Source organism: Nitrosospira sp. CT, from assembly GCF_059489795.1.
On record NZ_JCAHZJ010000007.1, the window covers coordinates 1 to 57,671 of the forward strand.

At 54.1% G+C, this 57,671-nt stretch carries 51 protein-coding genes, 1 tRNA gene and 1 riboswitch (1 of these 53 running past the window's edge); of the genes, 22 read left to right on the forward strand and 30 right to left on the reverse strand.

Features of this window, described 5'->3' with window-relative positions; translation table 11 throughout:
* Nucleotides 1-105: 105 nt before the first annotated feature.
* On the forward strand, nucleotides 106-519 hold the full coding sequence (locus AC52W5_RS01550; RefSeq protein WP_495669705.1) for a hypothetical protein: 414 nt from the start codon (nucleotides 106-108) through the stop codon (nucleotides 517-519).
* Between the two features lie 110 nt (nucleotides 520-629).
* Here AC52W5_RS01550 and AC52W5_RS01555 read toward each other — a convergent pair whose 3' ends face one another.
* The 12 genes from AC52W5_RS01555 to AC52W5_RS01610 all read right to left on the reverse strand — a co-directional run bounded on the left by AC52W5_RS01555 (nucleotide 630) and on the right by AC52W5_RS01610 (nucleotide 17,176).
* Nucleotides 630-1,847, reverse strand: a complete 1,218-nt coding sequence (locus AC52W5_RS01555) for a chorismate-binding protein (protein ID WP_495669706.1) — start codon at nucleotides 1,845-1,847, stop codon at nucleotides 630-632.
* Nucleotides 1,848-2,100: 253 nt separating this feature from the next.
* Complete coding sequence (locus AC52W5_RS01560) at nucleotides 2,101-2,874, reverse strand: iron-containing redox enzyme family protein (protein WP_495669707.1); 774 nt, start codon at nucleotides 2,872-2,874, stop codon at nucleotides 2,101-2,103.
* A gap of 31 nt (nucleotides 2,875-2,905) precedes the next feature.
* Nucleotides 2,906-4,090: a hypothetical protein gene (locus tag AC52W5_RS01565; protein ID WP_495669708.1), complete on the reverse strand. Its 1,185-nt coding sequence runs from the start codon at nucleotides 4,088-4,090 to the stop codon at nucleotides 2,906-2,908.
* A 9-nt stretch (nucleotides 4,091-4,099) separates the two neighbouring features.
* Nucleotides 4,100-4,840, reverse strand: a complete 741-nt coding sequence (locus tag AC52W5_RS01570; RefSeq protein ID WP_495669709.1) for an ABC transporter permease — start codon at nucleotides 4,838-4,840, stop codon at nucleotides 4,100-4,102.
* Entirely contained in the window at nucleotides 4,837-5,613 is a 777-nt protein-coding gene (locus AC52W5_RS01575; RefSeq protein WP_495669710.1) for an ABC transporter ATP-binding protein, read from the reverse strand. Before AC52W5_RS01575 ends, AC52W5_RS01570 begins: the two co-directional genes overlap by 4 nt.
* Before the next feature lie 6 nt (nucleotides 5,614-5,619).
* A complete protein-coding gene (locus AC52W5_RS01580) occupies nucleotides 5,620-6,600 on the reverse strand; it encodes an ABC transporter substrate-binding protein (protein ID WP_495669711.1) in 981 nt (326 codons plus the stop codon).
* Nucleotides 6,601-7,291: 691 nt separating this feature from the next.
* Nucleotides 7,292-9,154, reverse strand: coding sequence for an allophanate hydrolase (gene atzF, locus AC52W5_RS01585; protein WP_495669712.1), 1,863 nt, complete (start codon nucleotides 9,152-9,154; stop codon nucleotides 7,292-7,294).
* A gap of 2 nt (nucleotides 9,155-9,156) precedes the next feature.
* The gene (gene uca / locus AC52W5_RS01590; RefSeq protein ID WP_495669713.1) at nucleotides 9,157-12,795 is read right to left on the reverse strand and encodes an urea carboxylase; all 3,639 of its coding nucleotides are present in this window, start codon (nucleotides 12,793-12,795) and stop codon (nucleotides 9,157-9,159) included.
* Nucleotides 12,796-12,840: 45 nt separating this feature from the next.
* Nucleotides 12,841-13,536, reverse strand: a complete 696-nt coding sequence (locus AC52W5_RS01595) for an urea amidolyase associated protein UAAP2 (protein ID WP_495669714.1) — start codon at nucleotides 13,534-13,536, stop codon at nucleotides 12,841-12,843.
* Nucleotides 13,533-14,264, reverse strand: a complete 732-nt coding sequence (locus AC52W5_RS01600) for an urea amidolyase associated protein UAAP1 (RefSeq protein ID WP_495669715.1) — start codon at nucleotides 14,262-14,264, stop codon at nucleotides 13,533-13,535. The genes AC52W5_RS01595 and AC52W5_RS01600 overlap by 4 nt, the downstream gene beginning before the upstream one ends.
* A 41-nt stretch (nucleotides 14,265-14,305) precedes the next feature.
* Nucleotides 14,306-15,799 carry an APC family permease gene (locus tag AC52W5_RS01605; RefSeq protein ID WP_495669716.1) on the reverse strand — a complete coding sequence of 498 codons (1,494 nt, stop codon included), beginning with the start codon at nucleotides 15,797-15,799 and terminating at the stop codon, nucleotides 14,306-14,308.
* A gap of 409 nt (nucleotides 15,800-16,208) precedes the next feature.
* Nucleotides 16,209-16,313, reverse strand: a riboswitch (guanidine-I (ykkC/yxkD leader).
* A gap of 182 nt (nucleotides 16,314-16,495) precedes the next feature.
* Nucleotides 16,496-17,176: an O-methyltransferase gene (locus AC52W5_RS01610; RefSeq protein WP_495669717.1), complete on the reverse strand. Its 681-nt coding sequence runs from the start codon at nucleotides 17,174-17,176 to the stop codon at nucleotides 16,496-16,498.
* A gap of 321 nt (nucleotides 17,177-17,497) precedes the next feature.
* On the opposite strand from AC52W5_RS01610, the gene rnk reads away from it, so the two are divergent.
* Complete coding sequence (gene rnk, locus AC52W5_RS01615; RefSeq protein WP_074973509.1) at nucleotides 17,498-17,911, forward strand: nucleoside diphosphate kinase regulator; 414 nt, start codon at nucleotides 17,498-17,500, stop codon at nucleotides 17,909-17,911.
* 98 nt (nucleotides 17,912-18,009) lie between these two features.
* Here rnk and chrA read toward each other — a convergent pair whose 3' ends face one another.
* Nucleotides 18,010-19,236 (reverse strand): chromate efflux transporter, encoded by a 1,227-nt coding sequence (gene chrA / locus AC52W5_RS01620; RefSeq protein WP_495669718.1) that lies wholly within the window; start codon nucleotides 19,234-19,236, stop codon nucleotides 18,010-18,012.
* 344 nt (nucleotides 19,237-19,580) lie between these two features.
* On the opposite strand from chrA, the gene AC52W5_RS01625 reads away from it, so the two are divergent.
* Nucleotides 19,581-21,176 carry an alginate export family protein gene (locus AC52W5_RS01625; protein WP_495669719.1) on the forward strand — a complete coding sequence of 532 codons (1,596 nt, stop codon included), beginning with the start codon at nucleotides 19,581-19,583 and terminating at the stop codon, nucleotides 21,174-21,176.
* A 67-nt stretch (nucleotides 21,177-21,243) separates the two neighbouring features.
* Here AC52W5_RS01625 and AC52W5_RS01630 read toward each other — a convergent pair whose 3' ends face one another.
* Nucleotides 21,244-21,852: a transglycosylase SLT domain-containing protein gene (locus AC52W5_RS01630; protein WP_074973517.1), complete on the reverse strand. Its 609-nt coding sequence runs from the start codon at nucleotides 21,850-21,852 to the stop codon at nucleotides 21,244-21,246.
* Nucleotides 21,853-21,921: 69 nt separating this feature from the next.
* Entirely contained in the window at nucleotides 21,922-22,449 is a 528-nt protein-coding gene (locus AC52W5_RS01635) for an adenine phosphoribosyltransferase (protein ID WP_495669720.1), read from the reverse strand.
* A gap of 156 nt (nucleotides 22,450-22,605) precedes the next feature.
* On the opposite strand from AC52W5_RS01635, the gene AC52W5_RS01640 reads away from it, so the two are divergent.
* Nucleotides 22,606-22,697, forward strand: a tRNA-Ser gene (locus tag AC52W5_RS01640).
* Nucleotides 22,698-22,945: 248 nt separating this feature from the next.
* On the opposite strand, the gene AC52W5_RS01645 is transcribed toward AC52W5_RS01640, so the two are convergent.
* Nucleotides 22,946-24,304 carry a hypothetical protein gene (locus AC52W5_RS01645; RefSeq protein WP_495669721.1) on the reverse strand — a complete coding sequence of 453 codons (1,359 nt, stop codon included), beginning with the start codon at nucleotides 24,302-24,304 and terminating at the stop codon, nucleotides 22,946-22,948.
* A 534-nt stretch (nucleotides 24,305-24,838) separates the two neighbouring features.
* Here AC52W5_RS01645 and AC52W5_RS01650 point away from each other — a divergent pair.
* Nucleotides 24,839-26,539: a tyrosinase family protein gene (locus AC52W5_RS01650; protein WP_495669722.1), complete on the forward strand. Its 1,701-nt coding sequence runs from the start codon at nucleotides 24,839-24,841 to the stop codon at nucleotides 26,537-26,539.
* Nucleotides 26,540-26,655: 116 nt separating this feature from the next.
* Here the strand turns inward: AC52W5_RS01650 and AC52W5_RS01655 are convergent, their stop codons facing one another.
* The 3 genes from AC52W5_RS01655 to AC52W5_RS01665 all read right to left on the reverse strand — a co-directional run bounded on the left by AC52W5_RS01655 (nucleotide 26,656) and on the right by AC52W5_RS01665 (nucleotide 28,794).
* Nucleotides 26,656-27,135 carry an RES family NAD+ phosphorylase gene (locus tag AC52W5_RS01655; protein WP_495669723.1) on the reverse strand — a complete coding sequence of 160 codons (480 nt, stop codon included), beginning with the start codon at nucleotides 27,133-27,135 and terminating at the stop codon, nucleotides 26,656-26,658.
* Nucleotides 27,132-27,590: an Xre family toxin-antitoxin system antitoxin gene (locus AC52W5_RS01660; RefSeq protein WP_495669724.1), complete on the reverse strand. Its 459-nt coding sequence runs from the start codon at nucleotides 27,588-27,590 to the stop codon at nucleotides 27,132-27,134. Before AC52W5_RS01660 ends, AC52W5_RS01655 begins: the two co-directional genes overlap by 4 nt.
* Before the next feature lie 196 nt (nucleotides 27,591-27,786).
* The gene (locus AC52W5_RS01665) at nucleotides 27,787-28,794 is read right to left on the reverse strand and encodes a GlxA family transcriptional regulator (RefSeq protein WP_495669725.1); all 1,008 of its coding nucleotides are present in this window, start codon (nucleotides 28,792-28,794) and stop codon (nucleotides 27,787-27,789) included.
* Nucleotides 28,795-28,895: 101 nt separating this feature from the next.
* On the opposite strand from AC52W5_RS01665, the gene AC52W5_RS01670 reads away from it, so the two are divergent.
* The gene (locus AC52W5_RS01670; RefSeq protein WP_074707588.1) at nucleotides 28,896-29,198 is read left to right on the forward strand and encodes a putative quinol monooxygenase; all 303 of its coding nucleotides are present in this window, start codon (nucleotides 28,896-28,898) and stop codon (nucleotides 29,196-29,198) included.
* Between the two features lie 295 nt (nucleotides 29,199-29,493).
* On the opposite strand, the gene AC52W5_RS01675 is transcribed toward AC52W5_RS01670, so the two are convergent.
* Nucleotides 29,494-30,285: a dienelactone hydrolase family protein gene (locus tag AC52W5_RS01675; protein ID WP_495669726.1), complete on the reverse strand. Its 792-nt coding sequence runs from the start codon at nucleotides 30,283-30,285 to the stop codon at nucleotides 29,494-29,496.
* A 225-nt stretch (nucleotides 30,286-30,510) separates the two neighbouring features.
* Between AC52W5_RS01675 and AC52W5_RS01680 the strand changes: the two genes are divergently transcribed.
* The 5 genes from AC52W5_RS01680 to AC52W5_RS01700 all read left to right on the forward strand — a co-directional run bounded on the left by AC52W5_RS01680 (nucleotide 30,511) and on the right by AC52W5_RS01700 (nucleotide 36,241).
* Nucleotides 30,511-31,464 carry an acetyltransferase gene (locus tag AC52W5_RS01680; protein WP_495669727.1) on the forward strand — a complete coding sequence of 318 codons (954 nt, stop codon included), beginning with the start codon at nucleotides 30,511-30,513 and terminating at the stop codon, nucleotides 31,462-31,464.
* 68 nt (nucleotides 31,465-31,532) lie between these two features.
* Complete coding sequence (locus AC52W5_RS01685; protein ID WP_495669728.1) at nucleotides 31,533-33,161, forward strand: bifunctional aminoglycoside phosphotransferase/ATP-binding protein; 1,629 nt, start codon at nucleotides 31,533-31,535, stop codon at nucleotides 33,159-33,161.
* Nucleotides 33,162-33,563: 402 nt separating this feature from the next.
* Nucleotides 33,564-34,280, forward strand: coding sequence for a C39 family peptidase (locus tag AC52W5_RS01690; protein ID WP_495669729.1), 717 nt, complete (start codon nucleotides 33,564-33,566; stop codon nucleotides 34,278-34,280).
* The gene (locus tag AC52W5_RS01695; protein ID WP_495669730.1) at nucleotides 34,277-35,515 is read left to right on the forward strand and encodes a carboxylate-amine ligase; all 1,239 of its coding nucleotides are present in this window, start codon (nucleotides 34,277-34,279) and stop codon (nucleotides 35,513-35,515) included. Before AC52W5_RS01690 ends, AC52W5_RS01695 begins: the two co-directional genes overlap by 4 nt.
* Before the next feature lie 21 nt (nucleotides 35,516-35,536).
* Nucleotides 35,537-36,241 carry an N-formylglutamate amidohydrolase gene (locus AC52W5_RS01700; RefSeq protein WP_495669731.1) on the forward strand — a complete coding sequence of 235 codons (705 nt, stop codon included), beginning with the start codon at nucleotides 35,537-35,539 and terminating at the stop codon, nucleotides 36,239-36,241.
* 67 nt (nucleotides 36,242-36,308) lie between these two features.
* On the opposite strand, the gene AC52W5_RS01705 is transcribed toward AC52W5_RS01700, so the two are convergent.
* The 6 genes from AC52W5_RS01705 to AC52W5_RS01730 all read right to left on the reverse strand — a co-directional run bounded on the left by AC52W5_RS01705 (nucleotide 36,309) and on the right by AC52W5_RS01730 (nucleotide 41,418).
* Nucleotides 36,309-37,673, reverse strand: a complete 1,365-nt coding sequence (locus AC52W5_RS01705) for a nicotinate phosphoribosyltransferase (protein WP_495669732.1) — start codon at nucleotides 37,671-37,673, stop codon at nucleotides 36,309-36,311.
* Nucleotides 37,670-38,251 (reverse strand): nicotinamidase, encoded by a 582-nt coding sequence (locus tag AC52W5_RS01710; protein WP_495669733.1) that lies wholly within the window; start codon nucleotides 38,249-38,251, stop codon nucleotides 37,670-37,672. Before AC52W5_RS01710 ends, AC52W5_RS01705 begins: the two co-directional genes overlap by 4 nt.
* Before the next feature lie 73 nt (nucleotides 38,252-38,324).
* Nucleotides 38,325-38,912, reverse strand: coding sequence for an HPF/RaiA family ribosome-associated protein (locus tag AC52W5_RS01715; protein ID WP_074973541.1), 588 nt, complete (start codon nucleotides 38,910-38,912; stop codon nucleotides 38,325-38,327).
* An 87-nt stretch (nucleotides 38,913-38,999) separates the two neighbouring features.
* The gene (locus AC52W5_RS01720; RefSeq protein ID WP_074973544.1) at nucleotides 39,000-39,473 is read right to left on the reverse strand and encodes a universal stress protein; all 474 of its coding nucleotides are present in this window, start codon (nucleotides 39,471-39,473) and stop codon (nucleotides 39,000-39,002) included.
* Nucleotides 39,474-39,519: 46 nt separating this feature from the next.
* Nucleotides 39,520-40,947, reverse strand: a complete 1,428-nt coding sequence (locus AC52W5_RS01725) for an RtcB family protein (RefSeq protein WP_495669734.1) — start codon at nucleotides 40,945-40,947, stop codon at nucleotides 39,520-39,522.
* Nucleotides 40,948-41,001: 54 nt separating this feature from the next.
* Nucleotides 41,002-41,418 (reverse strand): archease, encoded by a 417-nt coding sequence (locus tag AC52W5_RS01730; RefSeq protein WP_495669735.1) that lies wholly within the window; start codon nucleotides 41,416-41,418, stop codon nucleotides 41,002-41,004.
* A gap of 328 nt (nucleotides 41,419-41,746) precedes the next feature.
* Between AC52W5_RS01730 and polX the strand changes: the two genes are divergently transcribed.
* The 6 genes from polX to AC52W5_RS01760 all read left to right on the forward strand — a co-directional run bounded on the left by polX (nucleotide 41,747) and on the right by AC52W5_RS01760 (nucleotide 49,382).
* Nucleotides 41,747-43,495 (forward strand): DNA polymerase/3'-5' exonuclease PolX, encoded by a 1,749-nt coding sequence (gene polX, locus AC52W5_RS01735; protein ID WP_495669736.1) that lies wholly within the window; start codon nucleotides 41,747-41,749, stop codon nucleotides 43,493-43,495.
* Nucleotides 43,496-43,584: 89 nt separating this feature from the next.
* Nucleotides 43,585-44,211: a phosphoribosyltransferase gene (locus AC52W5_RS01740; protein WP_074973550.1), complete on the forward strand. Its 627-nt coding sequence runs from the start codon at nucleotides 43,585-43,587 to the stop codon at nucleotides 44,209-44,211.
* A gap of 26 nt (nucleotides 44,212-44,237) precedes the next feature.
* Entirely contained in the window at nucleotides 44,238-44,738 is a 501-nt protein-coding gene (locus AC52W5_RS01745; RefSeq protein ID WP_074973701.1) for a hypothetical protein, read from the forward strand.
* Nucleotides 44,739-44,911: 173 nt separating this feature from the next.
* Nucleotides 44,912-45,658: an ABC transporter ATP-binding protein gene (locus AC52W5_RS01750; protein ID WP_371265859.1), complete on the forward strand. Its 747-nt coding sequence runs from the start codon at nucleotides 44,912-44,914 to the stop codon at nucleotides 45,656-45,658.
* Nucleotides 45,655-48,222, forward strand: a complete 2,568-nt coding sequence (locus AC52W5_RS01755) for an FtsX-like permease family protein (protein WP_495669737.1) — start codon at nucleotides 45,655-45,657, stop codon at nucleotides 48,220-48,222. Before AC52W5_RS01750 ends, AC52W5_RS01755 begins: the two co-directional genes overlap by 4 nt.
* A complete protein-coding gene (locus AC52W5_RS01760; RefSeq protein WP_495669738.1) occupies nucleotides 48,222-49,382 on the forward strand; it encodes a lipocalin-like domain-containing protein in 1,161 nt (386 codons plus the stop codon). Before AC52W5_RS01755 ends, AC52W5_RS01760 begins: the two co-directional genes overlap by 1 nt.
* 115 nt (nucleotides 49,383-49,497) lie before the next feature.
* On the opposite strand, the gene djlA is transcribed toward AC52W5_RS01760, so the two are convergent.
* Nucleotides 49,498-50,271: a co-chaperone DjlA gene (gene djlA, locus AC52W5_RS01765; protein ID WP_495669739.1), complete on the reverse strand. Its 774-nt coding sequence runs from the start codon at nucleotides 50,269-50,271 to the stop codon at nucleotides 49,498-49,500.
* Nucleotides 50,272-50,563: 292 nt separating this feature from the next.
* Between djlA and AC52W5_RS01770 the strand changes: the two genes are divergently transcribed.
* On the forward strand, nucleotides 50,564-51,289 hold the full coding sequence (locus AC52W5_RS01770) for a glutathione binding-like protein (protein WP_495669740.1): 726 nt from the start codon (nucleotides 50,564-50,566) through the stop codon (nucleotides 51,287-51,289).
* Nucleotides 51,290-51,383: 94 nt separating this feature from the next.
* On the opposite strand, the gene AC52W5_RS01775 is transcribed toward AC52W5_RS01770, so the two are convergent.
* Nucleotides 51,384-51,626, reverse strand: a complete 243-nt coding sequence (locus AC52W5_RS01775) for a hypothetical protein (RefSeq protein ID WP_495669741.1) — start codon at nucleotides 51,624-51,626, stop codon at nucleotides 51,384-51,386.
* 352 nt (nucleotides 51,627-51,978) lie between these two features.
* On the opposite strand from AC52W5_RS01775, the gene ettA reads away from it, so the two are divergent.
* Both ettA and AC52W5_RS01785 read left to right on the forward strand, forming a co-directional pair.
* The gene (gene ettA / locus AC52W5_RS01780; RefSeq protein WP_074973564.1) at nucleotides 51,979-53,643 is read left to right on the forward strand and encodes an energy-dependent translational throttle protein EttA; all 1,665 of its coding nucleotides are present in this window, start codon (nucleotides 51,979-51,981) and stop codon (nucleotides 53,641-53,643) included.
* A 151-nt stretch (nucleotides 53,644-53,794) separates the two neighbouring features.
* Nucleotides 53,795-54,598, forward strand: coding sequence for a class I SAM-dependent methyltransferase (locus AC52W5_RS01785; protein ID WP_495669742.1), 804 nt, complete (start codon nucleotides 53,795-53,797; stop codon nucleotides 54,596-54,598).
* Nucleotides 54,599-54,837: 239 nt separating this feature from the next.
* On the opposite strand, the gene AC52W5_RS01790 is transcribed toward AC52W5_RS01785, so the two are convergent.
* The gene (locus AC52W5_RS01790) at nucleotides 54,838-55,158 is read right to left on the reverse strand and encodes a hypothetical protein (protein WP_495669743.1); all 321 of its coding nucleotides are present in this window, start codon (nucleotides 55,156-55,158) and stop codon (nucleotides 54,838-54,840) included.
* A gap of 191 nt (nucleotides 55,159-55,349) precedes the next feature.
* On the opposite strand from AC52W5_RS01790, the gene AC52W5_RS01795 reads away from it, so the two are divergent.
* Nucleotides 55,350-56,063 carry a formylglycine-generating enzyme family protein gene (locus tag AC52W5_RS01795; RefSeq protein WP_495669744.1) on the forward strand — a complete coding sequence of 238 codons (714 nt, stop codon included), beginning with the start codon at nucleotides 55,350-55,352 and terminating at the stop codon, nucleotides 56,061-56,063.
* A 143-nt stretch (nucleotides 56,064-56,206) separates the two neighbouring features.
* Here AC52W5_RS01795 and murA read toward each other — a convergent pair whose 3' ends face one another.
* Nucleotides 56,207-57,457: a UDP-N-acetylglucosamine 1-carboxyvinyltransferase gene (gene murA / locus AC52W5_RS01800; protein ID WP_074973572.1), complete on the reverse strand. Its 1,251-nt coding sequence runs from the start codon at nucleotides 57,455-57,457 to the stop codon at nucleotides 56,207-56,209.
* 104 nt (nucleotides 57,458-57,561) lie between these two features.
* Between murA and AC52W5_RS01805 the strand changes: the two genes are divergently transcribed.
* Nucleotides 57,562-57,671: the beginning of a RidA family protein gene (locus AC52W5_RS01805; protein ID WP_495669745.1), read on the forward strand. 280 nt of this gene lie beyond the right edge of the window; 110 of the gene's 390 nt are visible here — the first part of the coding sequence; the start codon lies at nucleotides 57,562-57,564; its stop codon lies off the right edge, out of view.

Consider the following 57,671-nt stretch of genomic DNA (forward strand, 5'->3'; position numbering starts at 1 on the left):
GCTCAACACCGGTTACTACTTCAATACGTTCAAAACCCGAAGCACTATGCATAGCACCAGGCATATGCCTATCTCCTGTCATCAGTGCATCTGTGTCCGGTTCAATTGGGGGCTACTACAACCAGCGCCAAGGCCGTTCCCGTCCTCTGCGGCAAAGTGCCAAGCCCGGGCACACTCAATGTAACGCTGGATCTGCTTTATCCTGAATCTGCCCGTCATGTTCCCCTGGCGCTTCGGTTGGTCAAACTGTCGGACAAAAATGGGGAGCAGGAATTGTTGTCAACCCCACCGCAGGCGTATGCATCCGGTACTCTCACTCAGGCATTCAAGTTTGATTCGGTTGGACAGTACGCGCTCTATCTCGATGGTAAACGTCCCGCTGGTACCGAGTTCAAGCTACAGATACCGATCAAAGTCGGGACGGACTGGAAAGATTATGCAGCCAGGTACTGGCCTCAGGCACTGATGTTCCTTTTTATCGTTGTTGTTCTATTAAGTTGGAAGAGAATATTTGGTTGAATAACGAGATAGGATTCGTCTATCACCCTGCGGTTGTGGATTGGGCGTTGCGCCGCGTATTGGCAGCAAAGGTCGCGATCACGCTGGAGGAAAATGGCAACGAACAGCGTCTACAAACGAGCCACAATACTGCTAAGTTTTAATCTGGTCTCTTCATATTCCTCCATCAAATCGGAATTCCTGGTAATGCAAGAACCACAACTAGCATAATACCTATCAAGTTTTACGTCCCGGAATAACATTCGAATTATATGGACGCCTATAACTGTGCCCGAAGGGGTTTGAACAAAAAACATCCCGTAATACGGTCCCCTGCTTTTTGATTCGAATTGAAATATTTTCTTCAATCCATCCTCTACCGGCTGAACGCCCCTGGGATAAAGCTCGCGGCACACGTCGACCACCTTCTTATTTTCATGTGGAGTTAAATCAAAGGTAGTACGAAAGTGCCGGATATTAGGCATATCAAGTATCTCTTTATGTCTTTTAGAGATAGTCCCGAGCATCTGTGCGCTATTAATCAAGTCAGCGGTTGAAATATCGTGCTCATCATTATTTTTTTTATTAGTTAAAAAATGCTGCCAGAGAGCCCGGTCCCTATCAGAATCTTCATCCCTTACAAATGTCCCCGAAACTTTCTGGCAATGATACGTGTTTGATCCAGCTTCTTTATATAAAGTCCGCTCAGGACTTACCCCTCCAAACTCAATGTGACCGGATCGCCAATAACAAGGCACGCTCGATTCTGGTTCACCAGAAAACGGAATTACTGACTGCTTCAAATCAAATGGAACATCAAAATCGATTCGCCGAGATACCGTCATTCGACGCTTTTGCTCCTTACATTCCCCTACCCATTTATATGCTTTGTCTATGCATGTCAGATATTCACCATCTAAATCCGTGTCAAAATCTACTAACGACACAAGGCTCTTCAGTCTGAAATGTCTGGAATTAAGCGAAGATTGAGCTATGGGCGTCAGGCTCCCTGTCAGTAAGGGTGATATATTTTCCTTACTCACTTCATATACGGAATCTGGACTAACAAGATGTATGGATGGGATAGCATCGTGGTTGAATGCAGCGGCTTTACTTAATATGTCGTACCCAATATACCCGGCGACCCAATGGTCCTGATTTTGGTACAAATATTCGCCGATCCGCCGCCATGCGTCTCCCTCTCCCTTGTCTGGCACAAGTTGTGAAGTGACGCCCATCCCAACAAAAAAACGATCATTTACGCCAATGCCAAAAACATGTTCTTCAGGCGAATTGTTGCTAATATGATCGATCAGGCACGCTGCCTGCTTGGTTATCTCTCGTTTCAAAACTGATACACCTCTGAAACCAGAAAACATAACTAAACGACGTTGACCTCGCGCACCATTGTGATGTTGTTAACACCAGTTGTAAGCACCGCGAAACTTGTTGCTTACCTTCTCGGCATCCATAACTTTAGCAAGATGTGGATTCGCGTTCGCAAGAAATAAGCGGTCAACCGAATTTATCCAATTTAATTGGGCGTCGGCATTTTGATGCGGATTATGCGGAAGATTGTAGGGCAGTGATCTAGGAAACAGATCACCGTTCATAGTCCATTTCGGCGATTGTGAACAGCCTAGGGTTGTTGGACTCCGGCTCTAAAGATCCAGGTCCTGCCCAAAAATATCGGCACTTGGTAGCTGCTTGATAATGACCATCCCATTCAAAATTAAAAGCATTTATGCCAAATTTAGCTGCACGTAATATTTTTTCTTGAAGCTCGGGCTTCTCGGCCACTCGTCGCGTGAGTAAGGCAACTTGGGTCGCGCCATGTGCTACATCATCACCAGCATGGACTTGGAAAGTTTCAGCAGCATATTTTGAAAAACCGTAATATTTTGTTAGTGCGCTATATACTTGTGCAGCGACTCCGCTTGCTCCCCCATTTTGGTATTCCGGCAAAGAGAGCATTGCAATGCCTTCAATTCCAGTCATGTTGCTCGCGCCATTGGTGAGCATCTCAATGCCTGCCATCGTTCCAGGCATAGGCTCAACCCCATCAGCAACATTTTTGTCGTAACCCAATTCTTCCAGAAACTGAAACATTAGATCGGCGTGTGTCTTTAAACCCAACATTTCGTCCTTGTAATTTTCCCGAGCCACCTCCAATGCTTCGTAGTCCCCTTCCTTGGATGCGTTGATCACAACTGAGCCAAATATCTCAGCGTTCCGACGTACACGCAAATAATGCTGAAGCTCTCCTGCCACTATCTGCTGCTTAGAAAATTGGTGCCCAATAATTCCCTTGAACCAGGGGTGCTGAATCATGGGCAACTCATCGATGAGAGCCAACAGTTTCGCTTCAAATGACATGTTCAAATTTAGCCTACAATTCCTTACCGGTTTAACTGCCTTTATTTATTAACGTCTCTTTCTCTATTTCCTTAATACAACAGGCTATGAATTTTGATGCGCTTTCGATTTGGTTAAATGGAATGTGAAACGGTTCCGTGACGATGACGGCATTGTTGTCGAATTCAGGTTTAAAAAGCTTTCTGAAAAAAGAATGCTCGAATTCACCTAATTCACCCATGTTATTGCCAGCAATGGCATCACTTACACACTTGACAAATTTAATTCTATGAAGATTAGATATTTCAATCGCTTGAGCATGACGATCTAGTACCCACTCTTCCGGTGTATTTTTCATATGGGTCTCAAAGGGATTTCGCAAGCGCTTTATTACATTGCTTGCTTTTGAACCTTTAATATCTTTAATAATAAAACCGATAGAGTAATACTTTGCCAAAAAATCTTTATCCTCTTGACCTATCGAGGGCGCAATAAGTGCTCTTGGTCCACTTCCACCGCTAATAATAAGTGTCGCGGGTATACAATCCTCATAAGGATATGCAACGCTCAATTCCTCTATCTGTTGTTGGGCGTGTTTCTTTATTTCGCTTAAAAGTTCTAGACATAAATATTTTGCCGATAGGGAATAGAGTGGCTTATTACCACAAACAAACTTAATTTTCCCTAATGCCGTATCGGTTTCCCCCTCACAGTTTCTAATATGCTGCTTTAACGCATGGAGGAAACCATAGTCGCTATCCTCTGGGTTAAGGCTAAATGCGCCATATGCCGTCCCCATAAAGCTAATATTTAGCGTCTGGGGGTCGTCATAATAATCTTTAAAAATCACATCCATCATCTCGTTACCTTTAGGAGAACCTATAACGAAGTTCTGATTTGCTATGGGACCTAGCAAGGCTTTTGCAACTTCTAACGTGCCTCCAGATTTCTCCAATAAGCTCTCTGCTTTTTTTTCGATCGGCCGCTGCGTCCAAAAAAAATATATACCAAAAAATATACTTATAATTCCCGCACTTCCAATTAAGGAGCTTAGCAAAGCAAAATAGAACTTAAAGCCATTACTGATGCCGTTATTATCAACCTTGCTTACCCATTTTATTGCCTCATCCGAAATAATGTTCTCGATAGCGAAATAAAGCGGCCAACCGGCCACAAGTAAACCAGTTCCTATTAAAGGAAGTATCACTCCCTTATAATTCTTCCACCACTCCTTCATGCCTCTTCCTTACGTTTTATTTATTCTCGCAGAGAGTAATTCAAGACAGTGATTGACTATAAATCCAACGACAGCTAGAGAAATTAGCCCAGCATACATCTCCCCAAATTTAAAGCTTCGCTCAGAATCTATAATAAAAAAGCCGATTCCGTCCGAGCCAACTAACATGTCAACCGCCACACTGACAATAAGGGCTATTGATAACGCAACGCGGATGCCCGCTAGAATGTAAGGCAAAGAACTTCTGAAAACAATTTCATACAATATTTTCCCCCGGCTCAAACGGAACACTTTAGCAACATCCAGCATATCCTTATTTATCTGCTGAACTCCGGTAACGGTATTCACCAGAATAGGCCAGAAGCAGCCAAAAGCAATAATGGAAATCTTCATCTGGTCATAAAGACCTAAAAATATGATGCCGACGGGGATCAGGGCAATTGGTGGCATTGGGCGGAGCAACTCAACCATTAACTTTCCGGCATCATGTATTTTTCGATAATGTCCCATCATGATTCCGAGAGGGACCGCAACGCATATCGCAATGAACAGCCCCATTATTGCGCGGTATAGAGTAACGGCAATATGATGAAACAGCCCACCGGACCAGATGGACTGGACTGTTATTGTCATAACAACGCTGAAAGGGGGAAGATAAATATCCGGTTTCACAAAACCGGAATACGATACTAATTCCCAAGCCAAGCAGAAAAAAAATACCGTTAAAAGGCCGGGGTAGGATAGTTTCATCTATCTACCTCGGGGCTCATAATCTTGTATATTTCCGATCGAAGGACTGAAAAGCGATGGCTGAGGCGTGTGCCTATTTGATTTCGCGGCCAATCGAGATCGTTATTAATTTCTTTTATGATATTAGACGTTCGAGGTGATAATATAATGATACGATGGCTCATATATACTGCTTCATCTATATCATGGGTGACAGTTAAAATAGTTTTTTTTGGTTGCGAATTGTTATGAATAGCCAAAACCTCGTCCTGCAATCTTGCCCTCGACATCTCGTCAAGGGAACCGAAGGGCTCGTCCATAAGTAATATATCTGGGCTAATGGCAAGTGCCCGAGCGATTGCTACACGCTGCTTCATCCCGCCGGATAGCTCATGGGGCATCAGCGATTTCGCATGTGTCAAATGCATGAGTTCCAACATGTCCGCAACGATTTGCTCTCGATCCGGGCAAGTATGATTTTGATGTTCTAACCCTAGTCTGACGTTTGACCATACATTCCTCCAGGGCAAGAGTGAGCTGGAGTAATCCTGAAAGACAAACGCTGCTGAGGGCAAAATTTCTGTAACGCGTTTCCCCCGATATAACACCTCTCCCCGATCAGGAGTGATAAGACCGCTTATTATTTTCAAGAGTGTCGTTTTGCCACACCCTGAAGGGCCTACAAAAGCGACAATCTCACCTTCATCCACCGATAATTGAAGATTATTGACTGTAAGATGCGCGCCCCCGAAGCTATGGGATATATCATTAAGGTGAAGTAAAACATCACTCATGCAAACCTAATCCAGCGTCAAAATCAGCTCTTCAACGTTGGGAGCTGTTTCAATAAATCCTAACTTCATCATCATATCTGATACAAACTTAAGATTAGCCACGGTGGGCTTGTTGCCAAAATTTGGGATCGCCATTTGACTGACTGTATTTTCATCCAGGTTTACGTTCTCAGATATAACTTTCACTAAATTTACGTTACCGTTATTAATTAAGTCTGTTGCTTCGTTTACCGCTGCTTGAAAGGCTTTAAATTCTTTGCGATTTAAGTTTAATTTGTCTAATGTTACTGCATACGTTGTCATTTCAAAGTTAGGCTTCACATCTACGATGTGGTATCCTAAAATCCGAACATCACGCCTGCTTTTTGCTAGGGTCAAATAAGGTTCAATCATGGAAGCGGCCTGAATTTGCTTCGAACTGAGGGCTGCCTCCATTTGTGGAAATGGAATCTCTACAAACTTGACTAATCTCCCTTCCACATCGTGTTTTTCGAGCCACGCAAGAGCGAAGGCGTGATCAATGCTTTTAAATACATTAACTCCAATAGTTGCTCCAATTAATTGCTGTGGCGTAACTATTTCGGATTTTGCCGATACAGCTATAGCTTGGTACGGGTTTTTTTCGCTTTGAATAGAACCACCCGTAATGGCTCTAATTTGTAGGCCGCGTGAATTTGCTTGAATTAACGGAACCGTACCGGTAAAACCTACATCGAGTTCTCCTGCAGAGAGCGCCTGGATTATTTTTGCGCCGCCGGCAAAAGCGATAGGTTTTACTTCTATGCCATGCTTACGAAATAAATCCATATCCTTAGCCACATAAAGTTGAGCTGCGTCCGCAATGGGTATATACCCTACCTTTAGTTCTGAAAGTTTATGGGGAGTAACTGGTGCCTCCCCTTTGTCACAGCCAGCAATAAAAATTGCAACGCATAATAAGGCCAGGATTTGGAAAGAAAAGCCTTTAATCAATTTTAGAAACAACATGTAGAAATCTCCATAAATTGCGATTAATTCTCCCCACGGTATCTATTTGTAGTTGATCCATCTACTTTTGCTAACCATCTTGAACGGAAACAGTGTATGTATCATGAGTAGAGGTTATCTCGGTAGCGGTCGAAGTGGAAAGGTTTCTTAAGGCGGCAAGGACTCAACCAGGCGTCAAAGTGATTGCATTGATGACTAAGCCTTCATGACAGCGTAAATACAAGCGGCATCTTAGCAGTGTTTTGCCCTACAAACTCGCGGCTGCTTTTCAACTTCACGAGTGTTTTCTCAGCTCTAGTTGACCTCAATGTCCTTACACGTTCTGAACGATCTGCCGTCTTTGGTCGATATCTCCCAACGCTGCGCACTACCCCATATTGATTCTGCCGGCATGTGCTTGAGCTTTGCGTTCTTACTTCCATTGCTTTAAGCACAGTACTGTCACACGATAAGACCGATCGCTGGTCCGCTGAACGCAAGAGCATCAGCTAGAGTGAGAGGTTATGGGGACCCCCCTGAAATCGGCTTTGATAATTCGGCTTCCGCCCCCTTGGATCTGATTGGCGGTAACACTTTGACATCCGCCCAATCCCCTCAAAATTTTGTCAGAAACTTGATTCTACGGGTTCTACACGCTGCGCCTACCTTGTCTTTAAGAAATATCCGGGTTAGCTGAAGCAGGATCTTTGGTTTAATTACCTGCATTCATTGAGGTGCCAAATCGTTGCAAGTAGCTCCTCCAACCGCCAAACGAGCTAATATCCTTCGCATCCGCTACCGCGTAGCCCTCGCATAGGAAACTCTGTACGGGTTCGCCGCCCGCAAGGGTAATGGTGCCGATCCCCAAGGGAGCAGGTATGCCTGCCACAAAACTGCCAAATTCGCTTGCTGGCAGTTCCCACACCTCCACTTCGATCGCGAACCCTCGCTCGTTCTTATCCACTCGCACCAATCCGGGGCGAAGCGGCGGTGTTCCCGGAAGCGCATAGAGTTTGTAGTCGGGGGAAGTTGTGGTATTTGCTACCAGGCGTCCGTTGCGGCTAGTCAATTGAGGATTCAACGGCAGACCGGACAGATGCGCGCCGCACACCGCTACACGCACGAGGACTGGTTGCTCCGGCGGTGCTGGCCTCTGAAAAGAAGCCATTTCTGGCGAAACCTCTTCTCGCAGTGGAATACCGGTAACCCCCAGGGGCAGCGAATAGGCCTGTTGCAGACGTGCGGCAAGATGCAACAGCGAGACATCCTGATGGGCTGGAGTCACCAGGGTTACGCCAAACGGCAATCCGTCATTCTGAAATCCGGCAGGCACCGCCACTGCCGAATAGTCGAGCAGGTTCATGTAGTTGGTGTAGTAGCCCAGATTCGTGTTCAAGCGAATTGGATCCGCCAGCATTTCCTCGATGCGATAAATGGTCCCGGCGGTGGGCGTCAGCAGCCAGTCCACTTCAGACCAGGTACGGTCAGCCTGGCGCTTAAGTTTATGCAAGCGATACGAGCCGTTGTAGGCATCTGCCGCCGAGAATCGGTGTGCGCCGGCAATGATCTCTCGTACCGGCGAAATTACCTCATCGCTATGCAGATCAAAAAATTGCTGAATGGCGGCATAACGCTCGGCTACCCATGGCCCCCCATAAAGCAGGTGTGCTACTTCCAGAAAGGGCGAAAAATCGATCTCGATGACCTCACCGCCCAATGCTTGCAGTTGCGTTATCGCTTCCGCGAATAACCTGGCACTCTCCGAATTGCCGAAGAATTGCAGTTGCTGCCGGTGCGGTATACCAAAACGGAAACGCTGTCGAAGGGTTTGCGAGGGAAGATCATCGCTGTTCCCTCTCTGGCGGGAATAAATGTCTTCCTCATCATAGCTGACAGCTGCTTCGAGGACTCGCTCCGCATCGGCAACGGTAAAGGCAAAGATGGACACGCAATCCAGCGAGCGGCAGGCGGGTACGACACCGTGCGTGGAAAGCCAGCCCCTGGTGGGTTTATACCCGATGAGATTATTGAAGGCAGCGGGCACCCTGCCGGAGCCCGCAGTATCGGTTCCCAGGCTGAAACATACCCAGCCCTTCGCTAGAGCCACTGCTGAACCCGAGCTTGATCCGCCGGAGATGTATTCGGGATTGAAGGCGTTGCGACAGACACCATAGGGAGAGCGGGTACCGTTCAACCCGGTAGCGAACTGATCGAGATTGGCCTTGCCGATGGGAATCGCACCCGCGTCGATCAGTCTCTGTACCACGGTTGCGCTGCGTTGCGGTGTATAAGTAAACGCCGGGCAAGCCGCTGTAGTTGGAACACCGGCAAGGTCGATATTGTCCTTGATAGCGAAGGGAATGCCGTATAAAGGCAGTGCAGCCATCCCTTTTTCTTCCACCTTCCGGGCATATTGCCGCAGTGATTCCAGTGGCAGCTTGTGTATCCAAACATTGTCGGGATCGTCCTGGATCAGCGCATGCACCGCCTCCATCACCCCGGTAGGATTCAGCTCGCCAGTGGCATAGCGTTGCAGCAGGGAGGGGATATCGCCCAGGGGGCCAAGCTTGCTCATATTCACTCCTCCTGAACGACAAGCAACATCTGCCCGGCGGATATATGGCTCCCCTCCTTGCAGAATAGCTGTCGCACCGTACCGCTGACCGGCGCCTCCACGGAGAATTCCATTTTCATGGATTCCACCACTACCACTGGATTTCCCATTTCGACACGCTGCCCTTCCTTGACGAGCAGTTTCCATACCGTGCCGGTTACATGCGCACTGACAACCTGGGAACCAGAGGGCAAATCCAGTTCGCTCTGCGCATCCGCTTCCTCAAGTGTAACCTCGCTCACGTACTCAGCCTTGCCTTCGGCCTTCCAGCGTTCACGCTCGGCTTCAAACGCCGCCTGCTGCTTTGCTTTGAAAGCGCCGATGGATGCGGCATTTTCTTTCAGGAAAGCGTTGTACTGTTTCAAACTGAATGTTGTCTCCTCGATCTTCAGCTTGAAGTGTCCGGTAATGAAATCCTTGCGCAGCTCAAGCAGTTCGCTTTCGCTAACCGGATAGAAACGGATCTGGTCAAAGAAACGCAGCAGCCAGGGTTTTCCTTCCTTGAAATCGGCTGTCTGGCGATAACGGTTCCACATCTGCACCGTGCGGCCCACAAACTGATAGCCTCCGGGACCTTCCATCCCGTATATGCACAAATAGGCCCCGCCTATGCCAACCGCATTCTCGGGCGTCCAGGTGCGCGCAGGGTTGTACTTCGTGGTCACCAGGCGATGACGCGGGTCCACAGGTGTAGCAACCGGCGCGCCCAGATAGACATCACCCAGCCCCATGACAAGATAGTTCGCGGAAAATACGATGTGCTGCACTTCCTCGATACTGTCGAGACCATTGATCCGGCGGATGAATTCGATGTTGCTCGGGCACCAGGGCGCATCACTGCGCACTGACTGCATATACTTTTCTATCGCCAGCCGGGTGGCAGCATCGTCCCACGACAGTGGAAGATGGACGATGCGTGCCGGGACCTCCATATCATCGATATCGGGCAATTTCTTTTCCGCACCGACCAGCATCTCCAGCAGCTTATCGCGTGGCAGTACGCGGGAATCGAAATGCACTTGCAGCGAACGGATGCCGGGTGTCAGATCCAGAATGCCTTCCAGTTCCCCGTCATTGCACGCTGTCTGCACCCAATCCATCAGCGCGTGCGCGCGGAAGCGCAAATTGAGATCGAGCTCGAGCGGACCATACTCGACCAGCAGGTTCTTGTCGCCTGCCTGGCGATATACGACCTGCACCTGGCCGTCGCTTTGCGGGATGAAGTGGAGCACCGGGGTGGGTTCGGTGGTTGCGCCCTGCTCCGCCTCCGATGAAGCGTTTTGCGGAACCTGGAGGTCTTTTATCCTTGCATCCTGTTGCAACTCCAGCGCCAGCGCCTGCTCCATCGGCATCCTGTGAAAGCGCACGCGATCGCCCGGCTTGAGCTGTCCCATCTTCCACAATTCGGCCTGGATAATGGTAACCGGGCACACGAAGCCGCCGAGGCTGGGACCATCGGGACCGAGTATCACAGGCATATCCCCCGTAAAATCCACGGTACCTACGGCATAGGCGTTGTCGTGAATATTGGAGGGATGCAGCCCTGCTTCACCGCCATCGCTGCGCGCCCAATGGGGCTTGGGGCCGATCAGCCGCACCCCGGTGCGATTGGAATTGTAATGCACTTCCCAATCAGTGGCGAAGAGGGTTTCGATATCCTCCTCAGTGAAAAAATCCGGTGCACCGTGCGGCCCGTACAGCACCCCTATTTCCCAGCTGTCGGTGTAGCGCGGTACCAATTCCTCCGGCAGCCCCTGCTCAAATCCGCTATCGCCGTCTTTTCTGGCTTCAAAGATATGCAGCACGTCGCCGGTGAGGAGGGTGCGGCCTGCGTGCCCGCCGAAGTGGCCAAGGGTGAAGGTAGATTTACTGTCCAGGTAGTCGGGAACCCGGATTCCTCCCTGCACTGCCAGATAAGCGCGGCACCCATGATTTACGAGTTTGCCGAACTGCAACAACGAACCGGCCTTGACACGATGCGCCCGCCAACAGGCAAGCGGTTCACCATCCAGGCGCACCTCCATCGGCGCGCCACATACAGCAATAACGCTGTCACAGTTGAAGCGCAGCGCCGGGCCGGAAAGCGTAATCTCCAGCCCTGCCTTATCCTCGCTGTTATTGACGAGCCGATTGGCCAGACGGAACGCCAGACCATCCATCGGTCCCGATGGCGGCACGCCGATGCTCCAGTATCCTGTCCGCCCGGGATAATCCTGCACCGTGGTCTGCACTCCCGGACTGAGGACATCGATGGTATGGGCGGTATAACGAAAACTGTTCAGAAAGCTCGTCGTATGTTGCCCGCTGCGAAAAGCCTCGCTGCGCAGGATCTGCCTCAGGTAGCCAACGTTGGTTTCTACCCCGTGCAATGCCGTCACGTCCAGGGCTTCCAGCAGCCGCGCAATGGCCTGCTCCCGGTCGGGCGCGTACACGATGATTTTTGCCAGCATGGGATCATAAAATGGCGTGACATCGACACCGCGTTCCACCCAGGTTTCCACGCGCGCGGCGGACGGAGACGGAAACTCTGCCGCCGTGAGGATACCGCAGGAAGGTTGAAAATCCTTGACCGCATTCTCTGCGTACACACGTACCTGGATGGAGGCCCCATGCGGCTGGATATCGAATGAATCCAGAGGTGGCAAGTCTCCAGCGGCTTGCCGAACCATCCATTCCACAAGGTCGATGCCGGTCACTTCCTCGGTTATCCCATGCTCAACCTGTAGCCGCGTATTCACCTCCAGGAAATAAAATTCCGCGGTGGAGGCATCGAAAATGTACTCCACCGTACCTGCGGACTGGTAGTTGACTGACTGGCCCAAGCGGACCGCCGCCTCCAGCAACGCCTGGCGCACGCGCGGCGGCAGATTAGCCGCTGGCGTTTCTTCGATCACCTTCTGGTTGCGCCGCTGCATCGAGCAGTCCCGCTCACCCAGTGCGATCACCCCGCCCTTGCCGTCGCCGAATATCTGCACCTCGATATGGCGTGCTTTCTCGACATATTTTTCGAGAAACAGGCCGGCGTCCTTGAAATTGTTCTGCGCCAGGTATTTCACCGATTCGTAGTTTCCACTCAACTCTTCCTTGTTCCAGCACAAACGCATGCCGATGCCACCACCCCCTGCCGTGCTTTTCAGCATGACCGGGTAGCCGATATGGGCGGCCTGGCGCAAGGCATCATCCAGGTCTTCGAGCAATCCTGTGCCTGGCAACAGCGGTACCTGGTTCTGCTGCGCCAGTTCGCGCGCCGTGTGCTTCAAGCCGAATGCACGCATCTGGTGGGGGGTGGGGCCAATGAAGGAAATGCCATGGTCAGCGCATTGCTCCGCAAATTCCGCTTTTTCACTGAGGAAGCCATATCCTGGATGAATGGCATTTGCTCCCGCATGGGTCGCGACCTCCAGGATCTTTTCGGCACGCAGATAGCTTTCCGCGGCGACTCCGCTGCCTATGCAATAGGCTTCATCGGCTTCGATCACATGTCGCGATAGCGCATCTGCCTCGGTATAGACTGCAACGCTCTTCACTCCCATGCGCCGCAAGGTACGGATAATCCGGCAGGCAATGGCGCCGCGGTTGGCTATCAATACTTTTTCAAACATGATTTATTCTCGGTTGAGTGAAAAACAGCCGGGATAGAAACTGGATTATGTAAAGCTCATCTCACTGGGATCGTCCCAGACCAGCAATCTAATGGGCGTGGGATTGTAGGCGTTGCATGGGTTGTTAAGTTGCGGGCAGTTCGAAATCAGCACCACCACGTCCATTTCGGCCTTCATTTCCACGTATTTGCCAGGCGCGGAGACGCCATCCACGAATTCCAGGCCACCCTCTTCCGTCACCGGCACGTTCATGAAGAAATTGATATTGCTGGGAATATCGCGCTTGCTGATGCCGAGCTGCTGGCACTCCGGCTCATGCGCCAGCGCGTGCAGAAAGTTGTCGCGGCAACTGTGCATGGGGAATTTTTCCAGCGCATACCGCACGGTATTGCTCTCCGCCGCGCATGCCCCTCCCAAGGTGTCATGCCGTCCGCATGTATCCGCAACGATGGTGAGCATTACGTTGCCATAATTCGAGTACAGCTTGCTACCGGTAGTCAGATAGACCTTCTTCTGCCGGCGTACGGTATCGCTTGCGCTATAGCGCTCCACCGCGTGTGAGGCGTTGTAAAACAGGGTATCGACGGCCTGATTGCCTTCCAGGTCCACGATCCGGAAAATCTGTCCTTCCCTGACGATCTTGACCCACGGCTCGCCTGCCGGGCAGATTTCATCCACTACCGCCGCATCCGGATCCAGCCTGCTTTCAACAAAATTCTTGCTCTTTGAATTCGCATTCATGCCGCACCTCCATGACAAGCATATAAACATTCAGTGTTTTGCCGGGCACGCTGGTTTTCGGAAATGTGCGCGCATTCGGCAATCACCGAAGATGGGGTTGCAAAAGCAGTGAGATTGACTGCACCGGGCTGGTACGTGGTGGAGGGGTCGAGAGGATGCGGCGCAGCGGATAACACGACCAGCGTATCCATTTCGAAGCTCAAATCCACATGATCCCCAGCTTTGCTGTTACCGGGCTGGAAGGTGAGTTCGCCGGCTGAATTGGCGGTTACCTTGCTGAAGAAATTGATATTGGATACCACGTCCCGCATGCCTAAGCCCCATTTGCCAAGCTCGATCAGCATGCCGTCCAGCCCGTTGCGGAACATCTGGTTGCGGTGCTCCTGATACCGCGCGGTACCGTATTTCCGGCGTATCAGTTCGGCGTCGCTCAGGCCGCAAACCGTATCGTGCCAACCCACGCTATCGGCGGTAATGCAACAGAATATCCTTCCCATGTCCGAATGGCAGGCATGTCCCCTGGTCAGGCGGAAGGTATGCTGGGATTTGAGCGTATCGGCCATGTTGTAGCGCTCCAGTTTTTCTTCCTGATTGAAGAACAATACAGAGGCATTGGCGCTACCGTTGACATCCGTCATGCGCAACGTGGTACCGCGCCGCAGAATGCCGGACCAGTGGCAACCGCCGGGAATATGTTGTTCCCACAAATGTGCATCCGGTTGGTTCATGTCTTTCTCCTCATCACGATAGTTTTTCAGGTGTATCCAGTTCAATTTGTAGATCGATGCGGTGTTTTCGCATCCCTCTGCGTGCTGTGTGAAGTGGATTTTTTACGCATCTTATTTATCAGGATATATAGCGCTGTAATGCCGAGAATGCTGCCCAGCACCAGCGGTACCGCCCAAAGCTGCCACCACGGTGCGTCGGGAGCCGTGGCATAGGGACGCGGCCAGGCAATATTGACAAGTTCGAATACAGACCAGATAAAAGCGGCCGTGTTGATCAGCAATCCCCAGACGCCAAGCTTCAACTCACCCAATGCCGGATTCCAGCGCCCGGTAAGCCGGGTGAATAAACCCACGCCGGTCGTCATGGAAAACATGGCGTAAAGCCCGCCCGTACCGAAGGCAATCACGGTGGCGACCGCGCCGTCGTTCAACCCGAACAGCAATCCCAGTCCTGCCAGGGATACAGTACAGATAACGGCATTGCGTGGCGTCTTGTCTGGCGCCAAGCGGCTGAGAACAGCAGGCATATTGCCTTCGCGCGCCATGGAATACACGATGCGCGAGGTATATTTCACCACCGAGGCGCCGCAGGCCAGGAATGCGACCATGACGATTCCTAGAAACGGCTTTTCCGCCCACTCGCCAAAACTGCCAGTAATTACAGGCGTAATCGGATCGGAAGTGGCGCTCGCAGCAATCAATGCCTCGCGATCGAACGCGAGTGTCAGGGCGGCGGAATTGAAGAGCACCACCGATCCCACCATGCATAAAGAGAAGAAGACGGCACGCGGCACCATCCGCTTGGGTTCGTGCGTTTCCTCTGCGATAGTGGAGCAGGCATCAAAACCGATGAATGCCCAGCCGGCGATCGCCAGCGCTGCCAAAAACGCGGATGCCTGGTCTGGCGCCGTGCCTGTGCCGAGATGCTGGAACAGTTCGGAAAAAGAATGCTGCCGGAAAAACAGGAACAGCAGCAGCGCCACGCCAAGGGAGCCGACAACTTCCGCATAAACTCCCATTGTGATGACCAGCTTGAAGATATTGACGTGGACCACGTTGATAATGGTGCACAGGAGAAGGAATACCGCGCCCCAGATCACGAATGCAGAGCCCGTTTCGCTCTCGGCTCCAAAAAACAGGGCAAGCCAGACGCCACCCGTATAGGCGGTGGTGGTGAGCATGGCAATAGTGGAACTGACGTAGATGACCCCGGCAAATTGCCCGGTGACCACGCCTCCGAGTTGACGCGACCATTTGTATGCACCGCCCGCAATCGGGAATTGTGAAGACAGTTCGGCGTAGACCGTGGCTACGAGCAACTGCATGACGAGACAGGTGACCAGCGCGCCGAACCATCCGCCTCCTGTCACAGTGGTCTGGACGCTGATGATGGCGTAAAGCCCTACCACGGGGGAAACAACGGCGAATCCGAGCGTAAAGCTGTTCCATACGCTCATGCTGCGGTGAAGCTTGTCGCCAAGGACCGGAGTGGCGGCAGGACGGGAAAATGTATTCGGGGTTTCTTCTATGGACATGATATCCCTTTCGAGACACACGGAATGATTCCACCTGGCTGACCATTTGTCGGTCTCTTCATGCTGCCGGAAGCAATGAGCAAGGAGACACCCGGACGTAGTGGACTGTTGCAGCTTTTTGTATCGCGACTTGTATCGCGGCTATTTATCCGGCGAGAAAATATTACGAACTTCGTCATTCCAGGCCACGACCCGGAATCCAGCCTGAACCCACAATGGTGTGCTTCGCACGCCATTGGATACTGGCTCCCGTCGGCATGACTTATATACTTTATATACTGCTTGCCACCCAGTTCTATCGTAACCGGGCTGGTAACTGAAAAAGCAGGGAAAAATACAGGAGGGAGATGCACGACCAGGTCTCCTTTTTCGGCGGTTAAACTCCGGGAATCAATGTAATAACTACATGATCTCCCGGGCTTTTATCCCTCCGTGGAGCCTCGTCATGACGAAGCCGGAAACTCTCGGACCAGGCACTTCGAGAAAAGAAGCCGGAACCCTAGTTTCGCGCTACAACTTTACTGGAAAACAGTTTTGCACATCCCATTCAGAAATACAACAAAAAATTATAAAAATTTTCTTTCGATTTGAGTCGCCGGATCTGAGCCTTCGATATTTTATTTCGATATTTTTCAGCAGCCCTGCTCTCTCCAGAGATTCAGGGCCCTGGCATTGGAGATGGATTACAAATAGCTGTCATGGTGCCTTTCTCCGCGCCACGACAACGCCATCCCGCGTTGGATTTATGAAGGTGTCAAATTCCGGATCGTTGAAGATCAGCCGGTTGTGCTCAAGAATGGCCTCTGTCCATCCCGGAACAATATCAACATAACGTTCCACCGCCACCCGCCCGTGCCAAAGCACATTGTCCGCAACATACAGCCCGCCTGGGCGAATCCTTTCTTTTGCCATACGCCAGATTTCCGGATAATCTCCCTTGTCTGCATCGTTGTAGCAGATATCGAATAATCCTTCGGTCTGCCCGAATATCTCCTGTGCGATGCCAGTGCGAAAATCGATCCTCTCCAGCAGATCGGCAGACTTGAGATACTGCTCGGCCTTTTCCTTGTTCTGAGGATCGCCATCGGTACAGATCACCTTTCCGTCCACCCCGGCTGCTTTTGCGAACCAGTAAGCCGAATAGCCGTAGCCGCTGCCGAACTCGAAAATACGTTTGGCATCGATCGTTTTCGCCAGTGTTTCCAGAAAAATGCCGACCAGGCGGCCAACGATCGGGAAATTGTTTTTGGCAGCCACGGCTTCCATTTCGGTCAGCACCGGATGATCAGTTCGTCCCACGAGGCTGCGCATATACCTTTCGATTGCCGGATTGACCGGATCCAATTGGGAGGGATTTACAATAGTTGGAGATTGCATGACCGCCGCTCCTCAAAAAAACAAGAAATTATGTGCTCATCGTATGTTCGTTATTCGACTCTACGCTCAATACGATGAGGGGTCAAAGGTGAGGGGCATTTGTCATTAATCCTGATAAGCGGGAGTGCCCATAAAAGCAGCATATGAACTCCTGCTGCTCCGGTAATATCATGACATTTGATGATAGAATCAGTGCATCCTATCCGATCGGCCCGATCAAAACTTCCGACGAGAAACCGGCACTGGAGGTCAGGAAGACAGCAGCAGCAAGCGCCTAGCGGCGTAGCAAAGGGCGATAACAGAACTTGAAACGAGGTTGAAATGAATAGCAGACCGCACATCATATTGACATCCCAGGACCTGGACAGGCTGGAGTCCTTGCTCGAGTCGCTTCCGGCTAACGCGGTTCCTGGCAATGCGGAACTGCAAGCCGAGCTCGAACGCGCCGAAATCGTCGAGCCCGAGCAGATACCGCCCACGGTGGTAACCATGAACTCCACAGTACGGTTCAGCATCGATTCCTCAGGCCAGGACTTCCGCCTGACGCTGGTCTATCCAAAAGATGTCGACGGGTCCGGAGATAAAATTTCCGTGCTTGCGCCGGTTGGCAGCGCCCTGCTGGGGCTTTCCACCGGCGACGAGATAGAGTGGCCGCGTCCGGGCGGAGGCACCATCAAGGTACGGATAGAGGAAATCATCTACCAGCCCGAGCGCGAGGGGAAATTCTATCGGTAGAGTTCGGCCCACGGCTTCTCGCGGATGTTCGCAGACTGATCAGCGGGAATGTGGCATCAGGAAAAAATCCCGGAGGAAAAATCTGGCACTCTCTTTCCTCAGGCCAGGGACAGGCCCGCGCCGGCGAACGCGGTCAACACAACGACCTTCCATGGTGCAACTTTCCAGACAGTCAGCAGGACGAAGGCCACGAGTGCCACTGCAAAATCCGGCGGCGTAAACACCGCACTGGTCCATACGGGGTGGTAGAGTGCGGAGGCAAGCACGCCTACCACAGCTGCATTAGTGCCCGCCATTACCGCCCGCGCCTCATCTTTTTTGCGCAGGTCATCCCAGAACGGCAGAATACCCACCAGCAACAACATTCCGGGCAAAAATATTGCGATCAAACATATGGCTGCCCCGTAGATTCCATTGGGCTCGGGCGCAACAACAGCGCCCAGATATGCAGCGAAGGTAAACAAAGGCCCGGGCACTGCCTGCGCTGCACCATACCCTGCAAGAAAAGTGTCTGCACTGACCCAGCCGGTTTCGACCACGCTTGCTTCAAGCAATGGCAGAACCACATGCCCACCACCAAATACCAGAGCGCCCGCGCGGTAGAACACCTCGAACAGTGCCACCCCCTGCGAGGAAGATATCATCACAATTAGTGGCAGGCCGAAAAGCAGGATGAAAAAACCCAACAATGCGAGCAATGACAGCGTCTTGGATAGTTGTATGCTTATACGCCCGTCATCCCGACGATCATTGGCAGGCGGCAGGTTTTTACAAAGCCAAAGCCCGCCGATTGCGCCGGAGAGGATTGCACTTAGTTGCCCCGGTGTGCCAGGCAGGAAGACCACGACCAGTACCGCGACGACGGCGATGCCGATGCGTTCCCGATCAGGGCAAAGATTGCGCGCCATCCCCCAGACCGCTTGCGCGACAACGGCCACCGCAACAAGCTTCAGGCCATGAATAAAGCCTTGACCGAGCGACGCGCCAAAGGCAAAGGCGCTATAGGCAAAGACCAGCAGGAACAGCGCGGAAGGCAGCGTAAAGGCGCTCCAGGCGATGAGGCCGCCCATGAATCCCCCCCTTGACAACCCCAGCGCAAAACCTACCTGGCTGCTGGCGGGACCTGGCAAAAACTGACACAACGCGACGAGATCGGCATACGCCGACTCGCTCATCCACTGTCGACGGATAACCAATTCATCACGGAAATATCCCAAGTGGGCTATCGGTCCACCAAAAGAGGTAAAACCCAGCTTTAGAAAGGCGCGCAGAACTTCGCCCCGATTCTGGTTTGGGCGAGGCTGCCCGCCAAAAGTTTCCTGCATGCTGGAAATCCTTTTACCCCAATTCAACAAAACCCGGCATATGATGATGGCTTAAGATTATGAAAACCGAAGCAGTCCCGGAAGATGAGTATCAATATCCTATTTTGGAAGCTGCTCATTATAGTTGCAGCCCTCGATGACATAGCAGCTTTTGATAGGCGGATTACATATCGCTTTGCTATCAGTTCAAAATAGACGCTGACTTTGTTATAGTTGCGGGCATTTTTATCCGAAGTCCCTGAAATCCCGCTATGCGTCTGCCTGATTGCCTGCCTGCTTTATTCCCGTCTGCCAAAAAGCCCAACTGCTTTTCAACCTCTCCACACCGCATATTGGAATGGCTTGTGAAATTCAGCCTGGCAGGCGTGCTCAGCCTCACGCTGCAGGTTTCTGCGGCAGACCCTGCTCCTGCCGGCAGCACCACCGTAGCCCCGACAACATCGCAAGCGCCCACACCTACAAGCAGTGACCGGAGCAACCGGTTCGACTGGTCGAAGGTACCTCCTGTAACCGCCCCTTCCCGCCCCGGCATGTTCACCATCGCTCCCTCCGGGCCGGGATACTACTCGCTTTGGGATCATATAACCGGCAACAAGCGTGAGAACCCGCCCGTTTCTCCCTATGCTCCCTATGCCCTCATGACCACGCCGGCTTTCGATATCGATTTCCGCTATCTCGAAAAGCCCGAACATGAGAAGGATATTTTCGATCCCATCAAGCGCATCCATCTTGGCGATGACTTCCTTTTGTCATTTGGGGGCAACTTCTGGTACCGGTATATGCGGGAATCCGACGCGCGCCTGACCAATACCAGCGACAACTACCACATGATCCGCAGCCGCTTCCATGCCGATCTCTGGTATCAGGATCGTATCCGGCTGTTTGCGGAGTTTCTGGACGCGCGCACTTTCGGCCAGGCATTGGCGCCGTTAGCCACGGATGTCAACCACACGGATATGCTGAATGTTTTTGCGGATATCAAGGTGGCGACCGTCAAGGACGTCCCGGCTTATCTGCGCGTGGGGCGGCAGGAATTGCTTTACGGCTCGCAACGGCTGATTTCCACGCTTGATTGGGTCAACACCCGCCGCACTTTCCAGGGGGTGAAGGGGTTCTGGCGCACGCCCACGTTCGACCTGGATGCATTCTGGGTGCGACCGATGGTGACGGAAAGAAACAACTTCGATAACTGGGATGAGAAGCGCGAATTCTTCGGCTTATGGGGAACATACAAGCCCATGAAAGGGCACCTGGCCGATTTCTATTTTCTGAGCCTGGATGACAATCGCAATCTTGCCGTGGGCAGAGCCGGTGTCAGGGGCGATTCGATCACGCATACCCTCGGCAGCCGCCTGGCGGGAGACTACAACCAGTTCCTGTACGAACTGGAGGGCATGTACCAGTTCGGACAGTATTCCAACCAGGATATCTCGGCCTTTGCCGTCGCCTCCGGTGCTGGCTACCACTTCAAGGGAAAGCCGCTGAATCCGCAATTCTGGCTGCGCTACGACTTTGCCTCCGGTGACAATAATCTGACGGATGGCAGCCGCACCACCTTCAACCAGCTCTTTCCCTTCGGCAATTATTACCTCGGATGGATCGATCGCGTAGGCAGGCAGAACATTCACGACTTCAACGCCCAGCTCAATCTGCACCCCCTGCCCTGGGCCAATTTCACCGCCCAGTACCACCGCTTCTATCTGGCGAACAAGCGTGACTTCCTGTACAACGCCGCAGGCACCGCCACCCTTAGAGACGCAACCGGACAATCCGGCAGTTATGTCGGGGATGAGATCGATTTCCGCTTCAACATACACGTCGACCGGCACGAAGACGTGCTGATAGGGTATTCGAAACTGTTTGCCGGCGATTTCCTGAAAGCGCAGGCGCCACGCGTCTCGCCTGACCTGTTCTACGTTCAGTATAACTTCAGGTTCTAAAAACGTGAACGGCTGGCAGCGGTGGCGCCGCTATGCCAAAAGCATCAGACCGGCGCCGTCGGGGAATTCAATCCTTCCGGCAGAATGACAAATTTCTGGTGAAACTCGATATTGCAGGCAGGCGGCCATTTTTTTCCTGGAGCACAGCCCAATAGCGCCCTCCGCCCCTGGTTTTTTTATTCCCCTTATAAGAGGCTATTACATGGTCCGCACTGACCCATGTAGACAATATCTTTACCGCGCATGGAAGATGAATGGCGGGATCGTGCAGGCGTTTTGCTTTCTTGATGCCGCAGCTATAGCCCGGCTGGTTTGCGCTTTCTTTTGATATCTGCAGCAGCCCTCGATTTGTATCCCGTCTTCTGAATACGTCTTTGGATGGCCCTCTGGCAGCCGCTCCAGGATCAAAGGTGCTTTCGAATTCCGCCATGGACGAAAGCAGGCCCACCCAGAACTGAATCCTTTTTTTGCGTGGCAAATGCTTATAGGTCGGGCAAAATTTGCCGATATCCTTGGGGACCGCAGAGGGAAGAGACGAGGTGTCAACAGCAGTTTCCGTAATCCGCGTCCACGAGCCATCAAGGTTCTTTTTTGACCACGCGGCATAATCCTGAGCCTGAGCGGCGAAGGATGCGACCGGAGCCAGCATGAAGATCAATAACAGGACAACACACACTATGAGTATCCTTCTTGACCATAGATAATGCATTTATATAAATCATTATAGACCCCATCCCGGCAGAGTTTAGTTCCCCTCAAACTCGCACAGTGCAAACACCTTGAGGCCCTGATCTTCCAGCCGCGCCCTGCCCCCGATATCGGGCAGATCGATGACAAAGCCGCACTCCACCACCTCGCCCCCCATTTCCTGTATCAAGCCAGCAGCGGCCTCCGCCGTCCCGCCGGTAGCGATCAGATCATCCACCAGCAGCACCCGGTCGCCCTTCTGAATCGCATCCACATGAATCTCGATGCGGTCGCTACCATATTCCAGCTGATAATCGCGCCCACGCGTTTCGGCAGGCAGCTTGCCCTTCTTGCGCACCGGCACAAAACCCACGCCAAGCTCATAGGCAACCGGCGCGCCAATGATGAAACCGCGTGACTCGATCCCGGCCACCTTATCGATTTTCATGGCCTTGTAGCGGCTGGCGATTTCCTGAATAGCCGCGCGCAACCCCACCGGGTCTTTCAGCAGGGTGGTGATATCCCGAAACATGATGCCTTCATGGGGATAATGCGCGATGGTGCGGATGCGGGATTTGATCTGCATACTACTTCCTGTTTCTGGTTTTTCTGGGTTAAAGGATTCGGAGACCGTCGATACGGATGAGCCGCTTTCGGCTATACTACCGTAAAGTTGCCGGGGATAGCGTTCTGGTGTATCCTTTGCGCCCTTTGCCGGGTTCCTTTCCTGGAACCCTCAACAGGAGAGATGGCCGAGTGGTTTAAGGTACACGCCTGGAAAGCGTGCGTACGGGTCAAACCGTACCGAGGGTTCGAATCCCTCTCTCTCCGCCATCTCGGTACAGAAGTGGGCATTCCTAAAGCCGCCGATTTCTCGCTTCGGATGGCGGTAAGCGTGGGCAAAAGTACGTCTTTCGACCCCTTGATGAACACTTTGGCCGATCACCACACCGTCGAGGCTGTCCATCGGGATTGAGCGGTCTTCGCACACCGCCGACGCCCACCGTTTCCATGCTATAGCCATTCGCTTCTATCAGCGGTCAGACTGGGGGATGACAAGAATTGCCGGTCAGATGATCTCTCTAGTTATCGCCTTGATGCTTAGGATGCTGAATCGTCAAATTCCGCATATAGCCGCCGAGACGAGAGTCTCCCCAATCTGACCGATCCAGCAACACCCGTATGCCGTCGATCACCAAGGCCTGGGGCTCGGAGGCTTGAGCGCGGACATAGATTGTCGTCGCTCGCTCAGCGTCAAATGCCTTGACGAGCAGGGTCAGCGCGCGTTCATCGAAGGCGCGCTGCGCTTCCTTCGCATCGTTCTGACTCGATCCGTCGAGTGCAAGCCAGAGCTGCGTCACGGCTCGCTCATTACCGGTGAGGTAATAGGAAATCCGATCGGCCAGCACATTGTCGTTCAGCTTTACCAATGGGATGTGCGCGAACCACTCCCGTTGTGTGCGGTGATAGTCGTCAGTGACGAGGCCGTATTCTTCAAGAAATAACCGCGCCGCGTGGGGCGACCAGCCTTCGGCGCGCGTAACGATGGGCGGGTTCTTTTCGATCTTGAGAAGCCGCTTGATTTCCCAGATGGCGTCTTTGACGCCCTGCTTGTCGGCGATGTCGCGCCCGCGCATGTCCCGCACGAGGCGCTTCACCCCGTCGATATTCCAGCCGAACGCGAGCAGAGCGCGCCATCGCGCATAGCGGACGATGGACGCCTGTTTTGGCCTTACCTGTAAATGGATAAAGGCTTCTTCGTAGGTCATATAGACAGCAAGTAGAAAAATGAACGGAACGAACATTAGCCAGAGCAGCAAGGGTAGCCCGAACTCGCGCAGTGTGTTCAGTGACCAAAATTTGGTGACGCTGCTAACGACCAGCCAATAGCTGAAGCCGAGGATAATGAGACTCGTGAACGTCTGGAGCCCGCGCAGCAGGTTCAACACTCGGGGAATGCTGGGCTTGTCAGTCTGATGTTCACCGACGGCTATAAGGAGAGTAAGAAACACAAGTGCGGGAAGCATGAGCAGTTCGACCCAGAGCGGGAAGCTTACCAACTTGGCGACGAACAGGATGACAGCAGAGAGTGTGAATGCATCGCGCACCAGCTTGCCCAGTACATGCGGCTTGTCCTTGAGCCGCTGTGCCTCAAAGATGCAGGTGAAACCGACCGTCAACCACCACAGCAGTGTCAATTTGAGATTGGACCAATCCCATAGATTCAACCACGCGAGCAGCCAGACACAACCCGCGACGTAAAGGGACATGAGCACCCAGATCAATGCGAGCTTCGGAGAAAAGAATGCACGTACCACATCAAGCGCGAGAGGCCGTCCTTTCTTCCAAAACATTACGGCAGCCAGCAAGAACCCAGAGTAGATGAGGGCGGCAATCTCGCGATTGTTCAGGTCAAATCCGAAGTAAGTAGTGGGGAGCAAAAGCACTTTCTTTGAAACTGAAGGCCAAATCAAGTTTTCCCCGATTGGCGTGGATAGCTCTGTTGATAACTCCCTAAGCTCGTGTCTGTGCTTGAGTTTTCTGCACTGATCAAGATTGTGGCAGGAGAACGAGCTGTTAGTGGATGTAGGGTGACTCCCGATTCCCGCGCCGTTATCCACCGCTTTCGCTCCCAGAGAGTTTCACCTGTGAGGTCGTCCCTGCGATAACCGACTACCGACTACACCCCGTCAACACGAACCGCTAGCTGTAAGATTTTACAGCTACTCCTGATTTCCATTTGGTTATCTAATCCTGATTCTTTGCGGCCATGTCAAATGCCTGAGCCGACGAGGCAGGAGGCTGAAACGCATAGCTGCAAAAAAGGTTCTTTTGGAAAGTTTCTTTTAACCTCCCGTCGCTTCGCGTCTCCGGGAAATTGCGCGCCTGTGCTCGCCATCCCGTCAAGCTTTATTCATCTGACTTTATCCGTTCAGCTTTATCCAGAATCAATAACCATAAACAAGGTTTAATCCATGCAGCCAAAATTGTTCTCATCCACCATGTCCCGACGTACATTCCTGAAAGCCGCAGCAGCGACCACCGCCGCCATCGGTGCTTCTGCCCTGCCCTTCGGAGCACAGGCGCAAGGGAAAGCGAAGTATCGGCGTTTGAACATTCTGAATCCGGAGGCGAAGCGCGCCATCGAAAGCTACAAGAGGGCTATCGCCAGGATGCTCAAGCTCCCGCCGGAGGATCCACGCAACTGGTATCGCATCGCGCTCACTCACACGATGGATTGCCCGCACGGCAACTGGTGGTTTCTGGTCTGGCACCGCGGCTACATCGGCTGGTTCGAGCAGATTTGCCGCGAGCTCAGCGGCGACCCCGGGTTTGCCCTTCCCTACTGGGATTGGACGGAGAATACGGACCCCAACAGTCCCTTTCAGGCACGCGTGCCCGCCGTCATGTTCGAGGATGTGCTCACCCCCGCTCATCCAGCCTATATTGCAAACTCTCGCGAGTTTCAGAACCGCTTTCGCGGGGTAATCGCCAAGGCGGATTACTGGAAGCGCATTTGTGGGCCGAATGGTGAATTCGACGATGAGACGCAGTATGGTCAGCTCCTCGCCCGGGGAATCCGCTCCCCTGAGGATCTGTGGTTCGATATGCTCAATGACCCGAGAGGCCGCTTTTTTTTCGATCTGAAACAGGCGCGCGGCGCGACCCGGGAAAAGCCGGAGCTCGATGGAAAAACAACGAAGGCCGTCTCCCTGCAAACATTGCTGGACGCGCTGGCGCCCCGCGATTTTCTCACGTTTGCCAGCCCGAAGACCCTTGGTCACAGCGCCCTCACCGGATTTGGCGTGCTGGAAGGACAACCGCACAACAGGGTGCACAACTGCGTCGGCGGCATCTTTACCGATCCCAAAGGCAACACCACCAATAACGGCGGCTTCATGCAGGCCAATCTATCCCCTGTCGACCCGCTTTTTTTCCTGCACCATGCGAATATTGACCGGCTTTGGGACGTATGGACCCGCAAGCAGTTGGCGAGGGGATATCCTGCCCTGCCCGAAGGCGCGGATTTCGACGCCTGGTCGAGAGAGCCGTTTCTGTTCTTTGTCGATGCAAAGGGAAAGCCGGTGAAGAAAAGAACTGCCGGGGACTACGCGGCTATCGGGGATTTCAATTACGATTACGAGCCCGCCTCCGGCGAGGAAGTGGTTGCGCCTCCCATGTTCGCCTCACTGATGAGCACAGCTGTACCCTCCGAGAGCACCACGGCTCGGATCAGCCGTTCCGTGGTGAGTGGAGAGCAGGCGGCAAGCGCTATCGTGACACTTCCGTCTCCGCTGCTTGGCCTGCGTGCAAAGGCGGAAGCGCCGCGATTGTATGCAAAGATCACCCTGGCGCTGCCGCCGCTGGCGCACCATCATGATTTTGCCGTGATGGTGGATGATGGGAACAATCGAACGGACCCATCCAGTCCTCACTACGTCGGCACGCTCTCCATGTTCGGTCATCACACCATACAGGCCCCGGTTACCTTTACCGTGCCTTTATCGGGCACGATCGAGGCAATGCGGCAGAACGCCCAGCTTTCCGCCAGCGGGGCGTTGAATATCCGGATTGTTTCGGAGCGAATGGTAAAACCGGGAGTACTTACGGCAACACATGGCCCTGGCGCGGAACCGAAGGCGGAGGTACTTTCCATTGTTGTGGAGGCGCATTGACTGCAGCGACATGCAGAAGGCGGCTTGAGGTGGAAAGCCTCAAGCTGGTTTATGTGGCAGTCAGTGACTGAACCAGCTATTCCTGCATCGACCAGGCACCGAGCAATATCCCTTATTCACTTTGCTCCGGATAGATTCCGCAGCAGCCGCAGATCACTCTTGAGGCTTTCCGGTTGACCTATCCAGATTCTGCGAAAATCGGGGTGTGCCGGGTTGAGCAGCAGGTTTCGCTCGGCGGGGATTACAACACTGGGAACATCCAGCACGCAGTATCTGGCCTCATGCAGCCATCGACTGCCGATTTCCTCGAGGTTTCTACGGCTCTCGAGAGTTCGCCAGTTCTCAGGGAGCTGTTCGGCATCGATTTCCAGTCTGGGGATATCGCCAGGAATTTCTGCGGGAATCAGGAGATAATTGGCGCGCAGCGGCTCGTCCTGGACGAGCATTTCGAGAAAGGCGAGTGACCTGCTCTGCGCCGTGTACACTACCGGCTCGCCCTTGCGATTCCAGCGGCCGCCGAACAACCGCGCACCCTCGCCGGAAAATGCGGAAGCGGCGAAGCGGTGTGTGACGATACGCCACACCGTTAACTTCAAGTGAAAATACCATGCTCGATCCGGCCAAGAATAGTCATCACTGAATCGGCGCCAAGATCAGTATCCAGCATGGAAAGGGGGGTGGCCCCACCCAGGCTGGCGTTGGGCGACTTGATCCAGTCCAACGCCAGGGAACCGTCCTCAAACACCTCGCCGGCACGTTCAACAACCCGCGCCAGGCGCAGCAGTTTGCCGGATTCCTCACAATTGAGCACTCCCTCCTTTTTTCGCCGCACCAGCGTGCGTTCCGGGATATCCAGCGCGCGGGAGAGTTCGCCCTGCCGCAGGTCCACAAGCCCCAGAACTGCGTCGATCGCCGGAGCGGGAATGCCCCTGCGCACAAGCTCTATCCACTCGACCGCCGAACGTGGATCAGCGTGGAGTATCTGCTTGCCGCCCAGAATGTTCGAGGCGGAAAACGGCTTGCGGGCGGTGGGTGAGATGAAAGACGTCATGAAAATGATGATAAAGCGGTATCGGGAAAAATGCAAGCCATCTGGCGTTTAATATATGCAAACTTGGCGATTTTAAATCTTTTATGGTCCTAAGATGATCGAAGCAGGAATTTTCAATACGCCCGGATGAATTACAAATGGCGGGCATAGGGTCAGTCTGCGAACGTGGCACGGCTTATTTTCGCAGTACCTTTGGTCACTCGATATTCCGCGCTTGAGAGTCGTTGAACGAACTGGAAATCGCCCGGGTTCTGGTTCGAAGCTCGCTCACCGTTCGACCGACCCTGCGGCGAAGAAGGGTGCGCAAGGTTGCACCATCTGCATAGCCGACCTGGGCAGCAATCGCGTCTACATTGTCGTTGCTCGTCCCCAGGAGATATACAGCGCGCTCAATACGAAGATCCTGAAAATAAGAAAGCGGGGGTTTTCCCAGGACAGCCTTTAGCCGGCGCGAAAGCGTTCTCTCGCTTGTACCTGTCGCACTGGCTGCTTCGCTCAGCGAGAAACGTTCACCCAGCCTGCGCCGAGCCCAGCTTTCGAATCGCTGGACCAGTGGATCGGTATGTGCAAGGTGATCAGGAATTGCAAAAACTGCCTGTGATGCTCGCGGTTCTATCAACAGATAACGCGCTGTCATTTCTGCGAGTGTGGGACTGCTTTGGCGTATAAGCCAAAGCGCCAGATCGATATGCGCCAGGGCAGCGCCCGCAGTAACCAACCCAGGCGAGCTTACCACCATGCGCGATTCCTCCAGGCGCACCCGGGGATAACGTTCACGAAACAAGGGGGTAAGCCACCATGATGTGGTAGCACTTCGGTCATTGAGAAGCAAAGTATCGGCAAGAACGAAGGTTCCAGTGCAGGCGGCGCCGATAAGAACCTCCTCTCTGGACCACTGTCGCAAAAGATCGCCCGCCTCGCACACATCCGGCCGCTCAAGCGCCAACCGCAGCGTTTCCGGCATTTTTGCCCCAAGTGCGGGAATCAATACTACATCTGGAGGGCCGCATCGCGTCGCTGACACTACCGGTACAGAAAATCCCTGACTGGTACGAATACGCCGGCGCATACCCACGATAGTCAGGTCAAATCGCGTCAATACGTTGGCAGAAACCGCGAGATCGTTCGCGATACTCAGTGTGTCCAGGAGCGTTGATAATCCAGTGTCAAAAACCTGGTCGAGCGCAAGAATATGAATACGCATGGCGTAAATTATATCAAAATTGTCAATATCGCCACTTGGCAGAAATCCTCCTGATACTTAAAGTCTGAGCCTTATTGTTCAACATGAGAAAGGAAATCAAGATGGTAACAGTTGCGCTGTTTGTGCGGTTACAAGCCAAACCGGGAAAGGAAGCGGACGTAGAAAGCTTTCTCAAGCAGGGGCTTTCAATGGCAAATCAGGAAACCACCACGCCGATCTGGTTTGCCCTGCGGCTCGGCCCATCGACTTTTGGTATTTTTGATGCATTTGTGGACGAGGCTGGAAGATCAGCGCATTTGTCCGGTCCGATCGCTGCCGCACTGATGGCAAATGCAGCCGATTTGCTGGCTGAGCCGCCGCAAATCGAGCATGTGGATATCCTTGGCGTCAAACTCCCGAGCTGAACTGGGAAAGTGAAAAAATAAAAAGAAAGCGGTGAACGCGCCCGCGTTCACCGCTGGGACGCTGGGAAGGAGGCAGGGCAGGTTCTGCAGTCAAAGCCTTTGTACTCCTTCATCAGTGCCTGGGGCCTTCAGGCAGCGTTAAGACTGGACTTATAAATGGCTGCGCCAGCGCCGCCCTGCCTGTACCTGAAGTACGCAAATATCCTGGAGTGCCCCATAATTCCTGCACCTCTTGCAGGCTGTTTCCAGCCCTCTCTCATTCGAGACTACAAAAAGCAGCATACTCCGGGGCGCATCATCTTGCCTTGAATACCTCGGCCAGGAAGCGTTCCGTCTCCTTCCACGAAGCCTTGTCAGCTTGCGCGTCATAAGCGAGCGGCAAATTGAATTTGCGCCCATAGTCATCGGCCTCGGGGTTGGTAAAACTATGCTTGGCGCCCGGAAATGTAACCGCCTTGTAGTTTACTCCGGCATTCTCCATTTCCCGCTTGAATGCCGTTACCTGATCCGCCGGTATCATGGGATCAGCAGCGCCGGTAAAAGAGATAATCTGCGCCTTCACCTTGCCCCCTTGGGCAGGGTGCTCGGTCGCCAGACCGCCATGAAAGCTGGCCACACCTTTCAAATCTTCACCCTGGCGAGCCATTTCCAGGGCGACGCTGCCGCCGAAACAATAACCCAGCGCCGCGATGTTCTTCGGATCGACATTCTCCTGCTTCTGCAGGAAATTCAGGGCAGCTTCAAAGCGTTTTTTCGCCAACGGTAGATTTTTCTTCAGTTCTCCCGAATATCTGGAGGCCTCATCCGGATGATGAGCCTGCCTGCCCTCGCCGTACATGTCGACTGCCAGCGCGGTGTAGCCCAGTTCCGCCAGCATCTTTGCGCGTTTTCGCGCGTAATCGTCGAGACCCCACCATTCATGCACCACCAGCACCGCGGGGTGGTTATGTGTTATTGCATCATCATATGCAAGGTAACCTTTGAGTGCCGTGCCATTGGCGGTGTAGGTGACTTCCTTCCCCTGTATGGCAGCCTGGGTCAGGGAACTCAAGAAAAACAATGCAGCGGCTGAGATGATTTTTTTCATGATGAACTCATTGTGCGGGCAAGTTGATTAAATTTATTGATGATGTGAGTATAGTCGAGGCCCGTGAAGTCACCCAAATCGAAAAATAACGAACAATGAAATCGCCACACAGGTACAGCGCGATAGGCTTGTTCATCGATGCAGCATATGGTGATAAGGTGAGCGGGCCAATAAGGTGAACAGGTCATGTTGCCACGCGTGCTGTGGGGTGCTTGAAAATTCAATATGAATTATCACGTTTTTAATGGAGATGCAGACGGTCTATGTGCCGTCCATCAGCTTCTGCTGGACAATCCTGTGCGAACGGAATTGGTGACAGGGTTAAAGCGCGATATCCGGCTGCTCGAGCGGGTCAAGGCTCACGCAGGCGAACGGGTCACTGTGCTCGACATCTCTCTGAACAGCAATCGTGCTGCCCTCATGCAATTGCTGGAGGCCGGCGTAGCTATCGAGTATTTCGACCATCATTATGCCGGCGAGATACCTGTCCATCCCGATTTGACCACGCACATCGATACATCTGCCGGGATATGCACAAGCCTGCTGGTCGACCGGCATCTGGAAGGCAAATACCGTTTTTGGGCGATTGCCGCAGCCTTTGGAGATAACATCAGCGAAAGTGCCAATAGACTCGCGCTACAGAATGAACTTGTCCAACCGCAGATAGAGAAGCTCGCGCACCTGGGTGAATACCTTAATTACAACAGCTACGGCGAGACTCTGGAAGATTTACACTTTCATCCCCTTGCGCTGTATGAGGCAATGGCGCCCTACCCCGATCCATTCGATTTTATCGCCGAATCGGCTGCCTTCAAGGAGCTTGCAGCAGGGTTTGGGGAGGATATCCGCATGACCTCCTCGTTGCGCCCCCTGCTCCAGCAGCCGCGTCACTCTGCTTATCTCCTTCCGGATGCGGCATGGGCAAGGCGGGTAAGCGGTGTTTTTGCAAACAAACTTGCGAACGACAACCCGACATGCGCTCATGCGGTTATCACGATCGATCGGGCGGGTGGCTACAAGGTAAGTGTGCGAGCGCCACTGGCGAGCCCCGAGGGGGCCGACATGCTCTGCATGAAGTTTGAAACAGGGGGAGGACGCAAGGCAGCGGGCGGGATCAATAATTTGCCCGAAAACGCGCTCGATACCTTCCTTGCCCGGTTCGCAGAGCAGTTTGGCTAATAAGCCTGGTTAATATTGGCCACTACCCTCTACCCTCAAACTTGCCGGCCAGGTTATCGATCATCGTCATGAAAGATTCGATCAATCAAGCTAAGAGGCCGCCTGATATCCTGCAGGCTGATGGAGACGTTCAAGGCAGATTAATCACTGCCTTGCTGGATCCTCGCCGCTACCCTCACCCGGCAAAACGTGTGCAAGTAATGGAGACGCACATTTCGTGGGTACTGCTGGCGGGACGCTATGCCTATAAAATAAAGAAGTCAGTCGATCTGGGCTTCCTCGACTTTACCGATTTGTCATCACGCCGCCATTATTGCGAAGAGGAATTACGCCTCAACCGGCGTCTTGCACCCCAACTCTATCTGGGTGTCATTCCCCTCGGCGGTACGGCTGAAATGCCGGAAATCGGCGCTGAACCGGCTATCGAATATGCAGTGAAAATGCGCCGCTTCGCTGCCTCCCAACAACTGGACAGGCTTGCCGAGCACGGCAAGATTTTGCCGGAGCATATGGATAGCCTGGCGGCAAAGATCGCACATTTTCATAATGGTCTGCCATCGGCTGAACCTGCGGCCGGGCTTGGGTCGGCCACTGCGACACAGGCCACAGTATTGCAGGCTTTCAAGCAATTACAGGCTGGGCTGGCTGGCACTGAAAATGAAGCCCGGGTGGCCGGATTGCGCCAGGCCATCGAGACTGAGTATGACGTACGCAAGGAGCATCTGGAACGGCGGCTTGCCGAGGGTTTTGTGCGTGAATGTCACGGCGATCTGCATCTAGGCAACATTGCGCTCATTCGCGGACAATCCGTTCCCTTCGACTGTATCGAATTCAGCCCCTCGCTACGCTGGATCGATGTAATGAACGAAGTCGCCTTTACCGTCATGGACCTGCTGCATCGCCAGCGGTCTGAACTTGCCTATCGCTTCCTCAATGCCTATCTGGAAGCTACGGGTGATTATGGCGGCGTACCCTTGCTGCCTTTCTATCTCACCTATCGCGCTGCAGTGCGCGCGATGGTTAGCGCCATTCGCGCCGGTCAGAGCAATCTCTCCAAACGGGACAAGGCAGCCGTACTGGCATCCTGCAGTAGTTTTCTTGATCTCGCCACAGCATGCCTTGCACAACAGCGTCCCGCCCTGATCATTACCCACGGTTTGCCGGGGTCGGGCAAAACGACTTTCTCGCAGGCCGCACTGGAACGACTACAAGCCATACGAATACGCTCGGATGTGGAGCGCAAGCGTCTATTCGGATTGGGCGCGTTGGCAGACAGCCGCTCCCATACAGGCGGCATTTACCATGCGGAGGCTACAGCTCGAACTTATGCGCGGCTCCATGATTTGGCACGAGCACTGCTGGCAGCGGGCTTTCCGGTAATCGTGGATGCCGCCTTTCTGAAACGGGAAGAGCGTGAGCATTTCCGAATGCTCGCGGATGAACTGGCGGCCCCGTTTGCGATTGCATCGCTGAAAGCGTCATCCGAGATAATGCAAAGCCGTATTGTAAAACGGCAAAGCGAATCAAGCGATGCCTCCGAGGCTGATCTGGAAGTATTGAAACTGTTACAGGAAAAAGAAGAAGTGGTGGCGCCGCAGGAGCAGGCTTACACAATAGAGTTCGTCAATGAGAAAGAAGGTTTTGGCAGCGAGGATAGCGCCTGGAAGAAACTGGAGCGGTTGTTGTACAGGAGATGACAAACTTTTGTTTCAAGCCAGGGAGTTCTCCTTGGCGCCGTTCGCCCTTGACCCTTTGGCAAGCTCAGGTTCAGGGCGAACGTAGATGTAGGTCGGGCTTCGCCTGACAGATGATTATTCACCGGGCGGAGCCCGGCCTACTACTGTATTAAGCAGCGTTCGATTCTTCGACGCCGCCCTCTCCCCATCCCTCTCCCTCCCCGGGAGAGGGAGCCTGAGGAGGCGCTCCACGAACTGGATTTCTTCCAGCACATCACCTAATCTTGATAGAGGGACTTCGAACAAGCCCGACCGGGGGACAGCTTCATGGCTGATCCCCATGTTCCTATGTTCCCCCATGTTCTTTACGCTACAGCGATGCTGTCTTGACATGCGCTTGCCGCCCATTCGCCGACTATTGCCGTGCTCAGAACAACACTGCGCTTACCCGTCAAAACACTGCCGCAACCCGACGAAACGACATGCGGCCCAACGTGCCTGCATGCCATCTACAGCTATCTCGGCAAGACGGAGTTGCTGGACACCATCATTGAGCGGACCCACAAGCTTGAAGACGGCGGAGGAACCTTTGCTGTCTTTTTAGGGTGTGACGCGTTGCGAAACGGTTTCCATGCCACCATCTATACTTATAACCTGAAGGTTTTCGATCCAACCTGGTTCACACCAGGTGTGGATATTGCAGAACGGTTGCAACGGCAGCGCGAGATCAAGTCGGACTCGAGATTGCGGCGGGCTACCGAGGGTTATCTGGAGTTTCTACGTCTGGGCGGCCGATTGCGTCTTACAGACCTCTCGCAATCCCTCATCCACGGCCTTTTACGTCGCGGCCTGCCCATCCTGACTGGCCTGAGCTCCACCTTCCTTTACCGCGCCCCGCGGGAATATGGACCAAATGACATACCGGACGATGTGCGCGGGTTTCCTGCCGGCCATTTTGTCGTACTCACCGGTTATGACCGCGAGAAGCGGACCGTTCTTGTCGCCGATCCTTACGGCCCGGCCCAGGAGTACTGGAGCAACATCGACCGGGTATTGGGCTCGGTGCTGCTGGGCATCGTGACACATGATGCCAATCTGCTCGTCATCCGAACACGAGGCGGGCCGGGGGAGGCAACATGACTGCGGCATTGCCGGCCTTTGCAGGTTATGGCATCGAACTGGAGTACATGATTGTCGACAGGAAGACGCTTGCGGTTGTTCCCATCGCCGACGAGTTGCTGCGAAAACTTACGGGCGCGTTTGCATCCGAGGCCAGGAACGGCCAGTTGGGATGGTCGAACGAGCTGGTGCTGCATCTGCTCGAACTGAAAAACATCGACCCGCAGCCAGACATTTCCTCCCTGTCTGTCGCGTTTCAAGGCGAAATCCGGCGAATCAGCAAGGTGCTCGAATCGATGAACGCACGGCTCATGCCGGCAGGCATGCACCCCTGGATGAATCCCCGCACGGAGACCCGCCTCTGGCCGCACGATCAGTCGGAAATCTATCGGGCTTATGACCGTATCTTCGACTGCAGAAGGCACGGCTGGGCCAACCTGCAAAGCATGCACCTCAACATGCCTTTCGCAAACGACAATGAATTTGCACGGCTTCACGCCGCGGTGCGGCTGTTGCTGCCCATTCTTCCGTCGATAGCGGCAAGCTCGCCAATCGCCGAAGGCAGCTACTCTGGTTTCCTGGATTTCCGGATGGCAAACTACTGCGAGCACCAACTGAAGGTACCCTCGACCATCGGTCGGGTAATCCCGGAAACAATCTCCAGTGCCGCCGCCTATGAAGCAAAAATTCTGGCGCCGATGTACCGCGAAATTGCAGCACTCGATCCGCAAGAAATGCTACAGCATGAGTGGCTCAATGCGCGCGGGGAAATTCCCCGCTTTGACCGTAACGCTATCGAGATCCGCGTAATCGATACCCAGGAATGCTCGAGTGCTGACTTTGCCATCGCCGCTGCTGCGATCAATATCGTGCATGCGCTCTACAGCGAGGCTTACGCGCCGTTGGCCGAGCAGCAATCCATCGCCACGGAAGCATTGGTCAGGATCATGCATGACTGCATTCGTGACGCAGAGCAAGCCGTAATCGATAATGCGGAATACCTTCGCCTGATGGGTTTTCCGGATACGGATTGCACGACTGGCATTCTGTGGCGGCATCTCATCGAGTCTCAGATGCCGGTCGAACCCAGGCAAGGAAAAAGCTGCCGGGAAGCGCTGCAAACCATTTTAAGAGAGGGCCCGCTTGCGCGCCGCATCCTGAATGCGATCGGTTCCGACTTCAGCAGGAGGCGACTGGAAACAATCTACCGCGAGCTGTGCGATTGCCTGGACGAAGACCGTATGTTTGTGGAATGAGTTGCGCATGACTTCAACAAAATGTCGACGGATATTCATTTTTTAATCAGTTGTGAACATGGCGGTAACCGCATTCCAGTGCGCTACCGCCCGCTGTTCGAAGGCTACGAGCATTTGTTGCACAGCCACCGGGGCTATGACAGCGGCGCTTTGGGCCTGGCTAAAAAACTTGCCATGGCACTGCACTCGCCATTGTTCGTCGCCACAACAAGCCGCCTGCTGATCGACCTCAACCGCTCGATCGGTCACCCCCGGCTTTACTCGGAAGCGACGCGCAACACACCTGCCGCTGTGCGCCAGGAGATTCTGAAGAACCACTACTTGCCCTATCGCACTTGGGTGGAAGCAAACATTGCGGATGCCATTCGCTCCGGCCTGAGGGTAATCCACATCTCCTCACACAGCTTCACTCCCGAATTGAATGGGGAGGTTCGCAATACCGATATCGGACTGCTTTATGATCCCTCACGCCATCTTGAGCAAGAGCTGTGCACCCGCTGGCGGGCGTGCCTTGCCGCGCACGTGCCCGATTTAAGGGTACGCCGCAACTATCCCTACACCGGAGCGGTAAATGGTTTCCCCACCTACCTGCGTCGCCGGTTTCCTGCCAATGCTTACGTTGGAATCGAACTGGAGGTCAACCAGAAACATATTCTCAAGGGTGGCTGGCGATGGCATGCGTTACGCAGCCTGCTGGCTGGCACACTCAACGAGGCAGTTGCATGAGCCGACCCATACTCCTCTGAAGGTATCTTCGAGCACGGCAGGATACGGAGGTCAGGTCAATACCAGCTCAGACGCGAAGGTTCCGGGTAGAGGTAATGGGGCCGCACTCGTCATCCACCTTTTTTGCCAGTGCTTGCAGCGAGGCGGAGATTTCGACTGGGTAAGCGGGGGCCGTTTCAAGCAATCTGAGGGGTTCCGGCAGGCGGGCATAGTTCGCTACTGTTTGCTGGCGGATGGCCTCCAGCTTCCTATTCCCGTTGATGCGCCGCCCATTCCGCATCATAGGGACGATTAGAGGCTCGCCCTCATGCAGATCATCCTTTTCCAGTGCAACAACATCGCGCACCGCGCGACCATCCGGGTCATATTTGCGATACACCTGCTTGCGCCCCGGCCACGTCGCTTTTCCCTCGGAGCGTTTGCGGCGAGCCTTGTCGGCGTACTCCTGCAGCTTATAAGCGCAATCCAGCGCCGGCACGTCGCTCGACACGTCTAATGCAGTACCCAGGCCAAAGCCGTCGATGGGAGCGCCGGAGGAAATCAGTTCATGCACCCGATTTTCGTTCAGATTACCGCTGGCAAAGATGCGGGTTTTTTCAAGCCCCCCTTCGTCGAGTATCCGGCGCACGCGACGTGCATGCATCCCCAGGTCGCCGCTATCCAGCCGGACACCACTCACCTCGATGCCATCCTGCGCAAGTTTACGGGCCAAGGTGACGATCTTGATGGCAGCCGCCTCGGTATCGTAGGTATCGATCAGCAGCGTCGAGTTTTTCGGATGACAACGTACAAGATGTTCGAAAGCGGCAGTCTCGTCTGTATGGGCCTGAATGTAGGAATGAGCAACGGTGCCGAATGAAGGCATGCCATATATTGCCGCCGCAAGTACTGTTGATGTGCCGGAAAAACCGGCAAGATAACTTGCCCGGGCGGCAAGCAACGCGGCTTCCGCTCCATGTGCGCGGCGCATGCCGAAATCCACCAGGAGTTTGCCGGGCGCAACCAGCACTGAGCGTGCTGCCTTTGAGGCGATCAGGGTTTCGAAATGCAGCAGGTTGATGAGACGCGATTCGACGAACTGGGCTTGCGGCAGTGGCGCCGTGATCCGGAGGATGGGCTCATCCGGAAAAAAAAGAGTACCTTCCGGCATTGCATGTACATCGCCGGTAAAGCGGAATTGTTCAAGGTAATTTACAAGAGCTGATCCAAACCGGGGCTTGAGCCATGCCAACTCCCCGGCTGAAAAGCGCAGGTTCTCAAGAAATTCCAGCGCCTGTTCCAAGCCCGCCGTCACCAGGAAATTCCGGGTCGGAGGAAGCTTGCGAAAAAACAGCTCGAATACCGCGGTTTCCTGCATTCCCTGCTGAAGGTAGCTCTCCAGCATCGTCAACTGGTAATGGTCGGTCAGCAGCGGGCTGGAGATTGGGTTCACTCAGGGACGATGGTTTCGAAATCGATGAGTTTTGCGCCCAGATGGGCCATTTCCTCCAGCGCGGCGTTGCTCGCGTCGACATCCATCCCCCGCACTGCATCCTTGAGAACAAAGATGTCATACCCTTGGTTCAAGGCATCCCGTACGGTACTGAGGACACAATGGTCCGTCGCCAGGCCACCAATGAAAACGCGGGAAATTCCCGCAGATTTCAGCATCGCATCCAGTTCTGTCTCCGAAAAACCGGAATAGGCCTCTTTCTCCCTGGAGGTGGCCTTGGAAGCAATATGCGTGTCGCAGGGGATTTCAAGACTCGCCGGAAATGCCGCGCCCTGCGTGCCGGCAATACAATGCGCAGGCCAGGGCCCTCCTTGTTGATGAAAGGAGCAGTGATCAGGCGGATGCCAGTCGCGGGTAGCGAAAATAGGCAGTTCGCGAAAAAGAAAAGCTGCGATATACCGGTTAAGGCTTGGGATGACCTCATCTCCCGCCGGTACAGGAAGGCTTCCGCCGGGCAAAAAGTCGTTTTGCACATCCACTATGATAAGGGCATCACCAGTGCCTATGTCTGTTTTCATGCCAATCTCCTATCCCCTTTGCCGCTTTGCTCCCTGGACTTTACATTCTTCGGTCGAGTGCGCCGGACTTAGTTTAATCCCCCGAACCCGTTAAGCGCGGCTCTGCTTCTTCGGGTTCTTCTACCTGGTGCCTGCCGGTACTGACGCGTTTTGCCTGAAAACCTTCACTGCCGATATCTTCGAGGAATTGCACCTCGCTTCCTTCTTCCAATTGCTCAAAGTTATTGTTGGCAAGATTTTCGCGATGAAAGTACAACTCCTGCCCACCCGGAGTTTCGACGAAACCATAGCCTTCCTCGGGCATCAGCCGTACCACCTTTCCATGCAGAACGGGAGCATGCGCCTTGACTTCACCGCGCTGGCGCCGCCCGTAGTCTTCGAGCTGCCGCTTTGCGGCGTCGAACGCATCGCGCAGCGCAACATACACGTCCTCGTTGGGTTCGCGGGTCACCACAAGCTCCTTTCCCGGCACTGTAATGTCCAGCCGCACATTGAACAGGTTGCCCTGATGTTTGTGTTTGTGAGGAACCTCGACAACTATCCTGCATCCCATGATCTGGGGATAAAAAGTCTCGAGCTTTTCCGCTTTTTGTCGAATATGACTTTCCAGTGCCTCAGAATGGGGAATATCGCGTGTGGTGATCTGAAGTTGCAGTTTCATGACTTATATCCTCTCCATGATAAACTCATATTGCATCCAGGCGTAAGATAAGACTGAAAGACAGGAGCCCGCGCCAGGACTGCCGGGCTACGTCCGGCGCTCCGTTTCACGCAACTGGCTTTTGTCGCCGCGGATGAGCAGCACGGGAATATGTGCCATGCGGACGATCCCTTCCGCAACGCTCCCGAACAGAACGCGACTGAAACCAGAACGGCCATGTGTGCCAATTACGATCAGCTCGGCTGACCAGCGCCTTGCTTCTTCGAGTATTACGCCGGCAATGCGCTCACCACCCGCTTCCAGTAATTTCACTTCGGCTGCAACCCCTGCCTGTTGCATCAATGTTTGCGCCTCCGTCAATATCCTTCTGCCGGTTCTCTCCAGGGATTCCTTCATTTCATCGTAATTGATGTAGCTGTTGGCATCCATCAAATGAATATCAGTCATGACATATACCAGTTCCACCTGGGTGCTGTGCTGCTTTGCAAGTTTCGAGGCTTCCTGGAGCGCAAGATTGGAGGTTGCGCTGCCGTCTATTGGAACCAGGATACGTTGATACATGTCACTCCTTTGAAAAAAAGTTTTTAATATTGTTAACCCTTAACCCCTAACCCTTGATGCAGACTTTCGGCCGGAGAAATGCGACTCGCCGGGCGAGTCCGGCTTCTTCCGTAGCCTCCGCCACCAGATCGACATCCTTATAAGCGCCCGGCGCCTCTTCCGCCACGCCGCGCATGGAGCGGGTATGGATCAGGATGCCTTGTTGCGCCAGCTCGTCCACCAGCGCGCGTCCTTTCCACCGCGCGAGCGCCTGATGCCGGCTCATGGCGCGACCTGCGCCGTGGCTCGAAGAAGCGAAGGCCGGGTTTTCGCTGGCACCAACGAGAATGTAGGAACCTGTCCCCATGCTTCCACCGATAACGACGGGTTGTCCTACCTGCCGGTAGCGTTCCGGCAGCATGGGGTGTCCCGGCCCGAATGCGCGCGTGGCGCCCTTGCGGTGCACATAGAGCAACCTTGATTCACCGTCGATCTGATGGGTTTCGGCCTTGCAGGTATTGTGCGAAACATCAAACAAGGTTTCAAGCGCGGCCTGGGGATAAATTTCCGTAAATACAGAACGGGTAAGGTGCGTCAGAATTTGCCGGTTGGCAAGCGCGCAATTGATCGCGGCATTCATGGCGCCGATATATCGCTGGCCTTCGGGGGACTTGACAGGCGCACAGGCGAGTTCACGATCGGGTAAATGAATGCCCAAACGGCTGGCTGCTTTTGCCAATAGCACCAGATAATCGGTACCGATCTGGTGCCCCAGCCCCCGCGAACCGCAATGTATCGAAACCAGGATTTGTCCTTCATGCAGGCCAAACGCCAGCGCGGCAGCAGGATCGAAGATGCGGTCCACCACCTGTACTTCCAGGTAATGATTGCCTGAGCCGAGCGTGCCCATCTCGCCGCGCTGGCGCTTTTTGGCAAGTTCGGATACGTTATCCGGGATCGCCCCTGCAACCCGTCCATGTTCTTCAATGTAATCCAGATCTGTCACGGTGCCGTAGCCTTGCTGTACCGCCCAGTGTGCACCGCCGTGCATCACTTGGTCGAGTTGCTCCGGGTTCAACTTGATCTCGCCCTCCTCGCCCACGCCGGCAGGGATGGCTCGAAACAAGGCGTTCCCGAGTTCGGGAAAATGCTCTACAGCATCCTCGAGATCGAGATTGCTGCGCAGACAGCGTATGCCGCACGAAATATCGAAGCCGACTCCGCCCGCGGAAATCACGCCCCCCTGCTCAGCATCGAAAGCGGCAACACCCCCTATGGGAAAACCATATCCCCAATGTGCATCCGGCATGGTCATTGCCGCCCCGATCAGGCCGGGCAGGGAAGCAACGTTGGCGATCTGCTCGAGTACCTTGTCGTCCATGCTGACGAGCAAGGGCGCCCCGCCATACAGAAGGACCTCCGCGCGTTCTTCGCCCGGTGTGCGCGGCAGCGCCCACAGGTAGGGTTGCAGTTGGCGCAAGCGCTCCAGATTCATGTCACCTCCTGCCGTTACTGTCGTTCATTTGCATCGTTTCATCTCGAAGCCGATTCACACATCCACTATGCAGCGCGCTTCCCACATTGCTCCAGTTTTTTTGACTGAAAGCATGGTCAGCGTCGCACCTTTGACTTCGACCCCCCGCTCCAGGTCCTCACGCCACTTTTCGCCCAGCGCTTCGGCAGACCACAGATTTTCCCGGTGTCCCACATGAAAGCGGTTGAATACCATCCCGAACTCACGTGCCTTCCCCAGCAACAGATTCAGCCATGTCACGAGCGCCAGTTCATAATCTGATTCTTCGAACTCTATCTTGACCGAAGTCTGCGGCTGCACCTTATCCAGAGGCGTAACAATGCCGAACACTGCTTGAGCGGCTGTCTCGAATGCCTGCTCAGGCGTATTGCCGCGCCCGATAATGCCGATATCGGCATCGTGCTCGAAGTAGGATGAAGTCTGGGTTGGCATGCACGAATTATCCTTTGATCCCTCACCCGGCCTAACCCAGGGGTCTTCTCCAAGATTTCCCCTTTGCTTTTCCGTTCGCTCTCCCATCTGCGCTCTCCCGTTTGCTTTTATCGCGCTAAAAACGGCACTAAAACTGGAGTACACATTACAAGCTATAGGAGAACCCCTTTGCCGTGTCAAGGGTAATCGGATGCGCCCTCAACCCTTGCTGGCCGGCTGAGCCCGCACGTCCCCATGAATATACTAAACTGATCATGTGAATCCTCGGCCAGCAACTTTCCAGCAAAATCAGCAAGGTGCTTGTCGACGGGAGCAAACGGGAAAGCGCATGCCCAGCCATAACGCCGATATCGCCGCTGTCTTCGAAGAGATTGCCAATCTGCTCGAGATCGAAGGCGCAAACCCTTTTCGGATACGCGCCTACCGTAACGCAGCCCAGGCAATAGGCGCGCTTTCCACCGAAGCGTACGTGCTGCTCGAAAACAAGGAAGACCTGACAGAGCTTCCCGGCATAGGGCGCGATCTTGCAGGCAAGATCGAAGAAATTGTTGCCACCGGCCATTGTACCTTGCTGGACCGGCTGCAAACCGAGCTTCCTCCCGCGGTTACAAAGCTTCTGAAAGTGCCAGGCCTTGGGCCGAAGCGGGTCCGGCATCTTTATCACGACCTCGATGTCCAGACTGTCGAGCAACTCTACAGCGCGGCGCGCGACGGACGCATTCGTGCCCTGCCCGGTTTTGGCGAGAAAACCGAGCTCAACATCCTTCAGGCGATCGAGGCGCATGCCGATCAGAAAGGGCGTTTCAAGCTGGCGGTGGCGGCACAATACGCGGAGCCGCTACGCGCGTTTCTGGCGGGCGTTCCCGGAGTCAAGGAAGCAACCGTGGCCGGCAGCTACAGGCGCATGCGCGAAACAGTGGGCGACCTCGATATCGTTGTCACAGCCGCACCGGGCAACGCTGTCATGGAGCGGTTCACCGGGTACGAAGAGGTCGCCGAAATACTTGCTGCCGGAGGCACTCGCGCCAGCGCGGTCCTGAAATGCGGCTTGCAGGTGGACCTGCGCGTAGTCGCAGACGAAAGCTATGGCGCTGCCCTGCACTACTTTACCGGATCAAAAGCCCATAACGTTGCGGTACGTTATATCGCGCAGAAAAAAGGGTTGAAAGTCAACGAATACGGCGTGTTTCGGGGTAAAAACCGTATCGCGGGCGAGACCGAGGAATCGGTCTATCGTGCCGTCGGGCTATCCTTTATTCCACCAGAGTTGCGCGAAAACAGGGGTGAAATAGACGTGGCGCGGGTTCGGAAATTGCCACGTCTGGTGGAGCTGGGCGACTTGCGGGGTGATCTGCACGTCCACACAAAAGCCACGGACGGCCACAACAAATTGCGCGAAATGGCGCTGGCCGGCAAATCGCATGGCCTGGAATACATTGCTGTCACGGATCATTCACGCGAACTGAGAGTCGCACGCGGCCTCGACCCTCTGCGGTTGAAGCGCCAGTGCGATGAAATCGACGCGCTTAATGAAGAGCTGGAAGGGATTACCCTGCTTAAGGGAATCGAGGTGGACATCCTGGAGGATGGCACCCTGGATCTGCCGAATCACGTTCTGGCGCAACTCGATCTGGTTGTAGGGGCAGTCCACAGCAAGTTCGAGCTTCCGCGGGCGAGGCAAACCGAGCGGATACTGCGCGCAATGGAACATCCCCATTTCACCATTCTTGCGCATCCCAACGGTCGCCTCATTCCGCAACGCCCGCCTTGTGATATCGATATGTCCCGCATTATCCGGGAGGCGGGACGCCGCGGATGCTTCCTCGAACTCAATGCCCAACCCGAGCGGCTGGATTTGTTCGATATCTACTGCCAGATGGCCAAGGAGGAAGGGGTGCTGGTCAGCGTCAATTCCGATGCCCACAGCACTTTTGATTTCGCGAACCTGCACTTTGGGATCGGTCAGGCAAGGCGCGGGTGGCTGGAAAAACAGAATGTACTCAACACCCGCTCTCTTGAGGAATTGCGGATACTCATTGCCCGCGCGATGCAGCACCCAACACGTACGGCCGTATAAACGTCAATCAAGCGTCAAATCCGACCATGTAAAAATGCCCGGTAAAAAATTCACCTATACTGAAAATAAACACGTGAGCGGGAGCAGCCATGTATTTTGAAAATCGCGCGGCAGCAGCCAGGAAGCTTGCGGAGGCGCTTTCCGAATACCGCGGTAAAAATCCACTAGTTCTGGCTATTCCCAGAGGCGCAGTGCCAATGGCCAGAATTATTGCCGATGAGCTGAAAGGTGAACTGGACGTGGTGCTGGTGCGTAAAGTACGGGCGCCAGGCAATCCCGAATTCGCGATCGGTTCCGTCGACGAAACCGGCTGGGTTTATCTTACGAGTTACGCCAGCGATGTGGGCGCGGACGAGAAATACATCAAGGATGAAGTTTCCACGCAACTGGAAACGATACGGCAGCGCCGCGCTCAATATACCCCGGTACGGCCGCCGATCGATCCCGCCGGACGAATAGTAATCGTAGTCGATGATGGGCTGGCTACCGGTTCGACCATGATAGCCGCATTGCATGCGCTCCGGGCGAAGAAGCCGGTGGAATTGATCTGCGCGGTACCCGTAGCCCCGCCCGATACAGTGGAGAAAGTGCGCAACAGTGCCGACCGCGTAGTATGTCTTTCCAGTCCCATCAACTTCTACGCTGTGGCGCAGTTTTACATGGATTTTCCGCAGATAACGGATGAAGAGGTTATCGCCGTGCTTGCAGCTGCTTGACTTCCGACATAATCCAGGACAAGATCATGATACGTTATCCAGTAGATGTTGATACCCGAGTCAGCCCCAATCTCTCGCTGCTTATCGACAGCCGGGTCAACGATCCCGATGCGGAGCAGCCTATTACGCTTGCCACAGTGCGAGCTTTCATCGCCGGTCTGCTGCCTTCTGCATTGGATGAGGCTGAGCGATTGCACCATTTCGACATGGATGCCTCACTCCTTGACGAACTCGATGTGCTGATCGAGGAATACGGAGGAGATGCGCTTGCCATTGATTTTGTAAGAAGCGATGCGAGCGAAGCGCTTACACGGGCAATAGAAGCCGTAGTCGATGACGAAAATCGTGAAAATCCCCCCACGCTCGGCGCAGTGCGAGACGCCATTACCGGTGGCCTTACTGCAAAACTGGTTGGCGACGGAGTTCTGGAGGATGATGAGGATGACACCTTGCTTGCGGAGATCGATGCGCTGATCAGACGTAATGGTCCCGACGCCCTGGCGGAAGAATTTATCCGTTACGAATAGTCGTTTCCTCCTCCTGCCCGCGACAAACAGGTCGGACACCATTAAGGATCCGAGTCTGATCCATATTCTCCATATTCCCGATCCGAGGTTTTTTCGGTCAAACAAAAGGTTACAATAACAGTTCTTGAACAGCATGGACGCGCCGTCCGCTCGCGGCGTGGAGGAGCCAGCCCTTGGGAAAATCTTCGACAGAACGACAGGACGCGCTTGACCTGAAACCGGCGATACTGGAGTTACGTCATATCGGCAAAGCATACTCCAGCGCCGGGGATGGACGACAGGTGCTGACGGATCTGTCCTATACCTTGAGGGCGGGTGAATACGTGGCGATCATGGGTGAGTCCGGTGTCGGAAAATCAACGCTGCTGAATCTGATTGCCGGCCTGGATATGCCCGATACAGGCGAGATACTGATTGACGGCATTACCCTGTCATCACTGGATGATGACGCTGCCACCCGCTTGCGGCGCAGGGAATTCGGCTTCATTTTCCAGGCATTTCACGTCCTGCCGCACCTGACCCTGAGCCAGAACATAGCCCTGCCCCTGCTTCTGAATGATCTTCCTGTCGAGGGTACGGAACACATGCTGGATTCAGTAGGCCTGGCTGGCCGGGGCCACCATTTTCCCCGTCACCTGTCGGGCGGAGAATTACAGCGCATCGCAATCGCCCGTGCGCTGGTACATCGACCGAAATTGATTCTCGCTGATGAACCCACAGGCAACCTGGACCCCGATACGGCGCACGATATCCTCATGCTCATGCGTCGGGAGATCAAGGCGAATAGCGCTTCCGGCATTATTGTCACCCATTCGCATGCGGCCGCGGCAACAGCAGACTGCGTTCTCGTGCTGACAAAGGATGGGCTGCATCCCTTTGTAGCGGAAAAGGCTGCGGACTTGCCGAAGCAAATAAAATGAGGTGGCGCAATAAGGCCATGCTCGCTCGTTGGCTGCTATCAGGCGAATGGCAGGCTCACAAGGTTCAATCAGGCGTCGCCGTGATCGCAATCGCGATCGGGGTGGCACTCGGGTTTGCCATTCACCTCATCAATACAGCCGCCTTCAACGAATTTTCCGCTGCCGCGCACAGCCTTTCCGGCGAGTCGGATCTTGAAGTGCGTGGGCCGCAAGCCACAATCGACGAATCGATTTATCCACTGCTGGCAGAGCACGAGGATGTCGAGCTGGCAAATCCCGTACTGGAACTCGACGTCGCCCTCCCCAACCATTCGAAGGAACGAAAAGATGCCACCCTGAAAATTCTCGGGCTGGATATTTTTCGCGCTTCGGTCATGGCGCCCGACCTGATTGGCATTCCGGCGGAAGACAAGCTGTTCGATGTCCTTGCGGATGACGCCGTTTTCCTCTCTCCTGCCGCCATGGAGTGGCTAGGGGTAAAGCAAGGCGACATCCTGAACCTGAGTGTAGGCACCCAGACAGTTGCACTGCGGGTTGCCGGGGGCTTGCGCAGGGCGCGGGCGGGACAGCGCATTGGCGTAATGGATATTGCCACGGCGCAATGGCGGTTTCATCGTCTCGGCCAGTTATCGCGCGTCGAGTTGAAACTGCTTCCCGGCACTGATAAAGCTGCATTCAAGGCGGAACTCGAGCAGGAACTGGAGCCCCAAAGCCATTACCTTGTTGCCGAACCCACCACCCGGGAAACCCGGGTGGCAAACATGTCGCGTGCCTATCGGGTAAACCTGAACGTGCTTGCGATGGTGGCGCTGTTTACCGGCACCTTTCTGGTATTCTCCACCCAGGCGCTATCCATTGTCCGGCGAAGACATCAGTTCGCCCTGTTGCGGGTGCTCGGCTTTACGCGCAAACAAATGCTGGGACAAGTTTTATGGGAGGGGGCCATTCTTGGCTTGGTAGGGTCGCTGCTCGGCCTTGCTCTAGGCTACGCCACGGCCACTAGCGCGTTGCATTATTTTGGCGGAGACCTCGGAGGCGGTTTTTTCCCGGGAATAAAACCCGTCATGCATTTCGACCCTGTGGCTGCAATAGTCTTTTTCATTCTGGGAATGGGCATTACCTTGCTTGGCAGCGCTGCTCCCGCCTGGGAAGCAGCCAGCGCTCTTCCAGCGCCCGCCCTGAAATCCGGAAGCGAAGATACGGCGCTCGCCAGGCTGGGGAATCCCTGGCCGGGGTTGCTTTTCCTTGCTTCGGGCATCCTGTTTACCCGATTGCCGCCGATTTTCGATTTGCCGATTTTCGGTTATCTTGCCGTAGCGCAACTGCTGACGGGCGGCATTATTCTCATGCCGCGCCTTTCCGCACTCATTTTCACTGCTATATTCCGTATGGTGCAGCATGCGAGCCATGGGAGGCCGGTGCTGACAACGGCATTGGCACGGCTCGCCAACGCGCCCAACCAGGCCGCGATCGCCCTCGGCGGCATACTGGCAAGCTTTACCCTGATGGTCGCCATGGCGATCATGGTTGCAAGTTTTCGCGTATCGGTCGATGACTGGTTGAGGCACATCTTGCCCGCGGATCTGTATGTCAAAACCGCAGCGAGCGGGGATACGCGCGGCCTCACGCCGGATGAGATGAAAGTGCTGGCGGAAACGCCCGGTCTCGTGCGAGTGGACTTTTTCCGTTCCTCCAAACTGATGCTCGATCCAAGCCGGCCCAATATCATGCTGATCGCACGTCCCATCGATATATCCGAGCCCGGCAATACGCTGCCGCTGACAGGCGAATCGATTCCGGTCGCCCAGCTTCCGAAAGGTGCGATTCCGATCTGGGTTTCCGAACCCATGGTGGATTTATACGGTTATACGCTCGGCAAGCACGTCACGCTACCCATCGCTATTCCCGCGCGCACGTTTATCGTGGCAGGAGTATGGCGCGACTATGGACGGCAATTCGGCGCGATACAGATGCGCCTGGCGGATTACCAGGCACTGACGGACGACTGGCTCGTGAATGATGCTGCACTTTGGCTGGAGCAAGGGGTGGCGCCGGAACAGGTAATCGAGTCGATGAGGCGGCTCCCGTTTGGTAATGCGCTGGAGTTTTCCGATCCAGGCCAGATACGCGCGCTGAGCCTGAATATTTTTGACCGCAGCTTTGCCGTAACCTATCTGCTGGAAGGTGTGGCAATCATCATTGGCCTGCTTGGTGTTGCGGCCAGCTTTTCAGCGCAGGCCCTGGCGCGCATCAAAGAATTCGGAATGCTGCGTCACATCGGCATGACACGGGGCCAGATACTCGGCATGCTGGCAATAGAAGGGGGCCTGCTGACAGCGCTCGGCGTTCTGCTCGGCTTTGTACTGGGAGGATGTATCAGCCTGATCCTGGTTTTTATCGTGAACCCCCAATCGTTCCACTGGACCATGCAATTGAGTCTCCCCTGGGAGAGTCTCTTGAGCGTGGCGCTGACGCTGATGTTTCTGGCTGCGTTCACGGCAGTGGCATCGGGACGCCATGCAGTTTCGGGCAATGCAGTACGCGCCGTAAGGGAGGACTGGTAATGCGAGCCATAAAGCGTAATGCGGGATATTTCGCCTGTTCCTGCAAACAAGGGTGGGGCCACGCCGGATTCAAATGGTTGAGCGGAGCCGCTTTCCTTGTTGCAGCTTTGTTTCTTGCTTTCTTTACCAGCGGCCGCGTTCTGGCGGACCGGCCACAGCTATCACCGGTAGTTCGAAACGTGCCCCTTGTGTTCCCGCGGGATTTCGGGGCGCATCCCGGCTTCAGAAATGAGTGGTGGTATGTAACCGGCTGGCTGGAAACGCCCGAAAAAGAACCGCTTGGCTTCCAGATCACCTTTTTCCGCGTGGCAACCGAACACGATCGCGCCAACCCCAGCCGCTTTGCCCCCAGAGACCTCATCATTGCGCACGCCGCATTGTCTGATCCGACAGCGGGTAAACTCCTGCATGACCAGAAAAGCGCACGGGATGGTTTTGGTCTGGCATATACCACGGAAGGCAACACGAACGTCAAACTGGACGATTGGTTTATGCTGCGGGAGGAAAACGGGCGCTACCAGACAAGCATAAAAGCAGATCAATTCAGGCTCGATTTTTCGCTGACACCCGCGCAATCCCCCATGCTGCAAGACCTCAATGGTTTTTCCAGGAAGGGGCCGCAACCTGAGCAGGCGAGCTATTACTACAGCGAGCCTCACCTGCAGGTAAACGGGAAGGTAACGCGTGATGGCGAGGCGATCGCCGTGAAGGGCATCGCGTGGCTCGACCACGAGTGGTCTACTGCCTACCTCGACCCAAAAGCGGTCGGATGGGATTGGGTTGGTGCCAATCTTGATGATGGGTCAGCCCTGATGGCGTTTCAGATCCGTGGCAAGGACGGCAGCAAGGTCTGGGCATATGCCGGCATTCGGGAGCCGTCGGGGCAGTTCACGCGCTTTGAACCTGATCAGGTAAGCTTTGAGCCGCAACGCACCTGGCATTCAACACGCACCAACACCACCTATCCAGTCAAAATACGAATCCAGACCGGCACTATTGTCTGGGTCCTCACACCCCTAATGGACGACCAGGAACTTGACTCGCGGCAATCCACCGGTGCAGTTTATTGGGAAGGCGCAGTGACCGTTACCCGCGATGGTGAACCCGCGGGGCGCGGCTACCTCGAACTGACCGGCTACGTGGAGCCGCTGAGTCTCTGAGCATTCAGATTCTTCGTCCCCGGTTCGCGCTGCGCCTTCGTACTCCGTTCGTCCCGAGCCCTTCGGCAGGCTTAGAACAGGCTTGCTGAAGGAGCCAGCGGGTTCAGGATATTGCCTACATATTCCTGCTCTTCCTGATCACATCATAAGCAGCCTGCACTTCCTGGGATTTTGCAGTGGCCATTGCAATCATATCTTCCGGCATGCCCTGCCCCATCAATTTATCGGGGTGATACTGGCTCATCAGCTTGCGATAGGCGCGCTTGACTTCCTGGTCGCTGCTTTCCCTGGGCACCCCCAGCGCTTTATAGGCATCGTCAAGAGTGGTGGCCGAAGGTGGCTGACCCCTTGCAAAATGCGACTGGCTCAGCACCATGTCCAGCAGTTGCCGGAATGCGGACGAATCATAGCCAAGATAGCGCGCCACGTCCCTTAACAGGCTCTCCTCGGCCGCGTCCATGCGCCCGTCCGCCACTGCCATGACGATAAGATAAACCAGAAGCATCTGCGCAAGGTTATGGGTGTGTCCGCAAACAATCATGAATTCATTCAGCTTGGGTGCGTGATCAAAACCAGGTGCGGTGCCCTGTTTGAAAAGCGAGATCGCTCTCTGCCGATGCTCCGCCGACATTCCAAGCTTCTGCATGAAGTCTTCAACATGGTTAATCTCCTCCTGGGAAATATGCCCGTCTGCCTTGGCAAGTTTTCCCATGAGTATGAAAACGGTTTCGAGAAAAACCGTCTGCCGCTGGGCACTCGTAAACGGATTGATTGCACCTGCGCCGTAAGCACGATAACGATCGATGAAGCTGCCGGCAATGTATCCGAGAAATGCGCCGAAAATGCCGAAGAAGTAAAAGCCCAACAGGGTTAAAATTATTTTGAACAAGCGAGCTTCCTTTGACGAACATGAAAACGGCAAAAAAGTGATTCGGTGCGCCGTTATTCTGGGGAAAGAGCAATGATGAGTGAAATAATATCAGTAAATGCCTCTGCGCCATGCTGAACCTTTTTCCCTGTCGAACAGTACCACTCCGTTACAGCCGCCCCTCGGCACAACAATGACGACAATGAGCACAACAACGGGGCAGCAAGACAAACCAGACGATGGTAGGCTGTGCTTTGCCATCCACGAGTGAATGACGGAAAGAACCTGCCATGAAAGTGACATAGGAGGAATCATGATCGAACTGCATTCCAGTCCAACCCCGAACGGCCAGAAAGTGATGATCATGCTGGAAGAAATCGGAATCGAATGGAAACACATCGACGTCGATATCAATGTGGGGGAGCAATTCCAGCCCGAACATCTGAAACTCAATCCCAATAACAAGATTCCCGCGATCGTGGATACGGAGGGTCCAGGGGGCGGTTCATACACAATGATGGAATCGGGCGCGATTCTCGTTTATCTCGCCGAGAAAACAGGCAAATTCCTGTCCACGGATGCCTGTAAGCGCTATGACACGCTGCAATGGCTGTTCTTCCAGGTTGCGCATATCGGCCCCATGTTCGGGCAGGCGAACCATTTCAATCGGCAGTCCAGGGACAATCAGTACGCGCGGGACAGGTACAACAATGAGTCACTTCGCCTCTATCGAGTGCTGGAAAACCGGCTGAGCGCATCCGCGTGGCTCGGGTGCGATGAATATTCAATTGCCGATATCGCCACCTACCCCTGGTGCAAAGGCCACGGCGAACGCGGTATCGACAAAACCACCTTTCCGAACTTCATGCGCTGGTTCGAGAGCATGGAAGCACGTCCCGCGGTCCAGCGCAATAATGAAATGGCAGCCGAAATTCGGGCACGAATGGAAAAGACGGCAAAGAACAAGCCTGTTATCAATATGTACGACACCAGGGATAATGCCGAGCGGCTTGTCCGGGCGACGTCGCGCAAGCCATAAGAAAGGCATGAGAAATTTTATCTGGGCTGCGCAATTTGCGGCCCTGATGCTTGCCCCTTTCAGAGCAAGCGGTTCAAACAGGCCAGACGATAGCTTACTGGCAGTTCTTGCTGTTATAGATAACCGTGAGCGCACTCCTCCTGTCACTGATCAACCGGGTTGCCTCCCCGGCATCGTAATAGGTATAGGCCAGGCCCGGAAGCCACAAAAGGGCCGCTGCAACATTGGTTCCAGTAACCCCTTTCTTTGAATCTATGTCGGCTTGTGCTTTGTCAAGCCTCGCAAATTCCCCCTTGATTGCATTGCAGGACAGGTTCGGGTCACCGGGCTGCACCACTTGTACTTTTTCCGAAGTCGCGCAACCGCCCAATAAACTACTCGCGGCAACGGTGACAAGCCGTGCTTCTCAAAGAGAACAGCATTTATTTCACTCCAATCAACCGCCAAACGTGCGTTATCAAAGCCGGGGCGGGATCCGGCCACGCGCAAAAAATCAGGAGTCCATGGTTCAGGTAAAGAAATCTTTCTACTGCCAAGGGCAGGAGGAATTATAAAGAAATAACTCTAACTCAGCATTTATTGCGTGGTTTTCGATCAACGAAACAGCAGAAGAATATTCTGCTCGTATAGTGCTTCATGCTGGCGCTCTCATGCGTTAAACTCGAATTTTTTCAATTTTTCATTCAGTTATGGCCCAATACGTACTTACCATGAACCGGGTGGGCAAAGTGGTTCCACCCCGGCGCACAATACTCAAGGATATTTCCATCAGTTTTTTCCCTGGCGCAAAGATAGGTTTGCTGGGGCTCAACGGTTCGGGCAAATCCACCGTTCTGAAAATCATGGCGGGCGTGGACAAGGATATCGAGGGCGAGGTCACTGCCATGTCCAACCTCAATATTGGCTATCTTCCGCAGGAGCCGCAGCTCAACGCCGAGCACACGGTGCGGGAAGCTGTACAGGAGGGGCTCGGCGAGGTATTCAGCGCGCAGCAGAAACTGGAGGAGATTTACGCTGCCTATGCCGAGCCGGATGCGGACTTCGATGCCCTGGCATCCGAACAAAGCCGGCTCGAGGCAATCATTGCTGCCAGCGGCGGAAACATCGATCAGCAGATGGAAATTGCCGCTGATGCACTGCGTTTGCCGGAGTGGGATGCCATCGTGAAAAATCTCTCGGGTGGCGAGAAACGGCGCGTCGCCTTATGCAAATTGCTGCTGTCCAAACCGGACATGCTATTGCTGGATGAACCTACCAATCACCTGGATGCGGAGTCAGTGGAATGGCTGGAGCAATTCCTCACGCGGTTTCCGGGCACTGTGGTGGCAGTGACGCACGATCGCTATTTTCTCGACAACGCCGCGGAATGGATCCTGGAGCTCGACCGTGGGCACGGCATCCCGTGGAAGGGCAATTACAGTTCCTGGCTGGAGCAGAAAGAAACCCGCCTGAAACAGGAAGAATCAGCCGAGTCGGCACGCCAGAAGGCGCTGAAAAAAGAACTGGAATGGGTGCGCCAGAATCCCAAGGGACGCCAGGCAAAATCCAAGGCGCGTATTGCGCGCTTTGATGAACTCAATTCGCAGGAGTACCAGAAACGTAACGAGACGCAGGAGATATTCATTCCTGTGGCCGAAAGGCTGGGTAACGAAGTCATTGAGTTCACGAACGTATCGAAGGCATATGGCGATCGCCTGCTGATCGACAACCTGAGTTTCAAGGTGCCTCCCGGCGCTATTGTCGGCATCATCGGTCCGAATGGAGCCGGAAAATCCACTCTCTTCCGGATGATTACAGGAAAGGAGCAGCCGGATTCCGGCAATATGGAAATCGGCGCAACCGTCAAAATTGCCCATGTGGATCAATCACGCGCCGCCCTAGAAGATGGCAAAACCGTATTTGATGCGATCTCGGATGGGCATGACATCCTGACGGTAGGCAGATATGAAACGCCTGCGCGCGCCTATCTTGGCCGCTTCAATTTCAAGGGCTCGGACCAGCAGAAGATCGTCGGCAACTTGTCCGGTGGCGAACGCGGAAGGCTTCACCTGGCTAAAACGCTTATCGCCGGGGGCAACGTGCTATTGCTGGATGAGCCTTCCAACGACCTCGATGTGGAAACTCTCCGTGCGCTGGAAGATGCGCTGCTCGAGTTTGCAGGATGCGTGATGGTCATCTCGCATGACCGCTGGTTCCTCGATCGTATCGCTACTCATATCCTGTCGTTCGAAGGAAATTCGCAGGTGGCATTCTTCGACGGCAATTACCAGGAATATGAAGCCGACAAGCGGAAACGCCTCGGGGAGGAAGGCGCAAAGCCCAAGCGGATCAGGTATAAGCCGATCAATCGGTGAGCGACCGTCTGTGAGCCTGTCCCTAGCCCCCTTCGATCCTCGACAAGCTCGGGAATTCCCCTCTCCTCAGGGGGAGGGGGAGTTCTGCAATGGAAGAAGGAAGGAGCAAAATTCAAGGTTTCAAGCCAAACCTGAGCGGTACTCAACGCCGATGGCAACTGACACGAAGGTTCCGAAAAACTGGTTCGATCAAGGCGGGCAAGTCTATGCACGCTTCAGGCCGGAATATCCTTTGAGCCTTGCCCACTTCCTCGGCGAGACAGCGACTTCGCGCGACTGCGCGGTCGATGTCGGCTGCGGCAATGGACAACTTACGGTCCAGTTGGCGGCCCATTTTGACCAAGTGGTCGGTCTCGATCCGAGCGCTGACCAGATCACCAACGCACACGTCCAGAAGGGCGTCCGGTACATCTGCGCACCTGCCGAAAACCTCCCTCTGCCAGATCGCAGCGCCAGCCTGATAACCGCAGCTCAGGCCGCGCATTGGTTCGACCTTCCGACCTTCTACGCCGAGGCACGCCGGATCGCCACCGAGGGCGCACTCATAGCCCTCATTAGCTATGGTGTGCTCCAGCTACCTGGCGACCTTCAGGAGAGGTTCAGCCGCTTCTACCATGGCGAGATCGGGCCTTACTGGCCGCCGGAGCGCAAGCTGGTGGACAGCGGCTATCGCGATATGAGCTTCCCGTTCGAGGAACGCGAAGCGCCGGAAATGGAAATCCAACGAGCATGGGAGTTGGACGATTTCCTCGGCTACCTCTCGACATGGTCTGCCGTTCAGCGCGTGAACGACGCCGGGCGGGAGGACATTCTTACCGGCTTCGTCCGAGACATCTCCCTGCTTTGGGGCGATCCAATGAAAAAGCAGCCGGTCTCCTGGCCGATCAATATGAGGGTGGGAACCTATGAGCGAAACTCCGCCGTTACCGATGCTCCAAACGGGTTTGCGCTATAGTCAACGAATGACGATAACCCCATTTCATACCGTACCCGAAGCGGATGGCTTCTAGCCGGGGTCAAGACATGCCCCCGGTGTTCGCGACGGCGATGATGGTCGGCTTTATCGAACAACCTATTGAGGCGCTGGACCTCTATCCCACAGCCGAACAATGCACGGCCGATACGACCATAGCCTGCTCATCAGCTATGCAAGATAGGGCAGGGGTCCGGGGAGAATGACCGGCCTCTGGTCCTTCAATAGCGGCCTTCGGGTTTCGGCCCGGTGCCGCTATAATTCTCCTGCTGCTCATATCTTTCAATACCATCGGTACGGTATCTGGAATTATCCTGACCTCTTTTCATCGAGGTGCCTTCCTTTATGTGCAATCTTTCCTTGATGCTCTCATCCCCGCCCTTATCATCCGTATCCCTGGTGGCCGGAGAATCGGCCGGCCCGATCTCGTCCGGCATATCGTGCTCACCAGCATAGACTCCATCCGACATACTGACACCGAGAACAAATGCCGCGACAATTGGAAGCAGTGTGGGCCCAGATATCAAAGAAGAACGTTTCATGATTACTCTCCTTGTCAGCTCAACGATTGACTGAAATCGCACGGTACGCCTGATTCCAACGTCATTCCGTACGCTAACATACATATTGCCTGCATTAATCTGATTCTTCGTGAGATTTTGGATATCAATGGCTTTTCTATACAATTATCAAATTTGCCGATCAGTCTTTTCACTTGTTTAGATTGCAACTCATGAAATTGGTATATCTTCGCTCCCTGTACACCTCGGTTTTCGCGCTATTCATAAGCATTGGCGCGCTCTTTTGCAATCCGGTGACGGCGAGCGAAAACAATACCTTGAACTCCGCAAAAGCATGTCCTGTCTGTCCTGAAATGGTGCTCATTGCAGGCAAGAAATTTGCTATAGGTAAATACGCCGTAACGTTCGATGACTGGGAGGCGTGTGTTGCAGGAGGCGGCTGCGGTGGGTATGTTCCCCCCGATAATGGCTGGGGGCGCGGTAAAAGACCGGTTGTGAACGTAAGCTGGGATGACGCGCAGGCTTATCTGCGATGGTTGTCGGATAAATCGGGCAAGACTTATCGGCTGCCCACGGAAGAGGAATGGGAAGTGGCCGCCCTGGCGGGTTCGACTACCCAATACTATTGGGGCAATGATGTCGGGCGCAATAACGCCAATTGTGATGGATGTGGAAGCGAGTGGGATAACAGGAGAACTGCTCCCGTCGGCAGTTTCAAACCCAATGCCTTTGGGCTGCACGATATGATGGGTAATGTCTGGCAGTGGACGGATACCTGCCGGAAAGGGAATTGTGCAAAACGCCTCCTGTGCGGGGGCTCCTGGAATCACCGACCGCAGGATATGCGGGCAGGTATGTGCAACTGGTTCGATACCAACAAACGCATGCGCTATCTGGGATTTCGACCCGCAATGACGTTGCCCTGAAGCACACCCGCTCTTTTTTCTCTCTCCCCCAATTTTCCCTTTCCCCGACTCCTCTCCCACAAGTGGGAGAGGAGAGTGAGGACATCGGCCAAATTGAGCTAAGCATGATAGGTAGCTCAAATAATTCGTTTGGTTGCAATACCTTAACTGCGTCTGATTCGTGCACCCAGCGCCGACAGCTTCTCTTCGATCCGTTCATAACCACGGTCAAGATGATAAATACGGTCAACGATTGTTTCACCCCGGGCGATCAGGCCGGCCAGAACCAGGCAGGCCGAAGCGCGCAAATCGGTCGCCATGACATTCGCTCCATCAAGCCCGGTCACACCACAAACCACTGCGGTATTGCCTTCGACTTTGATGTCGGCATTCATACGCTCCAACTCCTGCACGTGCATGAAGCGATTCTCGAATATGGTTTCGGTAATGATCGCGGTTCCGGTAGCGATGGTATTCAATACCATGAATTGCGCCTGCATGTCAGTAGGAAAGGCTGGATAAGGCGCCGTCCGCAGGTTTACCGATTTCAGCGGGTTATTCATTTTCAGGTGTATCCAGTCTTCACCTGACTCGATGGCAGCCCCTGCTTCCATCAACTTGTCGAGCACCGCGTCCATCGTATCGGTGCGCGTCTGCCTGAGATATATTTCGCCACCGCTGGCCGCGGCTGCTATCAGGAATGTGCCGCTTTCGATACGATCAGGCATGACGCGATAGTTGGCACCATGCAGGCTTTCCACACCTTCAATGGTGATGATGTCCGTTCCGACTCCCTGAATTCTAGCCCCCATGGCGATAAGGCAGTTCGCGAGATCCATCACTTCCGGTTCCCGCGCCGCATTTTCCAGCACAGTCGTCCCTTCCGCCAGCGTGGCGGCCATCATCAGATTTTCAGTGCCGGTAACGGTGACGATATCCATCACGATATGCGCGCCGTTAAGGCGTTTCGCCTTCGCATGAATATAACCGTGCTCGATCTCGATTTCCGCACCCATTGCCTGCAATCCTTTTATATGCTGATCAACGGGACGCAGGCCAATGGCGCACCCACCCGGCAGCGACACTTTTGCCGCTCCCGCCCGCGCAAGCATCGGGCCCAGCACCAGAATTGCGGCCCGCATGGTTTTCACCATTTCGTACGGCGCAACGAGATTGGAAAGATGTGCCGCAGTCAATTCGGTCCTGCGGTTGCTGTCGACATTGGTCTGAACCCCCATCTGCTGGAGCAGGTCCAGCATGGTGGTTATATCATTCAGATGCGGAACGTTTTCGACGACGAGGGTTTCCCCGGTAAGCAGGGAGGCGCACAGGATAGGCAGCGCTGCGTTCTTGGCTCCGGAAATGGTTACATCGCCAGAAAGCCGCACGCCTCCGTGAATGATCAGTTTCTGCATGGTTGAAATGTGCTGAGGTTCCCGTCATCATATCGCAAACACAGTATCCGTAGTTTCAAATTTCGGCTTATTATGCCAACGTATTATCAACCAAAGGAGATCAGATGGAAAAAAAGACAATACATACAACGGATGCGCCGCAGGCTATCGGCACTTATTCCCAGGGGATACGCGTCAGCGGAGGCGATACCATCTACATTTCCGGTCAGATCGG

Excerpts from the sequence above, each read along its gene's own strand:
- AC52W5_RS01580 (WP_495669711.1), bottom strand. The coding sequence starts at position 6,600 with ATGTTGTTTCTAAAATTGATTAAAGGCTTTTCTTTCCAAATCCTGGCC.
- AC52W5_RS01715 (WP_074973541.1), bottom strand. The coding sequence starts at position 38,912 with ATGAAACTGCAACTTCAGATCACCACACGCGATATTCCCCATTCTGAG.
- AC52W5_RS01760 (WP_495669738.1), top strand. The coding sequence starts at position 48,222 with ATGCGAGCCATAAAGCGTAATGCGGGATATTTCGCCTGTTCCTGCAAA.
- AC52W5_RS01560 (WP_495669707.1), bottom strand. The coding sequence starts at position 2,874 with ATGTCATTTGAAGCGAAACTGTTGGCTCTCATCGATGAGTTGCCCATG.
- chrA (WP_495669718.1), bottom strand. The coding sequence starts at position 19,236 with ATGCAGGAAACTTTTGGCGGGCAGCCTCGCCCAAACCAGAATCGGGGC.
- AC52W5_RS01575 (WP_495669710.1), bottom strand. The coding sequence starts at position 5,613 with ATGAGTGATGTTTTACTTCACCTTAATGATATATCCCATAGCTTCGGG.
- AC52W5_RS01665 (WP_495669725.1), bottom strand. The coding sequence starts at position 28,794 with ATGCGTATTCATATTCTTGCGCTCGACCAGGTTTTTGACACTGGATTA.
- AC52W5_RS01650 (WP_495669722.1), top strand. The coding sequence starts at position 24,839 with ATGCAGCCAAAATTGTTCTCATCCACCATGTCCCGACGTACATTCCTG.
- AC52W5_RS01570 (WP_495669709.1), bottom strand. The coding sequence starts at position 4,840 with ATGAAACTATCCTACCCCGGCCTTTTAACGGTATTTTTTTTCTGCTTG.
- ettA (WP_074973564.1), top strand. The coding sequence starts at position 51,979 with ATGGCCCAATACGTACTTACCATGAACCGGGTGGGCAAAGTGGTTCCA.
- AC52W5_RS01795 (WP_495669744.1), top strand. The coding sequence starts at position 55,350 with ATGAAATTGGTATATCTTCGCTCCCTGTACACCTCGGTTTTCGCGCTA.
- murA (WP_074973572.1), bottom strand. The coding sequence starts at position 57,457 with ATGCAGAAACTGATCATTCACGGAGGCGTGCGGCTTTCTGGCGATGTA.
- AC52W5_RS01740 (WP_074973550.1), top strand. The coding sequence starts at position 43,585 with ATGTATTTTGAAAATCGCGCGGCAGCAGCCAGGAAGCTTGCGGAGGCG.
- AC52W5_RS01695 (WP_495669730.1), top strand. The coding sequence starts at position 34,277 with ATGACTGCGGCATTGCCGGCCTTTGCAGGTTATGGCATCGAACTGGAG.
- AC52W5_RS01635 (WP_495669720.1), bottom strand. The coding sequence starts at position 22,449 with ATGCAGATCAAATCCCGCATCCGCACCATCGCGCATTATCCCCATGAA.
- polX (WP_495669736.1), top strand. The coding sequence starts at position 41,747 with ATGCCCAGCCATAACGCCGATATCGCCGCTGTCTTCGAAGAGATTGCC.
- AC52W5_RS01670 (WP_074707588.1), top strand. The coding sequence starts at position 28,896 with ATGGTAACAGTTGCGCTGTTTGTGCGGTTACAAGCCAAACCGGGAAAG.
- AC52W5_RS01685 (WP_495669728.1), top strand. The coding sequence starts at position 31,533 with ATGAAAGATTCGATCAATCAAGCTAAGAGGCCGCCTGATATCCTGCAG.
- AC52W5_RS01745 (WP_074973701.1), top strand. The coding sequence starts at position 44,238 with ATGATACGTTATCCAGTAGATGTTGATACCCGAGTCAGCCCCAATCTC.
- AC52W5_RS01660 (WP_495669724.1), bottom strand. The coding sequence starts at position 27,590 with ATGACGTCTTTCATCTCACCCACCGCCCGCAAGCCGTTTTCCGCCTCG.
- AC52W5_RS01600 (WP_495669715.1), bottom strand. The coding sequence starts at position 14,264 with ATGAACCAACCGGATGCACATTTGTGGGAACAACATATTCCCGGCGGT.
- AC52W5_RS01680 (WP_495669727.1), top strand. The coding sequence starts at position 30,511 with ATGAATTATCACGTTTTTAATGGAGATGCAGACGGTCTATGTGCCGTC.
- AC52W5_RS01730 (WP_495669735.1), bottom strand. The coding sequence starts at position 41,418 with ATGCCAACCCAGACTTCATCCTACTTCGAGCACGATGCCGATATCGGC.
- AC52W5_RS01700 (WP_495669731.1), top strand. The coding sequence starts at position 35,537 with ATGTCGACGGATATTCATTTTTTAATCAGTTGTGAACATGGCGGTAAC.
- AC52W5_RS01770 (WP_495669740.1), top strand. The coding sequence starts at position 50,564 with ATGATCGAACTGCATTCCAGTCCAACCCCGAACGGCCAGAAAGTGATG.
- atzF (WP_495669712.1), bottom strand. The coding sequence starts at position 9,154 with ATGAGCAAGCTTGGCCCCCTGGGCGATATCCCCTCCCTGCTGCAACGC.
- AC52W5_RS01725 (WP_495669734.1), bottom strand. The coding sequence starts at position 40,947 with ATGAATCTGGAGCGCTTGCGCCAACTGCAACCCTACCTGTGGGCGCTG.
- AC52W5_RS01785 (WP_495669742.1), top strand. The coding sequence starts at position 53,795 with ATGGCAACTGACACGAAGGTTCCGAAAAACTGGTTCGATCAAGGCGGG.
- AC52W5_RS01605 (WP_495669716.1), bottom strand. The coding sequence starts at position 15,799 with ATGTCCATAGAAGAAACCCCGAATACATTTTCCCGTCCTGCCGCCACT.
- AC52W5_RS01710 (WP_495669733.1), bottom strand. The coding sequence starts at position 38,251 with ATGAAAACAGACATAGGCACTGGTGATGCCCTTATCATAGTGGATGTG.
- rnk (WP_074973509.1), top strand. The coding sequence starts at position 17,498 with ATGAATAGCAGACCGCACATCATATTGACATCCCAGGACCTGGACAGG.
- AC52W5_RS01675 (WP_495669726.1), bottom strand. The coding sequence starts at position 30,285 with ATGAAAAAAATCATCTCAGCCGCTGCATTGTTTTTCTTGAGTTCCCTG.
- AC52W5_RS01720 (WP_074973544.1), bottom strand. The coding sequence starts at position 39,473 with ATGTATCAACGTATCCTGGTTCCAATAGACGGCAGCGCAACCTCCAAT.
- uca (WP_495669713.1), bottom strand. The coding sequence starts at position 12,795 with ATGTTTGAAAAAGTATTGATAGCCAACCGCGGCGCCATTGCCTGCCGG.
- AC52W5_RS01595 (WP_495669714.1), bottom strand. The coding sequence starts at position 13,536 with ATGAATGCGAATTCAAAGAGCAAGAATTTTGTTGAAAGCAGGCTGGAT.
- AC52W5_RS01610 (WP_495669717.1), bottom strand. The coding sequence starts at position 17,176 with ATGCAATCTCCAACTATTGTAAATCCCTCCCAATTGGATCCGGTCAAT.
- AC52W5_RS01755 (WP_495669737.1), top strand. The coding sequence starts at position 45,655 with ATGAGGTGGCGCAATAAGGCCATGCTCGCTCGTTGGCTGCTATCAGGC.
- AC52W5_RS01790 (WP_495669743.1), bottom strand. The coding sequence starts at position 55,158 with ATGAAACGTTCTTCTTTGATATCTGGGCCCACACTGCTTCCAATTGTC.
- AC52W5_RS01565 (WP_495669708.1), bottom strand. The coding sequence starts at position 4,090 with ATGAAGGAGTGGTGGAAGAATTATAAGGGAGTGATACTTCCTTTAATA.